50 protein-coding genes and 2 pseudogenes (2 of these 52 running past the window's edge) are annotated in these 56,587 nt (G+C 71.7%); 29 read left to right on the top strand and 23 right to left on the bottom strand.

The window, feature by feature from the left end:
* On the bottom strand, positions 1-373 hold the 5' portion of the coding sequence (locus tag IE168_RS10540; RefSeq protein WP_189498046.1) for a TenA family protein. It extends 302 nt beyond the left edge of the window; the window shows 373 of its 675 coding nt (coding positions 1-373); the start codon lies at positions 371-373; its stop codon lies beyond the left edge, outside the window.
* Positions 374-489: 116 nt separating this feature from the next.
* On the opposite strand from IE168_RS10540, the gene oleC reads away from it, so the two are divergent.
* The 9 genes and pseudogenes from oleC to IE168_RS10585 all read left to right on the top strand — a co-directional run bounded on the left by oleC (position 490) and on the right by IE168_RS10585 (position 9,137).
* Positions 490-2,178 (top strand): olefin beta-lactone synthetase, encoded by a 1,689-nt coding sequence (gene oleC, locus IE168_RS10545; RefSeq protein ID WP_189498048.1) that lies wholly within the window; start codon positions 490-492, stop codon positions 2,176-2,178.
* Between the two features lie 17 nt (positions 2,179-2,195).
* Entirely contained in the window at positions 2,196-3,200 is a 1,005-nt protein-coding gene (gene oleD, locus IE168_RS10550) for a 2-alkyl-3-oxoalkanoate reductase (protein ID WP_189498050.1), read from the top strand.
* 61 nt (positions 3,201-3,261) lie between these two features.
* Positions 3,262-3,420, top strand: a complete 159-nt coding sequence (locus IE168_RS10555) for a DUF1328 domain-containing protein (protein WP_189498052.1) — start codon at positions 3,262-3,264, stop codon at positions 3,418-3,420.
* A gap of 69 nt (positions 3,421-3,489) precedes the next feature.
* Positions 3,490-4,146, top strand: a complete 657-nt coding sequence (locus IE168_RS10560) for a ubiquinone biosynthesis accessory factor UbiJ (RefSeq protein WP_189498054.1) — start codon at positions 3,490-3,492, stop codon at positions 4,144-4,146.
* Entirely contained in the window at positions 4,143-5,813 is a 1,671-nt protein-coding gene (gene ubiB / locus IE168_RS10565; RefSeq protein WP_189498057.1) for a ubiquinone biosynthesis regulatory protein kinase UbiB, read from the top strand. Before IE168_RS10560 ends, ubiB begins: the two co-directional genes overlap by 4 nt.
* Before the next feature lie 278 nt (positions 5,814-6,091).
* Positions 6,092-6,751, top strand: a pseudogene (locus tag IE168_RS10570) (pseudouridine synthase); the annotation flags it as partial.
* Positions 6,752-6,815: 64 nt separating this feature from the next.
* Positions 6,816-7,235, top strand: a complete 420-nt coding sequence (gene arfB, locus IE168_RS10575; protein WP_189498059.1) for an alternative ribosome rescue aminoacyl-tRNA hydrolase ArfB — start codon at positions 6,816-6,818, stop codon at positions 7,233-7,235.
* A gap of 21 nt (positions 7,236-7,256) precedes the next feature.
* The gene (locus IE168_RS10580) at positions 7,257-7,862 is read left to right on the top strand and encodes a lysophospholipid acyltransferase family protein (protein ID WP_189498064.1); all 606 of its coding nucleotides are present in this window, start codon (positions 7,257-7,259) and stop codon (positions 7,860-7,862) included.
* A 267-nt stretch (positions 7,863-8,129) separates the two neighbouring features.
* Positions 8,130-9,137 (top strand): isoaspartyl peptidase/L-asparaginase family protein, encoded by a 1,008-nt coding sequence (locus IE168_RS10585; RefSeq protein WP_229823411.1) that lies wholly within the window; start codon positions 8,130-8,132, stop codon positions 9,135-9,137.
* Between the two features lie 262 nt (positions 9,138-9,399).
* On the opposite strand, the gene IE168_RS10590 is transcribed toward IE168_RS10585, so the two are convergent.
* The gene (locus IE168_RS10590; protein WP_189498069.1) at positions 9,400-10,362 is read right to left on the bottom strand and encodes a LysR family transcriptional regulator; all 963 of its coding nucleotides are present in this window, start codon (positions 10,360-10,362) and stop codon (positions 9,400-9,402) included.
* A 114-nt stretch (positions 10,363-10,476) separates the two neighbouring features.
* On the opposite strand from IE168_RS10590, the gene aceB reads away from it, so the two are divergent.
* Positions 10,477-12,093: a malate synthase A gene (aceB, locus tag IE168_RS10595; protein ID WP_189498070.1), complete on the top strand. Its 1,617-nt coding sequence runs from the start codon at positions 10,477-10,479 to the stop codon at positions 12,091-12,093.
* Positions 12,094-12,282: 189 nt separating this feature from the next.
* Positions 12,283-13,575, top strand: a complete 1,293-nt coding sequence (gene aceA / locus IE168_RS10600; RefSeq protein ID WP_189498072.1) for an isocitrate lyase — start codon at positions 12,283-12,285, stop codon at positions 13,573-13,575.
* A 295-nt stretch (positions 13,576-13,870) separates the two neighbouring features.
* On the opposite strand, the gene IE168_RS10605 is transcribed toward aceA, so the two are convergent.
* The 4 genes from IE168_RS10605 to ubiK form a co-directional block, all read right to left on the bottom strand.
* Complete coding sequence (locus tag IE168_RS10605) at positions 13,871-14,548, bottom strand: RES family NAD+ phosphorylase (protein WP_189498074.1); 678 nt, start codon at positions 14,546-14,548, stop codon at positions 13,871-13,873.
* Positions 14,548-14,946 (bottom strand): MbcA/ParS/Xre antitoxin family protein, encoded by a 399-nt coding sequence (locus IE168_RS10610; RefSeq protein ID WP_189498076.1) that lies wholly within the window; start codon positions 14,944-14,946, stop codon positions 14,548-14,550. The genes IE168_RS10605 and IE168_RS10610 overlap by 1 nt, the downstream gene beginning before the upstream one ends.
* Positions 14,947-15,025: 79 nt before the next feature.
* A complete protein-coding gene (locus tag IE168_RS10615; RefSeq protein WP_189498078.1) occupies positions 15,026-16,552 on the bottom strand; it encodes a YifB family Mg chelatase-like AAA ATPase in 1,527 nt (508 codons plus the stop codon).
* Between the two features lie 10 nt (positions 16,553-16,562).
* Positions 16,563-16,859: a ubiquinone biosynthesis accessory factor UbiK gene (gene ubiK / locus IE168_RS10620; protein WP_189498080.1), complete on the bottom strand. Its 297-nt coding sequence runs from the start codon at positions 16,857-16,859 to the stop codon at positions 16,563-16,565.
* A 142-nt stretch (positions 16,860-17,001) separates the two neighbouring features.
* Here ubiK and IE168_RS10625 point away from each other — a divergent pair, with 142 nt between their 5' ends.
* The 3 genes from IE168_RS10625 to IE168_RS10635 are packed head-to-tail and all read left to right on the top strand — an operon-like array spanning position 17,002 to position 18,420.
* A complete protein-coding gene (locus IE168_RS10625) occupies positions 17,002-17,340 on the top strand; it encodes a P-II family nitrogen regulator (RefSeq protein WP_189498082.1) in 339 nt (112 codons plus the stop codon).
* A gap of 31 nt (positions 17,341-17,371) precedes the next feature.
* The gene (locus IE168_RS10630) at positions 17,372-18,109 is read left to right on the top strand and encodes an AzlC family ABC transporter permease (protein ID WP_189498084.1); all 738 of its coding nucleotides are present in this window, start codon (positions 17,372-17,374) and stop codon (positions 18,107-18,109) included.
* Positions 18,109-18,420, top strand: coding sequence for an AzlD domain-containing protein (locus IE168_RS10635; RefSeq protein WP_189498086.1), 312 nt, complete (start codon positions 18,109-18,111; stop codon positions 18,418-18,420). Before IE168_RS10630 ends, IE168_RS10635 begins: the two co-directional genes overlap by 1 nt.
* A gap of 15 nt (positions 18,421-18,435) precedes the next feature.
* Here the strand turns inward: IE168_RS10635 and speE are convergent, their stop codons facing one another.
* Positions 18,436-19,290 (bottom strand): polyamine aminopropyltransferase, encoded by an 855-nt coding sequence (gene speE, locus IE168_RS10640; RefSeq protein WP_189498088.1) that lies wholly within the window; start codon positions 19,288-19,290, stop codon positions 18,436-18,438.
* Positions 19,291-19,483: 193 nt separating this feature from the next.
* On the opposite strand from speE, the gene speA reads away from it, so the two are divergent.
* Positions 19,484-21,373: an arginine decarboxylase gene (speA, locus tag IE168_RS10645; protein WP_189498089.1), complete on the top strand. Its 1,890-nt coding sequence runs from the start codon at positions 19,484-19,486 to the stop codon at positions 21,371-21,373.
* Positions 21,374-21,626: 253 nt separating this feature from the next.
* Here the strand turns inward: speA and IE168_RS10650 are convergent, their stop codons facing one another.
* The 7 genes from IE168_RS10650 to radC all read right to left on the bottom strand — a co-directional run bounded on the left by IE168_RS10650 (position 21,627) and on the right by radC (position 27,438).
* Positions 21,627-22,259: an ATPase gene (locus IE168_RS10650; protein ID WP_189498091.1), complete on the bottom strand. Its 633-nt coding sequence runs from the start codon at positions 22,257-22,259 to the stop codon at positions 21,627-21,629.
* 2 nt (positions 22,260-22,261) lie between these two features.
* Positions 22,262-22,618, bottom strand: coding sequence for a type II toxin-antitoxin system prevent-host-death family antitoxin (locus IE168_RS10655; RefSeq protein WP_189498093.1), 357 nt, complete (start codon positions 22,616-22,618; stop codon positions 22,262-22,264).
* 118 nt (positions 22,619-22,736) lie between these two features.
* Positions 22,737-23,201: a DMT family transporter gene (locus IE168_RS10660; RefSeq protein ID WP_189498095.1), complete on the bottom strand. Its 465-nt coding sequence runs from the start codon at positions 23,199-23,201 to the stop codon at positions 22,737-22,739.
* A 52-nt stretch (positions 23,202-23,253) separates the two neighbouring features.
* The gene (locus tag IE168_RS10665; RefSeq protein WP_189498097.1) at positions 23,254-24,009 is read right to left on the bottom strand and encodes an SDR family NAD(P)-dependent oxidoreductase; all 756 of its coding nucleotides are present in this window, start codon (positions 24,007-24,009) and stop codon (positions 23,254-23,256) included.
* A 107-nt stretch (positions 24,010-24,116) separates the two neighbouring features.
* Positions 24,117-24,968 carry an SPOR domain-containing protein gene (locus IE168_RS10670; protein ID WP_189498098.1) on the bottom strand — a complete coding sequence of 284 codons (852 nt, stop codon included), beginning with the start codon at positions 24,966-24,968 and terminating at the stop codon, positions 24,117-24,119.
* Positions 24,969-26,657, bottom strand: coding sequence for an arginine--tRNA ligase (gene argS, locus IE168_RS10675; RefSeq protein ID WP_189498100.1), 1,689 nt, complete (start codon positions 26,655-26,657; stop codon positions 24,969-24,971).
* Between the two features lie 106 nt (positions 26,658-26,763).
* Complete coding sequence (gene radC, locus IE168_RS10680; RefSeq protein ID WP_189498102.1) at positions 26,764-27,438, bottom strand: RadC family protein; 675 nt, start codon at positions 27,436-27,438, stop codon at positions 26,764-26,766.
* Between the two features lie 199 nt (positions 27,439-27,637).
* Between radC and coaBC the strand changes: the two are divergent.
* From coaBC to IE168_RS10695, 3 genes and pseudogenes are all read left to right on the top strand, one after another.
* Positions 27,638-28,851 (top strand): annotated as a pseudogene (gene coaBC, locus IE168_RS10685) (bifunctional phosphopantothenoylcysteine decarboxylase/phosphopantothenate--cysteine ligase CoaBC).
* A gap of 26 nt (positions 28,852-28,877) precedes the next feature.
* Positions 28,878-29,336 (top strand): dUTP diphosphatase, encoded by a 459-nt coding sequence (dut, locus tag IE168_RS10690; protein ID WP_189498104.1) that lies wholly within the window; start codon positions 28,878-28,880, stop codon positions 29,334-29,336.
* Between the two features lie 16 nt (positions 29,337-29,352).
* Positions 29,353-31,665, top strand: a complete 2,313-nt coding sequence (locus IE168_RS10695) for a phosphomannomutase/phosphoglucomutase (RefSeq protein WP_229823413.1) — start codon at positions 29,353-29,355, stop codon at positions 31,663-31,665.
* 141 nt (positions 31,666-31,806) lie between these two features.
* Here IE168_RS10695 and IE168_RS10700 read toward each other — a convergent pair whose 3' ends face one another.
* Together IE168_RS10700 and pyrE are read right to left on the bottom strand one after the other, a co-directional pair.
* Positions 31,807-32,436 carry a hypothetical protein gene (locus IE168_RS10700; RefSeq protein WP_189498106.1) on the bottom strand — a complete coding sequence of 210 codons (630 nt, stop codon included), beginning with the start codon at positions 32,434-32,436 and terminating at the stop codon, positions 31,807-31,809.
* Positions 32,437-32,463: 27 nt separating this feature from the next.
* On the bottom strand, positions 32,464-33,126 hold the full coding sequence (gene pyrE / locus IE168_RS10705; RefSeq protein WP_189498108.1) for an orotate phosphoribosyltransferase: 663 nt from the start codon (positions 33,124-33,126) through the stop codon (positions 32,464-32,466).
* A 123-nt stretch (positions 33,127-33,249) separates the two neighbouring features.
* On the opposite strand from pyrE, the gene IE168_RS10710 reads away from it, so the two are divergent.
* The 4 genes from IE168_RS10710 (at position 33,250) to IE168_RS10725 (ending at position 37,039) form a co-directional block, all read left to right on the top strand.
* Complete coding sequence (locus IE168_RS10710; RefSeq protein ID WP_308430351.1) at positions 33,250-34,461, top strand: cytochrome-c peroxidase; 1,212 nt, start codon at positions 33,250-33,252, stop codon at positions 34,459-34,461.
* 111 nt (positions 34,462-34,572) lie between these two features.
* Entirely contained in the window at positions 34,573-35,397 is an 825-nt protein-coding gene (locus IE168_RS10715) for an exodeoxyribonuclease III (RefSeq protein WP_189498110.1), read from the top strand.
* Positions 35,394-36,692 (top strand): AmpG family muropeptide MFS transporter, encoded by a 1,299-nt coding sequence (locus IE168_RS10720; protein ID WP_229823415.1) that lies wholly within the window; start codon positions 35,394-35,396, stop codon positions 36,690-36,692. Before IE168_RS10715 ends, IE168_RS10720 begins: the two co-directional genes overlap by 4 nt.
* 80 nt (positions 36,693-36,772) lie before the next feature.
* Positions 36,773-37,039 carry a hypothetical protein gene (locus IE168_RS10725; RefSeq protein ID WP_189498113.1) on the top strand — a complete coding sequence of 89 codons (267 nt, stop codon included), beginning with the start codon at positions 36,773-36,775 and terminating at the stop codon, positions 37,037-37,039.
* 177 nt (positions 37,040-37,216) lie between these two features.
* Here the strand turns inward: IE168_RS10725 and IE168_RS10730 are convergent, their stop codons facing one another.
* Both IE168_RS10730 and IE168_RS10735 read right to left on the bottom strand, forming a co-directional pair.
* The gene (locus IE168_RS10730; RefSeq protein ID WP_268245216.1) at positions 37,217-38,359 is read right to left on the bottom strand and encodes an anhydro-N-acetylmuramic acid kinase; all 1,143 of its coding nucleotides are present in this window, start codon (positions 38,357-38,359) and stop codon (positions 37,217-37,219) included.
* Between the two features lie 13 nt (positions 38,360-38,372).
* Positions 38,373-39,869: a M23 family metallopeptidase gene (locus tag IE168_RS10735; protein ID WP_189498115.1), complete on the bottom strand. Its 1,497-nt coding sequence runs from the start codon at positions 39,867-39,869 to the stop codon at positions 38,373-38,375.
* 189 nt (positions 39,870-40,058) lie between these two features.
* Between IE168_RS10735 and tyrS the strand changes: the two genes are divergently transcribed.
* Positions 40,059-41,276 (top strand): tyrosine--tRNA ligase, encoded by a 1,218-nt coding sequence (gene tyrS, locus IE168_RS10740; RefSeq protein WP_229823417.1) that lies wholly within the window; start codon positions 40,059-40,061, stop codon positions 41,274-41,276.
* 49 nt (positions 41,277-41,325) lie between these two features.
* Here the strand turns inward: tyrS and IE168_RS10745 are convergent, their stop codons facing one another.
* The 3 genes from IE168_RS10745 to IE168_RS10755 all read right to left on the bottom strand — a co-directional run bounded on the left by IE168_RS10745 (position 41,326) and on the right by IE168_RS10755 (position 44,365).
* Positions 41,326-41,724 (bottom strand): MAPEG family protein, encoded by a 399-nt coding sequence (locus tag IE168_RS10745; RefSeq protein WP_189498119.1) that lies wholly within the window; start codon positions 41,722-41,724, stop codon positions 41,326-41,328.
* 189 nt (positions 41,725-41,913) lie between these two features.
* A complete protein-coding gene (locus tag IE168_RS10750; RefSeq protein WP_189498121.1) occupies positions 41,914-43,614 on the bottom strand; it encodes a M28 family metallopeptidase in 1,701 nt (566 codons plus the stop codon).
* A gap of 64 nt (positions 43,615-43,678) precedes the next feature.
* Complete coding sequence (locus tag IE168_RS10755; RefSeq protein ID WP_189498122.1) at positions 43,679-44,365, bottom strand: DUF4097 family beta strand repeat-containing protein; 687 nt, start codon at positions 44,363-44,365, stop codon at positions 43,679-43,681.
* Between the two features lie 30 nt (positions 44,366-44,395).
* Here IE168_RS10755 and gpmI point away from each other — a divergent pair, with 30 nt between their 5' ends.
* From gpmI to IE168_RS10770, 3 genes are all read left to right on the top strand, one after another.
* Positions 44,396-45,973 carry a 2,3-bisphosphoglycerate-independent phosphoglycerate mutase gene (gpmI, locus tag IE168_RS10760; protein ID WP_189498124.1) on the top strand — a complete coding sequence of 526 codons (1,578 nt, stop codon included), beginning with the start codon at positions 44,396-44,398 and terminating at the stop codon, positions 45,971-45,973.
* Positions 45,970-47,301, top strand: a complete 1,332-nt coding sequence (locus IE168_RS10765; protein ID WP_229823420.1) for a murein hydrolase activator EnvC family protein — start codon at positions 45,970-45,972, stop codon at positions 47,299-47,301. Before gpmI ends, IE168_RS10765 begins: the two co-directional genes overlap by 4 nt.
* Before the next feature lie 94 nt (positions 47,302-47,395).
* The gene (locus tag IE168_RS10770; protein WP_189498126.1) at positions 47,396-48,901 is read left to right on the top strand and encodes a S41 family peptidase; all 1,506 of its coding nucleotides are present in this window, start codon (positions 47,396-47,398) and stop codon (positions 48,899-48,901) included.
* On the opposite strand, the gene IE168_RS10775 is transcribed toward IE168_RS10770, so the two are convergent.
* A complete protein-coding gene (locus IE168_RS10775) occupies positions 48,895-49,587 on the bottom strand; it encodes a rhomboid family intramembrane serine protease (protein WP_189498128.1) in 693 nt (230 codons plus the stop codon). The genes IE168_RS10770 and IE168_RS10775 overlap by 7 nt on opposite strands.
* A gap of 146 nt (positions 49,588-49,733) precedes the next feature.
* Between IE168_RS10775 and IE168_RS10780 the strand changes: the two genes are divergently transcribed.
* Positions 49,734-51,074, top strand: coding sequence for an OmpP1/FadL family transporter (locus tag IE168_RS10780; protein WP_189498130.1), 1,341 nt, complete (start codon positions 49,734-49,736; stop codon positions 51,072-51,074).
* A 165-nt stretch (positions 51,075-51,239) separates the two neighbouring features.
* Here the strand turns inward: IE168_RS10780 and putA are convergent, their stop codons facing one another.
* Positions 51,240-54,392: a bifunctional proline dehydrogenase/L-glutamate gamma-semialdehyde dehydrogenase PutA gene (gene putA, locus IE168_RS10785; RefSeq protein WP_229823422.1), complete on the bottom strand. Its 3,153-nt coding sequence runs from the start codon at positions 54,390-54,392 to the stop codon at positions 51,240-51,242.
* Positions 54,393-54,719: 327 nt separating this feature from the next.
* Between putA and coxB the strand changes: the two genes are divergently transcribed.
* Positions 54,720-55,688 (top strand): cytochrome c oxidase subunit II, encoded by a 969-nt coding sequence (coxB, locus tag IE168_RS10790; protein ID WP_386659574.1) that lies wholly within the window; start codon positions 54,720-54,722, stop codon positions 55,686-55,688.
* 23 nt (positions 55,689-55,711) lie between these two features.
* Positions 55,712-56,587 carry the 5' portion of a cytochrome c oxidase subunit I gene (gene ctaD / locus IE168_RS10795; protein ID WP_189498136.1) on the top strand. It continues 774 nt past the right edge of the window, so 876 of the gene's 1,650 nt are visible here — the first part of the coding sequence; its start codon is at positions 55,712-55,714; its stop codon lies beyond the right edge, outside the window.

The raw sequence follows: 56,587 nt of genomic DNA on the forward strand, positions 1-56,587 counted from the left end.
GCAGGTCGCCGGACATGCCGACGTCCAGCACGTAGCGGGTGTAGGCCACGGTGGCCTGCTGTTCTTCGGTGGCTTCGACGTCGGCGGCCGACAGGCCCCAGCGCTCGCAGACGCGCAGGTGCAGGCCCATTTCGTCCAGGATCGCGGCCAGGCCGCCGCGCGCGGCCTGCATGTCGGCCAGGGTGCGGCTCTTGTATGCGGCCAGCGCATGCGCGCGCGCGAACTGGATCAGGAACAGGTAGTCCTGCACCAGGTAGTTCCGGAACGCGGCCTGCGGCAGGCTGCCATCGCCTAGGCCGCGGACGAAGGCGTGGTCGACGTAGGCGTTCCAGTCCTCGGGGGCGGCGGACTTCAGGCGCTCGAGCAGTGACATGGACGGACTCCGGAGCGCGGCGCCAGCCGCGGGGGCCGGCGATTGTCGGCCATCGCCGCGGACGCGGCCAGGGTCGCGGCATGAACCCGACGCGGCTGACGGGCGATAATCCAGGCATGACCGACGCCTGCAACATCGCCGCGGCCCTGCCGCGCATGGCCGCCGAGGTGCCCGAGCGGATCGCCATGCGCTGCCCCGGCCGCGATGGCCGCTACGACGTGGCGATCAGCTACCGCGAACTCGACCGCCGCAGCGATGCCATCGCCGCCGGCCTTGCGAAGCGCGGCATCGGCCGCGGCAGCCGCTCGGTGGTGATGGTGCGGCCGACGCCGGAGTTCTTCCTGCTGATGTTCGCGCTGTTCAAGGCCGGCGCGGTGCCGGTGCTGGTGGACCCGGGCATCGACAAGCGCGCGCTGAAGCAGTGCCTGGACGAGGCGCGGCCGGACGCCTTCATCGGCGTGCCGCTGGCGATGTTCGCGCGCGTGCTGCTGGGCTGGGCGAAGTCGGCGCGGCTGCGCATCGGCACCCGCCGCGCGCTGTTCGCCGATGCCACCCTGGCCGAAATCGAGCGCGAGGGGCAGGGCGCAGGCCCGCAGCTCACCGCCACCGCGCCCGACGACGTCGCCGGAATCCTGTTCACCAGCGGCTCCACCGGCGTACCCAAGGGCGTGGTCTACCGCCACCGCCACTTCGTCGCCCAGGTCGACATGCTGCGCGAGGCGCTCGGCATCACCGCCGACGGCGGCGTCGACCTGCCGACCTTCCCGCCGTTCGCGCTGTTCGATCCGGCGCTGGGCATGACCTCGATCATCCCCGACATGGATCCCACGCGGCCGGCGAAGGCCGATCCGCGCAAGCTGCACGCCGCCATCGAGCGCTTCGGCGTGACCCAGCTGTTCGGCTCGCCGGCGCTGATGCGGGTCCTGGCCGACCATGGCCAGCCGCTGTCGACCGTCGCCCGCGTGACCTCGGCCGGCGCGCCGGTGCCAGCCGACGTGGTGGCGAAGATGCGCATGCTCCTGCCTGCCGACGCCGGGTTCTGGACGCCCTACGGCGCCACCGAGTGCCTGCCTGTGGCGGTGATCGAGGGCCGCGAGCTGGTGACCCTGCGCGAGCGCACCGCGACCGGCGCCGGTACCTGCGTCGGCCGCCCGGTGCCGCCGAACGAGGTCCGCATCATCCGGATCACCGACGAGGCGATTCCCGAATGGTCCGATGCGCTGCTGGTGAAGCCCGGCCAGGTCGGCGAGATCACCGTGGCCGGGCCCAGCGCCACCGACACCTATTTCAGGCGCGAGGCGCAGACGCGGCTGGCGAAGATCGCGGAAACGCAGCCGGCGGCGGCCGGTGGCGAAGGCGCCCGCCGCATCGTCCACCGCATGGGCGACCTCGGCTATGTCGACGCCGAAGGCCGCCTCTGGTTCTGCGGGCGCAAGTCGCAGCGCGTGGTCACCGCGGCGCGCACGCTGTGCACCGAACAGGTCGAGCCGGTGTTCGATACCCATCCCGAAGTCCGCCGCACGGCGCTGGTCGGCATCGGCGAGCGTGGCGCCCAGCGGCCGCTGCTGTGCGTGGAGTTGAACGCCGGCATCGCGAAGGCCGAGCGCGCGCGCATCGCCGACGAGCTGCGCCACCTCGGCGAAGGCTTCGTGCACACCGCGCACGTCGACACCTTCGCCTTCCACCCCGCGTTCCCGGTCGACATCCGCCACAATGCGAAGATCGGCCGCGAGAAGCTGGCCGTCTGGGCCGCGCGCGAACTCCGCGCCGGCAGGGCTTTCGAACCGGCGACCGCGCCGGACTGACGGCAGCGAGGAACGAGGTGCGGGTACTGGTCACCGGCGGCGGCGGATTCCTGGGGCAGGCGCTGTGCCGCGGCCTGGTCGAGCGCGGCCACGATGTCTCGAGCTTCAACCGCGGCCACTATCCGGAGCTCGACGCCATCGGCGTGCGCCAGCTCCGCGGCGACCTTGCCGATCGCGACGCCGTGATCGCCGCCTGCGCCGGCATGGACGCGGTGCTGCACAACGCCGCCAGGGCCGGCGCCTGGGGCAGCTACGACAGCTACCACCGCGCCAACGTCATGGGCACCGGCCACGTGCTGGCCGGCTGCCGCGAGCACTTCGTGCCGAAGCTGGTCTACACGTCCACGCCCAGCGTGACCCACCGCGCCACCCATCCGGTCGAGGGCGGTACCGCCGACACCGTGCCCTACGGCGAAGACCTGAAGGCTCCGTACGCCGCGACCAAGCTGATCGCCGAGAAGATCGTGCTGGCCGCCAACGACGAGTCGCTCGCCACCGTCGCGCTGCGTCCGCGGCTGATCTGGGGCCCCGGCGACAACCAGCTGGTGCCGCGCCTGGCAGAGCGCGCGCGCGCCGGGCGCCTGCGCTTCGTCGGCGACGGCCTCAACCGCATCGACACCACCTATATCGACAATGCCGCCCAAGCGCATTTCGACGCGCTGGAGCACCTCGGCATCGGGGCCGCCTGCGCCGGACGCGCCTACTTCATCAGCAATGGCGAGCCGATGCCGATGCGCGACATCCTCAACGGCCTGCTGCGCGCGATGGGCGCGCCCGAGGTCACGGCCACGCTGCCGTTCCCGGTGGCCTACGCGATCGGCGCGGCCTGCGAGGCGGCCTGGCCGCTGCTGCGCCTGCGCTCGGAGCCGCCGCTGACCCGCTTCCTGGCCGAACAGCTCAGCACCACGCACTGGTACGACATGGCGCCGGCCACGCGTGACTTCGGCTATGTGCCGCGGGTGTCGATTGCCGAGGGGCTCGAGCAGCTGGCGGCGTCGCAGCGCGGTACCGTCACTTCCTGACGACCGCGGCTTGGCAACCATGGTCCCAGCCGTCCGCGTTCCGACGGACTGGAGAACCGACATGCTCAGCTATGCCGTCATCTTCCTGGTCATCGCCGTCATCGCCGCCGTCCTCGGCTTCAGCGGCATCGCCGGCGCCGCCAGCAACATCGCCTGGATCCTGTTCCTGGTGTTCCTGGTGCTGGCCGCGATCTCGTTCTTCCGCGGCCGGAAGGTCTGAACCACGCCGCCGCGACGGCCATCGTGCCGTCGCGGCGGCGGCGCGGGGCGGGCCGCTACAATGCCGGCCATGGCCCCATCCCCATCTCCCCTGTCCGGCTTGACGCCGCTGGCCGGCCGCGCGCTGGAGTCGGCGCTCAACCGCGCACTGTCCCTCGATGACGACACCCGCCAGGCGCTTTCGCGGCTGGACGGACGCCGCGTCGCCCTGCACCTGGCCTCGCCGCCGCTGGCGATGTCGATCCGCGTGGACGGCGAGGCGCTGCGCGTCGGCCCCGCCGACGGGGCCGGCGAACCGGACCTCGCCGTGCGCACCACGCTGGGCGGCCTGCTGGGCCAGCTCCGCGGCCTGCTGGCGCCCGGCGACGACCACCACGCCACGCCCAGCGGGCGCCTGCGCATCGAGGGCGACGCCGAACTCGCGCGCGCGCTGCAGCGGCTCGCCCAGCGCTTCGATCCCGACTGGCAGCGGCCCTTCGTCGCCGCCTTCGGCGAGGTGGTGGGCGTGCAGGTGGCCAACGCCGCCGCGTCCGCGCTGAAGGGCGCGCGCCGTGCCGGCCAGGGGTTCGCGTCCACCGCCGCCGAATACGTGGTGGAAGAGTCGCGCGACGTGGTCGGCCGCCTCGAGCTGGAAGCCTTCCACGACGACGTCGACGTGCTGCGGGACGACGTCGAACGCCTGGCCGCGCGCGTGGCCCGCCTGGCCGTGGCCGGGGGCGCGCGGTGAGGTCGGCGCTGCACGCGCTGAAGATCGGGCGCGTCCTGCTCCGCTACCGCCTGCACACCCTGGCCGAGGGCACCCCTGCCGGCCGCTGGCTGTGGCTGCTGCGGCCCTTCGTGCCGCGCGCCAGCCGCGAGGTCGCCGACCTGCCGCGCGGCGCGCGCGTGCGCCTGGCGCTGCAGGAGCTGGGGCCGATCTTCGTCAAGTTCGGCCAGGTACTGTCCACGCGCCGCGACCTGGTACCGCCCGATGTCGCCGACGAGCTGGCGCTGCTGCAGGACCAGGTGGCGCCGTTCGACGGCGAGCTGGCGCGCGCGATCGTCGAGCGCGAACTCGGCCGCCCGGTGGCCGAGGCCTTCGCGCGCTTCGACACCGTGCCGCTGGCGTCGGCCTCGGTGGCGCAGGTGCATGCCGCGTTGCTGCCAGTCACCGGCGACGCACCCGCGCGCGAGGTCGTGGTGAAGGTGCTGCGCCCCGGCATCGACGCCCGCATCGACGCCGACATCCGCCTGCTGTCGCACATCGCCGGCTTCGTCGAGCGCACGCATCCGAACGCCGACAGGATCCGCCCGCGCGAAGTGGTGGACGAGGTCGCGACCACGCTGGCCGCGGAGCTCGACCTGCAGCGTGAGGGCGCCAATGCCTCGGTGCTGCGCCGCCACTGGGACGGCTCGCCCGACCTGTACGTGCCGGCGCCGGTGTGGTCGCACAGCACCGAGCGCATCCTCACCCTCGAGCGCGTGAGCGGCATTCCCAGCGACGACCTGGCGGCGATCGAAGCCGCGGGCATCGACCGGAAACTGCTCGCGGCCAAGGCCGTGCGCGTGTTCTACACCCAGGTCTTCCGCGACAACTTCTTCCACGCCGATGCGCACGCCGGCAACATCTGGGTCGACGACAACCCGTCGCGGCGGCTCAACCCGCGCTTCATCGCGCTGGACTTCGGCATCGTCGGCCAGCTCTCCGGCGACGACCAGTACTACCTCGCCGAAAACTTCATGGCGATCTTCAACAAGGACTATCGCCGCATCGCCGAACTGCACGTGCAGGCCGGATGGATGCCGTCGGAGCTGCGCCTGGACGAGCTCGAGGCCGCGGTGCGCGGCGTCTGCGAGCCCTATTTCACGCGGCCGCTGTCGGAGTTCTCGCTGGGCGAGGTGCTGTTGAAGCTGTTCCGCACCGCGCAGCGCTACCAGTTGACCCTGCAGCCGCAGCTGATCCTGATGCAGAAGACGCTGCTCAACGTGGAAGGCGTGAGTCGCCACCTGGATCCGGAGATCGACATCTGGGCGGTGGCGCGGCCGGTGCTGGAGCGGATCCTGGCCGAGCGCTACAGCCCGCAGCGGCTGGCCAGCGAGTTCCGCAAGCGGCTGCCGGAACTGGCCACGCGCACTCCGGAGATGCCCGGCCTGGTGCACGCCTGGCTGACCCAGCAGGTGCAGGGCCGGCACCTGCTGGGCATGCATTCGAAGGAGATGGCCGAGCTGGTGGAAGTGATGCGCGCGATGCAGCGCCGCACCGTGGCCGCGATCCTGGGCGTGGGCCTGCTGGTGGTGGCCGCGGTGCTGTATGGCCTCGAGGCCGGTGGCCCGCGGCTGTGGTCGGTGCCGGTGACGGCGTGGATTGCCGGCATCGGCGGCCTCTGGGCGCTCATCGCCGCCCGCCCGCGCTGACCGCGGCCATGGCCGATCCCGGAAACACCGTGCCGCCGGATTCTCCCTCGGCGCCAACCCGCTTGCCGCAAGTTTCCTCGGCGCCGACTTCCTCGCCGCCAACTCCCTCGCCACAAACTTCCTCCTGTAGGAGCAGCTATAGCTGCGACCCGCAGCAGGTCGCAGCTGTAGCTGCTCCTACAAGGGGGCGCGAGGTCGCAGCTATAGCTGCTCCTACAGGGCACGAGGTACGGACGGTGGAGACGCAGGCACTGGACGTGCTGCATCTGGAAGAAGGATTCGCGGTCGTCGACAAGCCCGCCGGCCTGATGGTCCACGACAGCGAGCTCGCCCGCGGCGAGGACGACTTCGCCGCCGATCGTCTGCGCGAACAGTTCGGCCGCCCGATCTTCCTGGTGCATCGCCTCGATCGCGCCACCAGCGGCTGCCTGCTGCTGGCCTTCGACCGCGACACCGCCTCCGCACTCGGCAAGTCCCTGATGGCGGGCGATGTCGACAAGGCCTACCTCGCCGTCTGCCGCGGCTGGCCGGCCGAAGCGGCCTTCACCGTCGACCATCCGCTCGACGGCGGCCCGGGCAAGCCGCAGAAGAAGCCGGCGGTCACCCGCTTCGAGCGCCTCGCCACCGCCGAGCTGCCGATCCCCTCGGCGGGCTTCGAGACCTCGCGCTACGCCGTGCTGCGCGCCTGGCCGCACACCGGCCGCTTCCGCCAGATCCGCCGCCACCTCAAGCACCTCTCGCACCACCTGATCGGCGACACCAGCCACGGCGACGGCCGCCACAACCGCAGCTTCCGCATGATGGGCATCCACCGGATGCTGCTGCACGCCGAGCAGCTGGCCTTCCCGCATCCGCACGATGCGACCAGGCGCGTGCAGGTGACCGCGCCGCCGGACGACGACTTCGCGCGCGCTCTGGCATTCTTCGCGCAGTCCTGACCGCAGCGTCCTGCCGCCGCTGCCGCGAGCCGGCGATGATCGTCAGGCCACCGGATCCCGACGCATGACCGCCACGCCGAATCCCATCGAAATCCCCGAAAGCGAGCTTGTCGAGCGCTTCGTGCGCGCGTCCGGCCCCGGCGGCCAGAACGTCAACAAGGTCGCGACCGCGGTCGAGCTGCGCTTCGACATCGCGAACTCGCCGTCGCTGCCCGATCCGGTGCGCGAGCGCCTGCTCGCCCGGCGCGACCGCCGTGTCACCGATGACGGCGTACTGGTGATCAGCGCCCAGCGCTTCCGCACCCAGGACCGCAACCGCCAGGACGCACGCGAGCGCCTGGCGGCGTTCATCGAGGCGGGTCTGCGGGTCCCGAAGCCGCGCGTCGCCACGAAGCCCTCGCGCGCATCGAAGGCGCGGCGCCTGGATGCCAAGCGCGAGCGTAGTACGATCAAGCGTGGACGCGCCGGGCGCGACTGGGACTGACAGCGCCACCGGGGGGAGGCCATGACCGCAACCAGCGACGACATCCTGCCGGGGCTCCCGCCCGGGGTGCCGCGGGTGAAGCCGAACCGTTTCACGCGCTGGTTCGGCCGCAGCATCCTCCGCCTCGGCGGCTGGCGCCTGGTCGGCGAGTTCCCCGACGAGCCGCGCGTGGTCCTGATCGGCGCGCCGCACAGCTCGAACTGGGACGGCATCTGGGGCTTCGCCGCCAAGCTGGGGCTCGGCCTGGACATCAAGATCCTCGGCAAGCGCGAGCTGTTCTGGTGGCCGCTGAGCCTGCTGCTGGACGCGCTGGGCGTGATCGCGATCGACCGCGGGCGCTCGTCCGGCGTGGTCGAGCAGGCGGCCGCGATGCTGCGCGGCCACGAGCGGTTCTGGTTCGGCCTCGCGCCCGAAGGCACGCGCAAGCCGGTGGAGCACTGGAAGAGCGGTTTCCTGAAGATCGCGCGCGCGGCCGACGTGCCGGTGCTGCCGGTGTATTTCCACTATCCCCACAGGGTCATCGGCGTTGGCCCGCTGTTCCACGTCGGCGACGACACCGAGGCCGACATGCGCCGCATCCGCGAGTGGTACCGGCCGTGGCAAGGACGCAATCGCGGTACGGTCTGAGGTTTTTGCGGCGGGGTCCCCGCGCTGTCGCCGCATGATGCATTCCAGGAGCAGGGCATGAAGCGATTCGATCGAGTGCGTGCGACCGTTGCGGTGCTGGCCGGGGCAGTGCTGCTGGGATGTGCCGCAGTCGCGGGAGCAAGCACGGGTACCGGTGCCGATGCGCCAGGCAAGGCGAATGTGGATACGGTGCACGCGCAGGGTGCCGATGCATCCACGACCCCCGGTCCTGGCGCGGATTCGCGAACGGGCCCGGCCGCAGCGCCGGTGCTCGCCATCCACGGCGGCGCGGGCGTGGTGCGTGCCGGGCTTTCGGACGAGGACCAGGCTGCCGCGCGCGCGGGCCTCGAACGCGCCCTGCTGGCCGGCCACGCGAAGCTCCGGACCGGCGCGCCGGCGCTGGATGCCGTGGTCGCGGCGATCACCGTGCTCGAGGACGATCCCGCCTTCAACGCCGGCCGCGGGGCGGTGTTCACCCACGAGGGCCGCAACGAACTCGATGCCTCGCTGATGGACGGGCGCGACCGCAATGCCGGCGCCATCGCCGGCGTGCAGCGCGTGCGCAACCCGATCCTGCTGGCGCGCGCGGTGATGGAACGGTCGCCGCACGTGATGCTGGCCGGCCGCGGCGCGGAGGCCTTCGCCGAAGGGCAGGGCATCGAGCTGGTCGATCCCTCGTACTTCCGCACCGAGCGCCGCTGGGAGCAGCTGCAGCGCGCGCTGCGCAAGGAGGCCGCGGACGGTGCGGAAGCTGGTGCCGGCCTGGGCATCGACGCGGATGCCGGCGCCGATGCCGTCACTGCGGGCGTGCCCGCGGCGGATCGCGAAGGCCTCAAGTACGTCGGCACGGTCGGCGCCGTGGCGCTCGACGCGGGCGGTCACCTGGCGGCCGGCACCTCCACCGGCGGTATGACCAACAAGCGCTGGGGCCGCATCGGCGACTCACCGGTCATCGGCGCCGGCACCTGGGCCGACGAAGGCTGCGCGGTGTCCGGCACCGGCTGGGGCGAGTTCTACCTCCGCACCGCCGCCGCGCACGAAGTCTGCGCCCGCGTGCGCCATCGCGGCGAGGACATCGCCACCGCCGCGGAGGCCGTGATCAATGGCGAGGTGGTGCAAGCCGGTGGCGATGGCGGCGCGATCGCCCTCGACGCGAAGGGTCGCGTCGCCTTCCCCTTCAACACCGAAGGCATGTACCGCGGCTGGATCGGCGCAGACGGCGTGCCGCGCGTCGCGGTGTTCGCCGACGAAGCACTGGTGATGCCGGGGGATTAGGCGTTTCGCCACGGATTTGCGCGGATGGGCCGCAGGTCTGCGCCGATAGAGCAGGGGCGGGGAGAGCTTTTGGCCACGGATTTGCGCGGATTACGCGGATCTCGCCGAGGCAAGCCTGTTGCAAAGTCCATTGTGGAAAAGGCACGTGCAGGGCGTTTGGCCCGGGTCCGCCGCGGCCTGATCTGCGTAATCCGCGTAAATCCGTGGCAATAAACGCTTTTTCTCTATCGGCACAAATCCGCGGGAAACGCTTCTCCCGGCCTCAGCGCTCCGAATGCCCGGGATCCTCATGGCTCCTGCGCACGAACAGGTCCGGCCCGATCAGGTCGATGAAGGCGCGCGCCTGCGGGGACAGCACCTTGCCCTTGCGCACCAGCACGCCGTAGCTGCGCGCCGGGAACCAGGCGTCGAGCGGCCTGATCGCGAGCTGCGCCGCGTCGGCCTCGTCCAGGCAGATCGAACTGACGATCGAGATGCCCAGCCCCATCGCCACGTACTGCTTGATCACCTCCCAACCGCCGACTTCCAGCGACACCGTGTAGGGCACGCGCGCCTGCTGGAACACCAGGTCGACCAGGCGCCAGGTCACCTGGCGCTGCGGCGGCAGGATCAGGCCGTGCTTCGAGATGGCTTCGAGGGTCAGCTGCGGCATGGTCGCCAGCGGGTGGTCGCGCGGCGTGATCAGCATCGGGGTGAACGAGTACACCGGCACGTAGCTGAGGTCGGCCGGGACGTCGAGCATCGAGCCGACAACCAGTTCCACCGTGTCCGCGCGCAGCAGGTCGGTGCCGTCGGCGCTGATGGTGTTGTGCAGGCGCAGGCGCACCTCGGGGTGCTGGTCGCGATACGCGCCGACGATCCGCGGCAGCAGGTAGAGGATGGTCGAGCTGTTGGCGGCGATTTCAAGTTCGCCGGCGTCCATGCCCGCCAGCTGGCGGCGGAAGGTGGCGGGCAGGGCGTCGATGCCCTCGACCAGGGGGCGGGCGAGTTCGTACAGGGCTTCACCCTCCGCGGTCGGCAGCAGGCGGCGGCCGCTGCGCTCGAACAGGCGCACGCCCATCTCGCGCTCCAGGGCCTGGAGCTGCTGGCTGACGGCGGGCTGGCTGACGTAGAGCGCCTCCGCCGCGCGCGACACCGAGCCCAGGCGCGCGACCTGGCAGAAGGCCCGCAGCGGCTTCAGGCGGTCGCCCTTGTAGGCGAAACGAGGCGTGGAAGATGGGCTCAAGACCGCGTTCCGCCTTGGATATAAGCCAGCCTTATCAATTCCATTGTTATATCTGTTTTGTCAAATACTCCGGGTGCGGGGATGGTGGCTGCCCGACCCGCCTCCGGAGCCGACATGTCCGCAGCCCCCCATCTCGTCGTCGCCGATGTCCGCCTCGCCGCCGGCGCGGCCGCCGCGCCCGAGCTGCTGGACGAGCGTGCCTTGGCTTTCCTCGCCGGCCTGCACCAGCGCTTCGAGCCGCGCCGCCAGGCGCTGCTCGCCGCCCGCCGCGAGCGCCAGGCCTTCTTCGACGCCGGTGGCCTGCCGGACTTCCGCGCCGAAACCCGCGCCATCCGCGAGGATGACTGGCGCGTGGCGCCGCTGCCGGCCGCGCTGCGCGACCGCCGCGTCGAGATCACCGGCCCGGTGGACCCGAAGATGGTCATCAACGCGCTCAACTCCGGCGCCAGCTGCTACATGGCTGACTTCGAGGATTCGACCGCGCCGACCTGGGATGCCCTGCTCACCGGCCAGCGCGCGCTGCGCGAGGCGATCGCCGGAACCCTGGCCTTCGACGCCGACAACGGCAAGGCCTACCGGATGAAGCCCGAAGGCGAGCGCGCGGTGCTGATCGTGCGCCCGCGCGGCTGGCACCTGGACGAGAAGCACCTGCTGGTCGACGGCGAGCGCATCAGCGCCAGCCTGTTCGACGCCGGCCTGTTCTGCCTGGGCAACGCCGCCGCGCTGGCGGCGAAGGACCGCGGGCCGTACCTGTACCTGCCCAAGCTGCAGTCGATGGAGGAGGCCGCGCTCTGGGACGAGGTGCTGGCGCACATCGAGCAGGTGCTGGACCTGCCCGAGGGTTGCATCAAGGTCACCGTGCTGGTGGAGACGCTGCCGGCGGTGTTCGAGATGGACGAGATCCTTCACGCACTGCGCGGCCGCGTCGCCGGGCTCAACTGCGGGCGCTGGGACTACATCTTTTCCTACATCAAGACCTTCCGCACCCACCGCGACCGGGTGCTGCCCGAGCGCGGACAGGTGACGATGACCCAGCCCTTCCTGAAGGCGTACTCCGAACTGCTGGTGCGCACCTGCCACCGCCGCGGCGCGCACGCGATGGGCGGCATGGCGGCGCAGATCCCGATTTCCGGCGACCCGGAGGCGAACGAGGCCGCGCTGGCGCGCGTTCGCGCCGACAAGGAGCGCGAGGCGGCGGCTGGCCACGACGGCACCTGGGTCGCGCACCCGGCGCTGGTGCCGATCGCGAAGGCGATCTTCGACGCCGCGATGCCCGGGGCGAACCAGCACGGCGTGGCGCGCGAGGACGTCGTCGCCGACCGCGATGCGCTGATCGCGCCGTCGCGCGGAACGATCACCCGCACCGGCTTCGAGGGCAACGTCGAAGTCTGCGTGCGCTACCTCGCCGCCTGGCTCGACGGCAGCGGCTGCGTGCCGATCCACTGGCTGATGGAGGACGCCGCCACCGCCGAGATCGCGCGTTCGCAGCTGTGGCAGTGGCTGCACGTGACCGACCGCGGCGGCGAGCCGCTGTGCCTGGACGACGGCACAGTAATCGACGACTGCCTGTTCCAGCAGACGCTGCTGAACCTGCCATCGCGCCTGGCCGCGCAGGGGCCGATCCCGGGCGCCGGCCGCGTTGCCGAAGCCACCGCGATGCTGGAGGCGCTGACGCGCAGCGACGTGCTCGAAGAGTTCCTGACCATCTCCGCCTACGAACGCCTTTCCTGACGGTTCCACCCGAATCCCCCTGACGGCCTCCCCCGAACTCTTTCCCTGGCGGCGTCATCCGAATCCTCCCCTGACGGCCTCACCCGAAATCTCTCCCTGTAGGAGCGGCTACAGCCGCGACCCGGACCCCCGATCGCCGCCACGGCGGCCCCGCAGGGTGACCCACCCGAACCCCACCGGAGATCCCGCATGAGCACGAAGCTTCCGACCGCCGACCAGCTCCGCCACCAATGGAGCACCGACCCGCGCTGGGCCGGCATCGCCCGCAACTACTTCGCCGATGACGTGGTGCGCCTGCGCGGCACCGTGCACGTCGAGCACTCGCTCGCCCGCCTTGGCGCGGAGAAGCTCTGGGCCTCGCTGCACGAGCGCCCCTACGTCAACGCGCTCGGCGCGCTCACCGGCAACCAGGCCATGCAGCAGGTCAAGGCCGGGCTGAAGGCGATCTATCTGTCCGGCTGGCAGGTGGCGGCGGACGCGAACCTCGCCGGCCAGATGTATCCCGACCAGTCGCTGTATCCCGCCGACTCGGTGCCCGCGGTGGTCAGGCGCATCAACAACGCCCTGCTGCGCGCCGACCAGCTGCAGCATGCCGAGGGCGATGACTCGATCGACTTCCTGCAGCCGATCGTGGCCGACGCCGAAGCCGGCTTCGGCGGCGTCCTCAACGCCTTCGAGCTGATGAAGGCGATGATCGAGGCCGGTGCCGCCGGCGTGCACTTCGAGGATCAGCTGGCATCGGTCAAGAAGTGCGGCCACATGGGCGGCAAGGTGCTGGTGCCCACGCGCGAGGCGGTGGAGAAGCTCAACGCCGCGCGCCTGGCGGCGGACGTCATGGGCGTGCCGACCCTGATCGTCGCCCGCACCGACGCCGAGGCCGCGGATCTCCTGACCAGCGACATCGACGACAACGACCGCCCGTTCACGACCGGCGAGCGCACCGTCGAAGGCTTCTACAAAACCCGTAACGGGCTGGACCAGGCGATCAGCCGCGGCCTGGCATATGCGCCCTACGCGGATCTCGTGTGGTGCGAAACCGGCAAGCCCGACCTCGGCTTCGCGCGCGCCTTCGCCGAAGCCATCCACGAGAAGTACCCGGGCAAGATGCTGGCCTATAACTGCTCGCCGAGCTTCAACTGGAAGAAGAACCTGGACGACAGCACGATCGCGAAGTTCCAGGACGAGATCGCGGGCTATGGCTACAAGTTCCAGTTCATCACCCTGGCCGGCTTCCACGCGCTGAACTACTCGATGTTCAACCTGGCGCACGGCTATGCGCGCAGGCAGATGAGCGCCTTCGTCGAGCTGCAGGAGGCGGAGTTCGCCGCGGCCGACAAGGGCTTCACCGCGGTGAAGCACCAGCGCGAAGTGGGCACGGGCTACTTCGACGCGGTGACCCAGGCGATCCAGCAGGGGCAGTCATCGACGACTGCGCTGACCGGGTCGACGGAAGAAGAGCAGTTCCAGGAGGCCGCCGCCTGAGCAGGGCCCAACGAGGCCGCGTCTTTCCATCGAGCCCCGGCCTTCCTCGAAGCCGACCTCTTGCAAGGCGAGGGAAGTACCCGTGAAGCGGGAGATGGGGGCAATCCGGGGGCATCGCGACAACAATGCCGTGGCATCGCCCAAGCAAAGCGCCGCCGCACGCTTGCAGCGGCGCTTCGTTCCGACACTCCGGCAAGCTGCGCCCCCATCTGCCCTTAGGGCATCTTCCCCGCGTTCCGGGGGAGGAAGTCCAAGTGCTGGCGGGACGGTTCCGGCTATTCGGAGAAGACGGCAGTCAGAACGGGACGATTCTTGCTTCCGTGACGTGCGCGATCCGGCTGCCATCCCAGTGGTACTGCAGATGCGGCCCCTGGTGCACCGGCTTCAGCACGTCGGGGTGGAAGGCCGCGACGCAGGTGCCGCCCGGCGCGCGCACGCTGTCGTAGACGATGCCGTTGCCGCCGTCCGCGCGCAGCTCGACCGCGAAGCGCTGGCTGGCGACATAGCTGTCGGGGTCGTGCAGCGCGGGATATCCGCCGCGGATGTCGTGCAGGCGGCTGTCGATTTCGCCGACGTAGCAGCGCATGTCCAGGACGCAGGCGGGCTCGTCCGTGCTGCGCAGGAAGCGCTCGCGGTGGAACACCGTTTCCGCCACGGCGGTCTGCTGCTCGCGGGCGCAGTAGTAGACGCCGTACCAGCCCGGGGTGAAGCGCGAGCCTTCCGGGTTGAGGTGGGTGAAGGCCGCCATGATCGGTGTGGTGCCCGGGCCGGCGATGCGCCGCTCCGGCGGCACCAGCGCGATCGCGCCCAGGGCATCGCGCATGCGCGGGTTGGTCATCGCCTCCAGTTCGTGCAGGGCCTCGATGTCCGCCGGGTCGGCGATGGTGTCGAAGACGCCCACCGGCGGGAAGCGGCTGGACACGATCCGGTACGTCGACCGGAAGCGCACGCGAGTGGCTTTCGCGGCCTGCATCAGCCCCAGCCCCGCTGGGCGTCGAGGTACTGGCGCACCACGAACAGGTCCGCCACCTGGCCGCCGAGCATCCGGTCCAGGGCCGAGCGGCCGCCGAACAATGGCGCGTCGTTGGCGCGGCTGATCCAGGCATCGGCCTGCTGTTCGTTGCCGAAGATCAGGTGCAGGGCCTTGTAGATGCCGAGGATGTAGCTGATGCGCTCGAGCACGTCATGCGGGAGCTGGCCGGAGAGGTCGCGCTTCCAGCGATAGAACGTGGAGCGGCCAGGACTGCCCAGGAGCACGCGCTCCTGCTCGTTGCCCAGGCCCCACTGGTCGGCAATGTTGAAGAAGGCACGCAGCGCCGGGCCGGCAAGGTCACGGCGGACGGGGGCTTCGGCGATTCGGAGTTGGGTCATGACAACCGTCCTCTTCAGGACTGGTTAAAGACCTTAGTCCCTATCGGGACTTCGTGCAAGCCGATCTTCCAGCGCCGGTTCAGGCCGCGGCCGCCTGCGTCCGCGGATCGAAGCCGCGATAACCGAGCGCCTCGGCCAGATGCGGGCTGCCGATGGCTTCGCTGCCGGCAAGGTCGGCGATCGTCCGCGCCACGCGAAGGATCCGGTGCATCGCGCGCGCCGACAGCTGCAGGCTGTCAATCGCGCGCTCCAGCAATGCCTGGTCGTTGGCGGCCAGGCGGCAGTGGGCGGCGGTGCCGGCCTGGTCGAGGTGGGCGTTGAGCACGCCGGCGCGGTCGAGCTGCAAGCCGCGCGCGGCCTCGACGCGGGCGCGGACGACGGCGCTGGGTTCGCCCGGCGGGGCGTCCGGGCGAAGCTCGGCCGGAGCCATGCGCGGCACCTCGACGTGCAGGTCGATGCGATCGAGCAGCGGGCCGGACACGCGCATGCGATAGCGCTGCACGGCGTCGACGCCGCACTGGCAGCGGCCGGAGGCGTCGCCGGCCCAGCCGCAGGGGCAGGGGTTCATGGCGGCGACCAGCTGGAAGCGCGCCGGGAATTCGCTTTGCCGCGCCGCGCGCGAGACGGTCACGGTGCCGGATTCCAGCGGTTCGCGCAGCACTTCCAGCGCGTGGCGGCTCCACTCGGGCAGTTCGTCCAGGAACAACACGCCGTGGTGCGCGAGCGAGATCTCGCCCGGCCGCGGTTCGCTGCCGCCGCCGGCCAGTGCGATCGCGCTGGCCGTGTGATGGGGCGCGCGAAACGGCCGTTGCCGCCAGCGTGCGGGATCAATGCCGCGTCCGCTGACCGAGGCGATGGCCGCGGTCTCCAGCGCCTCGGCCTCGCTGGCCTCGGGCAGGATGCCGGGCAGGCGCGAGGCGAGCAGGGTCTTGCCGCAGCCCGGGCTTCCGGCCAGCAGCAGGTGGTGGCCTCCCGCGGCCGCGATCTCCAGCGCACGCCGCGCGCGCAGCTGGCCGCGCACGTCGGCCAGGTCGGGGATGCCCGGTGCCGGACCGACGGCTTCGGCATCCGCCACCGCCTTCGGCAGGGAGCGCTGCCCGGCCACGTGCGCGCAGACCTCCGACAGCGTGCGCGCCACCCGCACGTCCACGCCGCGGGCCAGCGCGGCTTCGGCACCGTTCGCGGCCGGCACCACCAGCACGCGCCCGGCTTCGCCGCAGGCCAGTGCCGCGGGCAGCACGCCGTCGACCGCGCGCAGCTCGCCGGTCAGGCCGAGCTCGCCGACGAATTCGTGCCCCGCGAGGGCGTTACGCGGCAGCTGTTCGCTGGCGGCGAGGATGCCCAGTGCGATGGGAAGATCGAAGCGACCGCCGCCCTTGGGCAGGTCTGCCGGCGCCAGGTTCACCGTGGTGACCCGCGGCGGAAACTCGAACTGCGCGCAACGGATCGCGGCGCGCACGCGGTCTTTCGATTCGCGCACCGCCGCCTGCGGCAGCCCGACCATCGACATCCTCGGCAGGCCGCCGCTCATGTAGACCTCGACGGTCACTTCAGGCGCGCGCACGCCGGCGCGTGCACGGCCGTGCACGATCGCGAGTCCCGCCATGGCGGTGGCCTCAGTGCGGCTGTTGAGGCTGCGGCGGTGCCGCGGCCGCGGTGCCGCCGCTGGTGCCGAGCTGGGCCTCAAGCTGCGCGACCTGTGCCTGCAGCGCTTCGAGCTTCTCGCGCGTGCGCAGCAGCACCGCCTGCTGCACGTCGAACTCCTCGCGGGTCACCAGGTCCAGGCGTGCCAGCCCCGCCTGCAGCACGGACTTGAAGTTCTCCTGCAGCTCTTCGCGGCTCTCGCGCAGGCCGGGGGGCACCAGGCCGCTGAGGCGCCGGGCGAGGTCGTCGATGTGTCCGAGGTCGATCATGGGAGGTTCTCCGGTGTGGCCTGCAGCGTGGCCGGGGCGCTGGCCGCGCGCCATCGGGCGCAGGCGCGCGTGGGGGTGGGAAAAGGCCCGTCCGACGCCCGGGCCGCGGTATCCTGCGCGCTCTGCAAGCGGAGGCCGCGTGATGAAGATGATCATGGCGATCATCAAGCCGTTCAAGCTCGACGACGTGCGCGAAGCGCTGTCGGAGGCCGGCGTGGCCGGCATCACCGTGACCGAGGTGAAGGGCTTCGGCCGCCAGAAGGGCCACACCGAGCTCTACCGCGGCGCCGAGTACGTGATCGACTTCCTGCCCAAGATCAAGCTCGAGGTCGCGGTCACCGACGACCAGGCCGAGCTGGTCACCGAGGCCATCCTCAAGGCCGCCTCGACCGGCAAGATCGGTGACGGCAAGGTCTTCGTCTACGAGCTCGAGCGCGCGGTGCGCATCCGCACCGGCGAAATAGACGGCGACGCGCTGTAAGCCGCCGCAGCGGCCGCACGACTCGATCTCCATGCTCCGACGCCCCCTGACGCCGGCCGAGCGCATCGGCCTCTCGATCTCGCTGGCCACCGGCCTGTACGGCATTTCCTTCGGCGCGCTGGCGGTGGCCGCCGGGCTGACGTTCTGGCAGACGATGGCGCTGAGCCTGCTGATGTTCACTGGCGGCTCGCAGTTCGCGTTCATCGGTGTGGTTGGTGCCGGGGGCGCAGGAGCCGCAGCGCTTGGCGCCGCCAGCCTGCTGGGCGTGCGCAATGCGGTCTACGGCATGCAGCTCAACCGCCTGTTCGCGCCGCGCGGCTGGCGCCGGCTGGTGGCGGCGCACCTGACCATCGACGAATCCACCGCCGCCGCCACCGGGCAGCGCGATCCGGCCGAGCAGCGCCGGGGATTCCTGAGCGCGGGCGTCGGCGTGTTCGTGGCCTGGAACCTGTTCACCGCCGTCGGCGCGCTGGCCGGCGACCTGCTGGGTGATCCGAAGCGCTGGGGCCTGGACGGCGCCGCGGTGGCGGCCTTCCTCGCCCTGCTGTGGCCGCGGCTGCGCGGGCGCGAACCGGTGGCGCTGGCGGTGGCCTGCGCGCTGGCCACCATCGTCGCGCTGCCGTGGCTGCCGGCGGGCGTGCCGATCCTGGTCGCCGCCGCGGTCGCCACCGCCTGGGCGCTGCTGCGGCCGGTGCCGTCGCAATCGGAGCCGGACCCGCAGCCGCAGTCGGAGCCGCAGCCGCAGCCGCAGCGCGAGGGTTGCGGCTGATGTCGATGTGGGGCTGGATCCTGCTGGCCAGCGCGGTGGCGTGGCTGACCAAGCTTGCCGGCTACCTGGTGCCCGCGCGCTGGCTGCAGGGCCCGCGCATGGTGCGCGTCGCCGCGCTGCTGACCATCGGCCTGCTGGCGGCGCTGACCGCGAGCAACGCCTTCGCGTCCAGCGGCGGCCTGGCGCTGGATGCGCGCGCCGGCGCGCTGCTTGCCGCGGCGCTGGCGCTGGCCTGCCGGCTGCCGTTCATCGCCGTGGTTGTAGTGGGTGCCGCGGCAGCCGCGGCCCTGCGCGCGCTTGGCCTGCCCTGAGCGCGCCGCGCTGACTCAGGCCTTCGCCAGCGCCTCGGCCACGAACGGCGGCAGCACCTGCGCGGCCTTGTGGATGCCGGCGCTGTAGTACTTCGTCGCGAAGCCCTTGGCCGCAGCGTCCGCCTCGCGGAAATCGAAGCCGCGGCCACCCTTGCGCGCCAGCGTGCAGCTCCACCAGCCCGACGGATAGCAGGGCTGCGGGAACGGCAGGGTCTGGAAGCTGTCGAAGCCGGCCTTGCCCATCTCGGCGCGGATGTCCTGGATGAGATCCAGCAGTACCAGCGGCGACTCCGACTGCTGCACCAGGATGCCGTCGTCCTTGAGCGCGCGGAAGCAGCTTTCGAAGAATGCGCGGTTGAAGAGGCCGGTGGCCGGGCCGACCGGGTCGGTCGCGTCCACGATCACCACGTCCAGGCTGCCCGGCGCGCAGTTGGCCATGTACGCGATGCCGTCGTCGAACAGCACTTCCGCGCGCGGGTCATTGTTGGACTCGCACAGCTCGGGGAAGTACTTCTCCGCCATGCGCGTGACCTGCTCGTCGATGTCGCACTGCACGGCCTTTTCCACACCCGGGTGGCGCAGCACCTCGCGCAGTGTGCCGCAGTCGCCGCCGCCGATGACCACCACGTGCTTCGGGTCCGGATGGGTGAACAGCGCCGGGTGCGACATCATCTCGTGGTAGAGGAAGTTGTCGCGCGTGGTCACCATCATCGCGCCGTCGATCAGCATGACGTTGCCCCAGTCGGTCGACTCGAAGATCTCGATCTTCTGGAACGGCGACTGCACCTCGTCGAGCTTGCGCGTGACCCGGAAGCCGATGGCGGAGCCGGAAGGGTCGAAGTTTTCGTAAAGCCAGGTCGGGGCGGTCATGCGACGGGTGTCCGTGGAGCGTGATGGAAGCGGGGATTGTAGGGCGGGCGCCGCGCCTCCGTCATGACGACGCAGTGACGCCGGCCGGGCCGGGTGGGCACGCTCCGACAGGCTGCGGACAGGCCCGGGCGTGTGGCTGGCCGACAGCGGCCCTACAATTGCGGCCCACCCCACGCCCCACGGATTTCAGCCCATGAGCGCATGGTCCATCGACCAGGCCCGCAAGACCTACTCGATCCCGCACTGGGCATCGGGCTATTTCGACGTCGACGCGGCGGGCCGCATGGTGGTGCGTCCGCAGGGCGCGGGCGGCCCGGCCATCGCGCTGGCCGACGTGGTGGACGACGCGCTCGGGCAGGGCGCGAACATGCCGATGCTGGTGCGCTTCCCGGACATCCTCGGCGACCGCCTCGCCGCGCTGCAGGCGGCGTTCGCCCAGGCGCAGGCGGACTGGGAGTACCAGGGCGGCTACACGGCGGTCTATCCGATCAAGGTCAACCAGCATCGCGGCGTCGCCGGCACCCTGGCCTCGCACGCCGGCGAGGGCTTCGGCCTCGAGGCCGGCAGCAAGCCCGAGCTGATGGCGGTGCTGGCGCTGTCGCGTCCGGGCGGCCTGGTCATCTGCAACGGCTACAAGGACCGCGAGTACATCCGGCTCGCGCTGATCGGCCGCAAGCTCGGCATGAACGTCTTCATCGTGGTCGAGAAGCCCTCCGAGCTGAAGCTGGTGATGGAGGAATCGAAGGCGCTGGGTGTTGCGCCGGTGCTCGGCGTGCGCATGCGCCTGGCCTCGCTGGGCGCGGGCAAGTGGCAGAACTCGGGCGGCGACAAGGCCAAGTTCGGCCTCTCCCCGCGCCAGCTGCTGGACCTGTGGAAGTCGCTGCGCGATGCCGGCATGGGCGACGCGCTGAAGCTGCTGCACTTCCACATGGGCTCGCAGATCTCCAACGTGCGCGACATCGCGCGCGGCATGCGCGAGGCCACGCGCTACTTCATCGAGCTGTCGAAGCTGGGCGCGGACATCGACTACGTCGACGTCGGCGGCGGCCTGGGCATCGATTACGAGGGCACGCGCTCGCGCAGCTACAACTCGGTCAACTACAGCATGGGCCAGTACGCCTCGAGCATCGTGCAGCCGCTGGCCGACGCCTGCGCCGAAGCCGGCCTGCGCCAGCCGCGCATCGTCACCGAATGCGGCCGCGCCATGACCGCGCACCACGCGGTGCTGGTGGCCAACGTCTCCGAGGTCGAGGCCGCGCCGGAAGGCCGCGTGCCGGACGCGCACGACGACGAGCCCGCGGTGGTGCGCCACCTGCGCGAACTCCATGCCGAACTCGACGAGCGCCCGGCCGTGGAGCTGTTCCACGAAGCCGCGCACCACCATGCCGAAGGCCTGAGCCTGTACGCGCTCGGCCAGCTCGACCTGGTGCACCGCGCGCGCATCGACGACCTGTTCTATGCCATCGCGCATGCGGTGAAGGCGCGCCTGACCTACGACGAGAAGAGCCACCGCCCGCTGCTGGACGAGCTCAACGAGCGCCTGGTCGACAAATACTTCGTCAACTTCAGCGTGTTCGAATCGATGCCCGATGTCTGGGCGATCGACCAGGTGTTCCCGATCGTGCCGATCGAGCGCCTGGACGAAGCGCCCGCGCGCCGCGGCACCATCGCCGACCTGACCTGCGACTCCGACGGCAAGATCGACTCCTACGTCGAGAACGAGGACCTGGACAGCTCGCTGCCGCTGCACGAGCTGCGTCCTGGCGAGAGCTACCGCCTGGGCTTCTTCCTGGTCGGCGCCTACCAGGAGATCCTGGGCGACATCCACAACCTGTTCGGCGACACCGACGCGATCGAGGCCAAGGTGGAGGGCGACGGGTATTCGATCGTGCAGCAGAGGCGTGGCGACACCACCGACGTGATGCTGGATTACGTGGGCTATGCGCTCGACGACCTGCGTGCGAGCTATGACGCCAAGGTTGCCGCGGCGAAGCTGCCGGCTGACGAGTCCGCGCGTCTGCGCGAGGCGCTCGAGGCGGGGCTGACGGGCTATACCTACCTGGACGATTCGCCGTTGGAGTGAGGACGGTTGTCCGGGCGGGCGCGCTACGGTCTACGATCGTTTTCGCAGCTTGAACGCGGCTCGTGCCATCACTGCTTCCAGCATCGTGGCATTGCGTGATGCCGCTTCCGCGCCGCATTCCGGGCATTCGGTGAATGCGTCAAAGCCCTTGGTCCGTTCGTGGCTGACTTGAAATGGCAAGGCTGGGTCGCTGGCGACCCGGCTGCGATCGCTGCTGTAGCGGCTCCTACAGGTTGTGGAGGCGTGGCTGGGCTCAAGCCTGCAGCTGCAGCGCCGCTTCCATGACCGGCTTGGCCCAGTCGGAGACGGTCCTGAATCCATCGATATCGGTCGGCCAGGTGATGCTTTGTCCTTCCATCTGCAGCAGCAGCCGCGGGTCGGGCACGGGGGCTCCGGGCTTCGCATCCACGCTGTTGTCATAGACCTGCAGCTGCGACAGGTGCGGCAACAGCGCGATCAGGTTGGAAAGCGAGGAGACATAACGCTCGTGGATCTTCGCCGAGGGAATGTCATGCCCGCCACCGGCCACGCGCAAACGCACGCGTTCGATGTGGCGCTCCGGCGAGTCCAGTCCGCAGAACCACATGGCGACGTCGTGGGTGACCGTGGCGGCACGCAGTCTCGCCGCGATCGAGTTGCCGCCCAGGGTGGTTTCGAAGGCGTGGTCGCGGCCCTGCACGATGGCCTTGTCCAGGCGGCGCACGCCTTCCTGCCAGGCGATCCCGTTGGCTTCGGCCAGCGGGCAGCCGGTCAGTACGCTCCAGTCGCGCGCGTACGCGTCCGGGTTGAACCAGGTGAGCCCTGACTGCGCCAGTGCTCGCCCGCCCAGGGAACTCTTGCCGGCGCCGTTGACGCCGGCAAGGACGTAGACCAGTGGGCGCGACATGCCTAGGTGTTCTCGCCGGCGATCACCTTGCCATCCAGTGCGAGCGGCCGGCGCAGGATGTCGCGCAGCCTGTCCCCGGCGTCGGGTGCCTGCAGGGCCTCCAGCCGCGCGTCGTACCTGGCCCGAAGCTCGGCCACCACGGAGCGATCCCGTTCGCCGGCAGCCTGCACGCGTTCCATCAGGCGCTCGTACTCGGCCACCGGCAGGATCACGGCCTCGGGCTCGTTGTGGTTGGTCACCACGACCTTGCCGTGGCGGTGGACGGTCTTCATCACGCCGCGCCAGCCGAGCTTCTTGACGTCGGAGGCGGGGGTGCGGGGGGCTTCGTCCAGGGTGTCGGTCGGGTAGGGGGCGGGCATGGGTTTGCTCCGGTGTGGGCCGGATCCAATATACCCTTTTTGGCCAGATTGGGCTGAGTGGTCTTTTTAGGCGTGCCTCGTGTGGGCTGCGGTGGGCAGGTCGCGGCTGTAGCCGCTCCTACAGGGGTGGGGGCGGGGATTTCCAGGGGGCGGCGACCAGCACCACGCCCAGCAGCACCAGCACGGCGCCCGCCACCCGCGTCCAGTCGGCGGGGCGCTGCGCCTGCAGCACGCCGAAGTGGTCGAGCAACAGCGAGGCCATCACCTGGCCCAGCACCGCCAGGCAGATCGCCGCCGCGGCGCCCACGCGCGGGATCAGCAGGGTGAACACGGCCACGTAGATCGCGCCCAGCACGCCGCCGATCCAGATCCAGGCCGGAAATCGGGCGTCGGGCGCGGCGCCCCATGGGGTGCGCGCGACAAGCAGCCAGGTGCCCAGCACCGCGCTTCCGACCAGGAAGGACACGAAGGCCGCCATCACCGGCCCGTGCAGGGCACCGGCCAGGCGTGCGTTGACCAGTCCCTGCAGCGGCAGCAGTGTGCCGATGGCCACGATCGCCAGCATGGCCAGCCAGGGGTTCATGGCGCGCACCTGTGCGCGGCCGCCTGCCGGCCACGCAGGTGCGCGCGGCCGGTCACGCCGCCGGCTCCCGGTGGATCTGCAGCCCCGCCAGCGACTGGCTCACCGGCATCACTTCCAGGCGGTTGATGTTGAGGTGCGGCGGCAGGTTGGCGATCCACCAGGTGGACTCGGCCACGTCTGCCGCGGTGATCGGCTGCGCGCCGGCATACAGCGCGTTGGAGGCGGCCTGGTCGCCGCCGTTGCGCACAAGGGTGAACTCGGTTTCCGCCAGCCCTGGCTCGATCACGCTCACGCGCACGCCGGTGCCGTGCAGGTCGGAGCGCAGGTTGAGCGAGAACTGTTCGACGAAGGCCTTGGTGGCGCCGTAGACGTTGCCGCCGGCATAGGGATATACGCCGGCGATCGAGCCGATGTTGACGATCGCGCCGCGGCGTTCGATCAGCACCGGCAGCAGGCGGTGGGTGATCGTGACCAGCGCGGTGACGTTGGTGTCGATCATCTGGCGCCACTGCGCGAGGTCGCAGGCCTGCGCAGGCGCCGTGCCCAGCGCGAGGCCGGCGTTGTTGACCAGCAGGTCGAGGTCGCGGAAGGGCGCGGGCACGGCGTCGAGCGCGGCGGCCATGGCGTCGGCGTCGCGGATGTCGAAGCAGGCGGTGTGCACGCGGTCGCGGCCGAGGCGGTCGGCGAGGGCGTCGAGGCGGTCCTGCCGGCGGCCGGTGGCGATGGCGCGCCAGCCGCCGGTGACGAAGCGCTCGACGATCGCGGCGCCGAAGCCGGCGGTGGCGCCGGTGACGAGCAGGGTTTTCATGCGCCGGATTCTACGCCGCGGCTTCTTCTACTGTGGGAGCGGCTACAGCCGCGATCGACTTCCGGAGGCCCGATCGCGGCTGTAGCCGCTCCCACAAAGAAACGCGGTCAGCGGGCGCGGATCGCCAGCGCCTCAAGCCCGCCGTTGCCGAGCTTCTGCTTGGCCTCGGCCAGCTCGGACGCGGTGCCGTAGGGGCCCATGCGCACCCGGTACATGGCGCGGCCGTCGATCTCGGCCTGCNTGCGCACCCGGTACATGGCGCGGCCGTCGATCTCGGCCTGCTCGACGCGGGCGACCAGGCCGAGCATCGCGATGCGCGCCTTCAGCGCCTCGGCGTCGGTGTTGCTGGCGAAAGAGCCGGCCTGAAGAATGTAGCGGACGCCGTCGGCGGCAGCCGGCGCGGAGGCGGCCGGAGGCGCCGCGCGCGCGACCGGAGCCGCGTCCGGCGCCTGGGCTGCGGGCCGCGGCGGCGCGGTGGCCTGGCCGGACTGCGCCGGCGCGTCGGCCGCGAGGTCGGCCGCGTCGGCATCCAGCTCGCGCTGCTGCGCCGCGCGTTCGCGCGCCAGCAGTTCGTCGCGGCGCGCCTGCTCGGCGCGCGCGCTGGCGGCCAGTTCGGCGTCGGTCATGGCGACTTCCTGGCCCGGCAGCAGCGTGTAGAAGTCGTACTGCGTCTCGGCCGGAGCCGGCTCGGCGTCGCCCGGCCGTTCCGCACGGGCGGGCGCGGGGGCGTCGTCGGCCACGCTCTCGCCGGCATCGGCGCGGGCGGCGGCCGGCGTCGCGTCCGGGTTCGGCGTGGGCCGGAAGAAGCCCTGTTCGCCATCGGTCTTGAGCAGCTTCGGGGCCGCCATCACCACCACGATCGTCAGCAGCACGCCGATGATCAGCCACGCCCAGCCCGGCAGCGGTGCGCTGCCGCCGCCGGTGCGCCGGGCCTGGGACTTGCCACGCTTGACTGCCACTTACATCGCCTCCGGGGCCTGCACGCCCAACACAGCCAGTCCGTTCGCCAGCACCTGGCGGGTGGCCAGCGCCAGCGCCAGGCGGCCGTCGCGGACGTCGGCCTCGTCCACCAGGAACTGGTGGTCGTTGTAATACGACTGGAACGCCTGGGCCAGCTCCAGCAGGTACTGCGCGACCAGGTGCGGCTCCAGCAGCTGCCCGGCCGCGGCCAGGAGCTCGGGCCAGCGGCTGATCGAGGTGACCAGTTCGAGCGTGGCGGCGTTGTCCAGGTCCAGCGCCTGGGCCAGTCCATTCTCCAGGTCGAAGCCCAGGCCGCGCTCCTTCAGCTGCCGCAGCAGGCCGCAGATGCGCGCGTGCGAGAGCTGCACGTAATACACCGGGTTGTCGAGCGACTGGCTGCGCGCCAGGTCGATGTCGAACACCAGCTGCGAGTCGGGCTTGCGCGCCACCAGGAACCAGCGGGTGGCGTCGCGGCCGGCCTCGTCGATCAGGTCGCGCAGCGTCAGGTAGCTGCCGGCGCGCTTCGAGAGCTTCACTTCCTCGCCGCCGCGCATCACCGTGACCATCTGGTGCAGCACGTACTCGGGATAGCCCTGCGGGATCCCGCGGTCGAGCGCCTGCAGGCCGGCCTTCACCCGCGCCAGCGAGCCGTGGTGGTCGGCGCCGAGCTCGGTGATCGCGCGCTCGTAGCCGCGCTCCCACTTCGACAGGTGGTAGGCGACGTCGGGCACGAAGTAGGTGTAGGTGCCGTCGGACTTGCGCATCACGCGGTCCTTGTCGTCGCCGAAGGCGGTGGTGCGCAGCCACAGCGCGCCGCCGTCCTCGTAGGCGTGGCCGCGTTCGACCAGCTGGCGCACGGTCTCCTCGACCTTGCCGTCGGCGTACAGCGAGGACTCCAGGAAATACACGTCGAAGGCCACGCCGAAGGCGGCCAGGTCGCCGTTCTGCTCGTTGCGCAGGTACGCCACGGCGAAGCGGCGGATGGCGTCGATGTCGTCGGCGTCGCCGCTGGCCTTCACGACATGGCCCTCGACCTCGACGCTCTCGTGGTCGAGGAAGGCGCGCGCGACGTCGGCGATGTAGTCGCCGCGGTAGCCGTCCTCCGGCCAGCCGGCGTCGCCGGGGCGGATGCCGCGCGCGCGCGCCTGCACCGACTTCGCCAGGTTCTCGATCTGCACGCCGGCGTCGTTGTAGTAGAACTCGCGCTTCACGTCCCAGCCGTTGGCGTCGAGCACGCGCGCGATGCAGTCGCCGATCACCGCCGCGCGGCCGTGGCCGACGTGCAGCGGGCCGGTCGGGTTGGCCGAGACGTATTCGACGCCGGCCACGCGGCCCGCGCCGCTGGCGTTGCGGCCGAAGGCCTTGCCCTGTGCGTGCACTTCGCGCAGCTGCCGCTGCCAGGCTTCGGGCGCGAGGCGGAAATTGAGGAAGCCGGGGCCGGCGATCTCGACCGATGCGATGTCGCCGCCGGTGGCGATGGCTTCGGCCAGCGCCTGCGCGATCGCGCGCGGATTGCTGCGCGCGGGCTTGGCCAGCAGCATCGCGGCGTTGCTGGAGAAGTCGCCGTGCGCGCGCTCCTTGGGCCGCTCGATCACGAAGTCGGGCGTGGCCAGGTCGGAAGGCAGGATGCCCTGCGTGCGGAGGGCGGCGATGCCCTGTTCGACCAGGGCCTTGAGCGTTGATTTCACGGGGGTCGCAGCGGGAACGTATGGCCGCACATTGTACGCGAGGCGCTGGTCGCGGCCGCTGCCGGGCCTGAACCGCCGGCCCCGCCTCCGGCGTCCGGACGCGTTGCTAGACCCAGCCCCGCGCCGCCAGCGACACCGGCGCGCCGTCGCCGATCACGAAATGATCCAGCAGGCGGACGTCGACCAGATGCAGGGCCTGCTTCAGGCGGGCGGTGACCGCGCGGTCGGCGGCGCTGGGTTCGCTGCTGCCGCTGGGATGGTTGTGGCCGACGATCACCGCCGCCGCGTTGTGCCCCAGCGCCCGGCGCACGACTTCGCGCGGGTGCACCTCGGCGCCGTCGACGGTGCCCCGGAACAGTTCCTCGAAGGCGAGCGCGCGGTGGCGGGTGTCCAGGAACAGCGCGGCGAAGACCTCGCTGGGGTGGCCGCGCAGGCGCTGTGCGAAGTAGCGCCCGGCGGCCTGTGGGTCGGTCAGGGCCTCGCCGCGCTCCAGGCGGGCGGCCAGGTGGCGGCTGGCCAGCTCCAGCGCCGCGCCCATCTGGCAGGCGCTGGCCGGGCCCAGGCCAGGCAGCTTCACCAGCTCGGCGGCCGGGAGCTCGAGCAGCCGCCGCAGCGGCCCGTGGTCGGCGAGCAGCTTGCGCGCGGTGGTCACCGCGTCCAGTCCGCGCACCCCGGAGCCGAGGAACAGCGCCAGCAGCTCGGCGTCCGAGAGCACCGCGGCACCGCGGGCCAGCAGCTTCTCGCGAGGGCGTTCGCCGCTGGGCCAGTCGCGGATGTGCATGGGCGGTCTCCAGGAGGATGGTCGTCGGCCGCCGGTGCATCCACGACAGGGGAGCCGCGTGGCGGTGATCAGGGGGCGCCTGCACCGGCAGCCGACGTGGGTCCATTGCACGCGATCGGCGCCTGCGCCGCCGCCGGCCGGTCGCGGCCGTTCGGGTAAGCTGTCGGACCGTTCCCGGGTCAGGACACTCCGAGCACGCATGGCCAGCGCCGACAGCCACCTCGACGGCGAACGCATCCTGCTCTGCGTGTGCGGCGGCATCGCCGCGTACAAGTCCGCCGACCTCGTGCGCCGCCTGCGCGACGCCGGCGCGCAGGTGCGGGTGGCGATGACCGAGGGCGCGACGCACTTCGTCGGCGCCACCACCTTCCAGGCGCTGTCGGGCGAGACCGTGCGCAGCTCGCTGTGGGATCCCGCGGCCGAGGCCGCGATGGGCCACATCGAACTCGCGCGCTGGGCGACGCGGGTGCTGGTGGCGCCGGCCACCGCCAACACGCTGGCGAAGCTGGCCAACGGCTTCGCAGACAACCTGGTGACCACGCTGTGCCTGGCCACCACCGCGCCGCTGGTGCTGGCGCCGGCGATGAACCACCGCATGTGGCTGCATCCGGCCACGCAGGCCAACATGGCGCGGCTGCGCGAGCGCGGCGCGCGTGTGGTGGGGCCGGTGGACGGGCCGCTGGCCGAGGGCGAGTCGGGCCCGGGGCGCATGGCCGAGCCGCTGGACATCGTCGCCGCGCTCGTGGCCCCCGCGGCATGAGCGGCGACCTCGCCGGCCTGCGCGTGGTGGTCAGCGCCGGACCCACCTACGAGGACATCGATCCGGTCCGCTTCATCGGCAACCGCAGCAGCGGCAGGATGGGCTTCGCGATCGCCGCGTCCGCCGCGCGCCGCGGTGCCACGACCATCCTGGTCGCCGGCCCGGTGGCGCTGGACACACCTGCCGGCGTCGAGCGCCGCGACGTGCGCTCCGCCGCGCAGATGCACGCCGCGGTGATGGCCGCGCTGCCGGCCGATGTCTACATCGGCGCCGCCGCGGTCGCCGACTTCACCCCGGCCGTGGTCGCCGCGGACAAGATCAAGAAGACGCCCGGCGACGCGGGGCTGGTGCTGGAACTGGTGCGCACCGCCGACATCCTCGCCGACGTCGCCTCGCATGCGCTGCGCCCGCGCCTGGTGGTCGGCTTCGCCGCCGAGACCGGCAAGCTCGAGGCCAACGCCGTCGACAAGCTGCGCCGCAAGCGCGTCGACATGATCGCGGCCAACCGGGTCGGCATGCCCGGCAGCGGCTTCGAGGCCGAGGACAACACGCTGCATGTCCTGGACGCCGGTGGCGGGCGCGTGCTCGGGCCGGCGCCGAAGACCACGCTCGCCGACGCGCTGCTCGACCTCGTCGCCGCGCGCCTGCAGTGACCGACCGACAAGGACCGCCCGCAGCCATGCCGCACACGCTTGATGTGAAGATCCTCGACCCGCGCATCGGCCGCGAATGGCCGCTGCCCGCGCACGCCACCGACGGCAGCGCCGGCCTCGACCTGCGCGCGGCCATCGACGCCCCGCTGGAACTCGCGGGCGGCGACACCGCGCTGGTGCCGTCGGGCATCGCCATCCACATCGCCGATCCCGGCCTGTGCGCGATGGTGCTGCCGCGTTCCGGCCTCGGCCACCGCCACGGCCTGGTGCTCGGCAACGGCACCGGCCTGATCGACGCCGACTACCAGGGGCCGCTCATGGTCAGCCTGTGGAACCGCTCGCGCGAGGCGTACACCGTGCAGCCGGGCGACCGCATCGCCCAGCTGGTGCTGGTGCCGGTCGTGCGCGCGGGGCTGCGGGTGGTGGATACTTTCGACGAGAGCGCGCGGGGGGCGGGTGGCTTCGGCCACACCGGCGTGCGCTGACCCGGGGAGCAACGACGTGAAGGCATCGAACAAGACGCGCCAGGCCGTGCAGCAGTCGCGGCGCGCGCTGCAGCTGCTGGCGGTCCTGCTGGTGCTGCTGGCTGGCTGGCTGGCCTGGACCGGCTGGCGGCAGATGGAGGACGGTTCGCGCCGCGACCAGCTCGGCATCACCCGTGATGCGCTGGCGCAGGCCACGACGCGCTCGTTGCAGAGCGAACTGGAGCGCTTCGAGGAGCGCCTGGCGTCGGCACCGGTGCGCGACGCCCTGGCCGCCGGCGACTTCGCGGCCGCGGCCGTGGCGCTCGGCCGCGACTGGCCGAACCTCGAACACGCGGTGATCCTCGACACCGGCCTGGCCGAGGCCTACGCCAATGCGGAGCAGGCCGGCTACGGCCGCATCGCCGTGGCCGAGGCCGCGATGACCGAAGGCAAGCCGGTGCTGTGGGTCGTGCGCGACGGCGATGGCCCCGGGCTGGCGCTGGCCGCGCCGGCGCGCGTGGGCGACGCGATGGCCGGCGTCGCCTACGTCCGCCTGCCGGTGGCGCGCGCCACCGCGGGGCTCGATGCCGTCGACGTGCCGGGCTCGACCTACCTGGCGCTGCGCCAGGGCGGATACACCCTGGCCGAGCGCGGCGACGCCGCGTACAAGGAGTCCGCCGAGCGCATGGCGGTGCCCGTGGCGGGGACCGGCCTGCGCGTGGCGGCCGGCCTGCCGCCGCGGCCTACCGCGCTGTTCGGCCTGGCCGCGGTGCCTTCGTTCGTGGCCGCGGCGATCCTGCTGCTGCTGGCCTACGTGCTGTCGCGCCTGCCGTCCCTGGTCGGCAGCGCCGACGAGGACGAGGCCGGACCCTCCCCCACCCTGGAGCAGACCCTGGAAATGGAACCCGTGAAAGACCCTGAAACCGCCGTCGCGCCGGTGCCCGTGCGCGAGGCGAAGGCGTCGGCGGTCGCGATCGACCCCGGCATCTTCCGTGCCTACGACATCCGCGGCATCGTCGGCCAGTCGCTGGATATCGGCGTGGCCGAGCTGATCGGCCACGCCATCGGCTCGTTGATGCACGAGCAGGGGCTGAAGGACATCGTGGTCGGCCGCGACGGCCGCCTGTCCGGCCCGGACATGGTCGCCGGCCTCACCGCCGGCCTGCGCAAGGCCGGCCGCGAGGTCATCGACATCGGCATGGTGCCGACGCCGGTGGTGTACTTCGGCGCCTACCACCTGCGCACCGGCTGCTGCGTCTCGGTCACCGGCAGCCACAACCCGCCCGACTACAACGGCTTCAAGATCGTGGTCGGCGGCGAGACGCTGTCCGGCGCCGCGATCACCGATCTGTACGCGCGCGTGGCCGAGGACCGCCTGTACACCGCGCCGTCGCCGGGCGGCGTGACCGAGCGCGACATCGGCGGGGACTACGTCGAACGCATCGCCTCCGACGTCCAGCTCGACCGCCCGCTCAAGGTCGTGGTTGACGCCGGCAACGGCGTCGCCGGCGAGATCGGGCCGCGCGTGCTGGAAGCCATCGGCGCCCACGTCGAGCCGCTGTTCTGCGAGATCGACGGCACCTTCCCCAACCACCACCCGGACCCGAGCGAACCGCACAACCTGGCCGACCTGGTGGACATGGTGAAGCGCTTCGACGCCGACCTCGGCATCGCCTTCGACGGCGACGGCGACCGCCTGGGCGTGGTCACGAAGGATGGCGAGAACATCTTCCCCGACCGCCTGCTGATGCTGTTCGCCGCCGACGTGCTGGAGCGCAATCCGGGCGCGGTGATCGTGTACGACGTGAAGTGCACCGGCCGCCTGCAGGGCCACATCCTGCGCCACGGCGGCAGCCCGCTGATGTGGAAGACCGGGCACTCGCTGATCAAGTCGAAGATGCGCGAGACCGAAGCCGAGCTGGCCGGCGAGATGAGCGGCCACTTCTTCTTCGGCGAGCGCTGGTACGGCTTCGATGACGGCATCTACGCCGCCGCGCGCCTGCTCGAGATCCTGGCCGCGCGCCCGGAGGCGCCGGGCGAGGTGCTGGCGGCGCTGCCGACCGGCATCGCCACGCCCGAGATCAAGGTCGACGCGCCCGGCGGCAACCCGCACGCCTTCGTCGAGCGCTTCCTGGCGCAGGCGAAGTTCGAGGCCGGCGCGCGCCCGTCGACCATCGACGGCCTGCGCGTGGACTTCCCCGACGGCTGGGGCCTGGTGCGCGCCTCCAACACCACGCCGGTGCTGGTGCTGCGCTTCGATGCCGACAGCGAGGAGGCGCTCGAGCGCATCCGCGGGATGTTCCGGGAGCAGCTGCTGGCGGTGGATCCCGACCTTCCGCTGCCGTTCTAGCGCTCCGTTCTAGCGCTGCCGTTCCTGCGCTGCCGCTCCAGCGGTCCTGTGGGAGCGGCCATGGCCGCGATCGCCGCCATGGCGGCTCCTGCAAAGGCGGGGGTGCCGGTGGCTCCTGCAACGGCAGGGGCGGCTGCTGCCCTAGCCGCCCTTCATCGCCCGGTAGCGCTCCAGCGCGCCCTCCAGGTCGCTGCCCAGCGAGGCGCGGTCGGCCAGCTGGCGCTGCTGGATCGCCTGCTGGCGCACCAGGTCGCCGTGCTGGGCCCGGATCCCGTCGGCCAGGGCCTTGCCCACGGGTTCCCCCAGCAGCTCGCGCTCGGCGGCCTGGCGCAGCAGCGACAGCAGGCTCTGGCGCAGGTTGGTGATGCTGAGCCCGGAGGTCTTCAGCGCTTCCTCCACCAGGGTGATGCGCTCGCCGTAGGCGCGGCGCAGGTCGTTCTCGGTGGCGTAGGACTCCACCATCGCCAGGTCGCGGCGATGGCGCTCGGCTTCCGCCATCTCGGCCTCGGCCGCGGCGCGGGCGGCCAGCGCCGCGGCGGCGCGCTCGTCGGCGGTCAGCGCGCGCGGTACTTCGCCGGTGCGGTTGCCGCTGGCGGCGTTGATCTCGGTGCGGGCGCGGTCGAGCGCGTCGGCCGGCAGCGTGTCGCCGCAGACCTGGGTGCCGTTCTCGTCCCAGCAGTAGAGTTTCCTGTCCGTGGGCGCCTTCTGCGCCGCGGCCGCCAGGGGCAGCGCGGCGAGCAGGAAGCCGGCGATGCAGCGGGTGGTCTTCATCGTGTCCGTCCCCCCCGGTCGGTCGAATCAGGTGGCCGCGCTGCCGTAGCGCGCGCGATAGGCGAGCAGGCGCTCGCGTTCGGCCGACAGTGTCGCGCTTTCACCGGTGAACGCAAGCAGGTCGGCGAGGCTGGCGATGGCCACCACCGGCACGCCCTCGCCGGCGGCCACTTGTGCCGCGGCCGAGCGCCGGTCGGTCGCGGCCTCGTCGAGCACTTCCTGGCGGTCGAGCGCGATCGCCACGCCTGCCGGAATGCCGCCCGCCGCGCGGATCAGCCCCAGCGCCTCGCGCACGGCGGTGCCGGCGGTGAGCACGTCGTCGACCACCAGCACGCGGCGTCCATCGAGCGCGGCGCCCACCAGCGTGCCGCCCTCGCCGTGGTCCTTGGCTTCCTTGCGGTTGTAGGCCAGCGGCAGGTCACGGCCGCGGCGGGCGTATTCGCAGGCCAGCGCGGTTGCCAGCGGGATGCCCTTGTAGGCGGGGCCGAACAGCAGGTCGAAGTCGAGTCCCGCGGCATCGATGGCGTCGGCGTAGCAGGCGGCCAGGGTGGCCAGCACGGCGCCGGAGTCGAAGCGCCCGGCGTTGAAGAAATAGGGGCTGGTGCGGCCGGACTTGAGCGTGAACTCGCCGAAGCGCAGGGCGTCGGCCTGCAGCGCCAGGCGCAGGAACCGGGTGCGGTGGTCGGGCATGGCGTGTGCAGGGCGGTCGCGGGAGCGCCATGGTAGCAACCCGGTGTGCATTGACCGGGATCAACGCTCCGGGGACACGGCATGGCTATGGTCGGCGTGACGGAATCCTTGTGGAGGAGCGACATGTACGACCGGACCAGGCTCGGGCTTGCGATCACGGCCATCCTGCTGGTGGCGGTGGCCTGCGGGAAGACGGACGGCGACCGCGCTGCCCCGGTGGCCGGGGGCGCCACGGCCGTGGATGCGCCCGCGGCCGCCACGCCGCCCGCCGGCGATCCGGTGGCGGTCGAAGGCGTGCCCGGTACCGCGCCGACCGCCGGCGCCGCGGACCCGGCGGACGCCGCGGCCGCCGGCGGCGGAAACACGCTGCGCACCACCGCCGCGGCGATGTTCGGCACCATCCCCGAGCGCGTGGAGGCGCTGCGCGGCAAGCCGCTGTCGGACGCCCAGGTCGAGCTCGGCCACATGCTGTTCTTCGACCCCCGCCTGTCGAGCAGCCAGCTCATCACCTGCAACACCTGCCACAGCCTCGGCACCGGCGGCGCCGACAACGTGCCGGTCTCGATCGGGCACGGCTGGCAGCGCGGCCCGCGCAACTCGCCGACCGTGCTCAACGCGGTTTTCAACGCCGCGCAGTTCTGGGACGGCCGCGCCGCCGACCTCGCCGAGCAGGCCAAGGGCCCGGTGCAGGCCAGCGTCGAGATGAACAGCACCCCGGAGCTGGTGGTGAAGACCCTCGAAAGCATCCCCGAATACGTCGACCGCTTCGGCAAGGCCTTCCCGGGCGAGGCCCGGCCGGTGAGCTTCGACAACATGGCGTTCGCGCTGGAGGCCTTCGAGGCCACGCTGGTGACGCCGGACTCGCGCTTCGACCGCTGGGTGCTGGGCGACGACGCCGCGCTGGACGCCACCGAGCGCCGCGGCCTGGAGCTGTTCGTGTCCTCGGGCTGCGCCTCCTGCCACAACGGGCGCAACTTCGGCGGCCAGGCCTATTTCCCGTTCGGCGTGATCGAGCGCCCGGGCGCCGAGATCCTGCCGGCGGGCGACAAGGGCCGCTTCGAGGTGACCGCCACGGCCAGCGACGAGTACGTGTTCCGCGCCGCGCCGCTGCGCAACGTCGAGCTGACCGCGCCGTATTTCCACTCCGGCCAGGTCTGGGACCTCGAGCAGGCGGTGGCGATCATGGGCACGGCGCAGCTGGGCCGCGAACTGGACGGGGACGAGGCCAGCGCCATCGCCGCCTTCCTGCGCACCCTGACCGGGCGCCAGCCGACGGTGGAGTATCCGATCCTGCCGCCGAGCACGGCGACGACCCCGCGGCCGGTCGCGCAGTAGGGCGCCGGCGACAGGAGGGAAGACGCCGGCCATCGCCGGCGCCGGTGCGCTAACCTTGGACCGCGGCGGGCCTGTGCCCGCCGCGTCCGTCTTTCCAGCACCGGCAGCAGCATGCGCATCATCAGCTTCAACGCCAACGGCATCCGTTCGGCCGCCAACAAGGGCTTCTTCGACTGGTTCAGGGCCCAGGACGCCGACATCCTCTGCGTCCAGGAAACCAAGGCCCAGGAGCACCAGCTCGCCGCCGCCGATGGCAACGGCGTGCATCCCGACTTCCTGCCCGAGGGCTACCGCGCCTGGTTCAAGGACGCGAGCACGAAGAAGGGCTACAGCGGCGTGGCGATCTACAGCCGCCGCGAGCCCGACGAGGTGCGCACGGCGCTGGGCTGGGCGCCCTTCGACGACGAGGGCCGCTACATCGAGGCGCGCTTCGGCAACCTCAGCGTGGTCTCGTTCTACATCCCGTCCGGTTCTTCCGGCGAGCTGCGCCAGGGCTTCAAGTTCGAGGTCATGGACTGGCTGAAGGCGCACCTGGACGAATGGCTGGCCAGCGGCCGCGACTACGTGCTGTGCGGGGACTGGAACATCGTGCGCTCGCGCAACGACATCAGGAACTGGACCGGCAACCAGAAGAACTCCGGCTGCCTGCCGCCCGAGCGCGCCTGGCTCAACGGCATGATCGCCGACGCCTGCGGCGACGGCCTGTGCGAGCCGCCGGCGCAGGGCTGGCGCGATGCGCTGCGCGTGCTGCGCCCCGAGGCCGCCGAGTACACCTGGTGGAGCAACCGCGGCGCGGCGCGCGCCAACAACGTCGGGTGGCGGATCGACTACCAGTTCGTGACGCCCGGTTTGGCCGAACGAATCGAGGCCTGCGCCGTGCACGGCGAGCCGCGCTTCTCCGACCATGCGCCGCTGGTCGTGGACTACCGCGAATGAGCACGAAGCCTTCGGCCTGGCGCGCCTTCGCGCAGCCGGCGGCGTGGACGATGTTCTTCTTCGGCTTCGCCTCCGGCCTGCCGTTCCTGCTGGTGGCTGGCACGCTCGCCTACTGGCTGCGCGAGGGCGGGATCGAGCTGAAGGAGATCACCATGATCGCCAGCGCCGGCATGGCGTACTCCTTCAAGTTCGTCTGGGCACCGCTGGTCGACCGCTGGCGGCTGCCGCTGCTGGGGCGCTTCGGCCAGCGCCGCGGCTGGCTGCTGCTGGCGATGGGCGCGGTGATGGCGGGCCTGCTGGCGATGGCCGCGCTGACGCCCGAGCGGCTGGCGGTCTTCGTCGCGCTGACGCTGCTGGTGGCCTTCGCCGGCGCCACGCTCGACATCGCGGTCGACGCCTACCGCGTCGAGATCGCGCCGGCCTCGGCGCAGGGCGCGCTGGTGGCGACGTACTCGCTGGGCTACCGCATCGCCCTGATCGCGTCGGGCGCACTCGCCCTGGTGCTGGCCGACCACGCCGCCTGGCCCAACGTGTACCGGGTGATGGCGGCGCTGATGGTGGTGCCGATGCTGGCGTGCCTGGTCGCGCGCGAGCCCGACGTGGTGCGCGTGCGCACCGAGGGCTGGGCGGCGGGCCTGCGCGAGGGCGTGGTCGAACCCTTCGCCGACTTCTTCCGCCGCTTCGGCGGCGGCATCGGCCTGGTGGTGCTGCTGTTCATCCTGTCGATCAAGATCTCCGACCAGGCGATCGTCGGCGGCATCATCGGCCCGTTCTACCTCGACCAGGGCTTCAGCAAGACCGAGATCGCCGCGGTGACCAAGGTCTACGGCATCTGGGTCGGCATCGCCGGCGCCTTCCTCGGTGGCGTGGCGGTGGCGCGCTGGGGCATCCACTGGCCGCTGCTGGCCGCGATCATCCTCGGCGCCGCCAGCAACCTGCTGTACCTGGCGCTGATCGGCGCCGACGGCGACATCCGCCTGCTCACCCTGGTGATCTCGGGCGAGAACCTGGCCCAGGGCTTCCTCGGCACCGCGGCCGTGGCCTACCTGTCGGCGCTGGTCAACCAGCGCTACACCGCCACCCAGTACGCGCTGTTCTCGTCGCTGATCATGCTGCCAGGCAAGGTGCTGGGCTTCTTCTCGGGCGCGATCGTGGAATCGAGCGCCGGCGGCTACGCCACCTACTTCCTGATCACCGCCGTGGTCGCATTGCCGGCGGTGGGGCTGTTCTTCTGGCTCAAGCCGCGCGTGCGCGTGGGCGGCGAGGCCGGGGCGACGCTGGAGGACGCGCGATGAGCGCGCACCCCTTGCCGCCGCGCGCGGGCCGTACTATCAATGGCGCCGCTGACGTGAGCGGGGACCACTGGGCGCCGGCCATGACCGACATCGTGCTCAAGGACATCGACGAACTGCTGCTGGAGCGCATCAAGCGCATGGCGGACCGCCGCGGCTGGACGCTGTCGCATGCCCTGCAGCACCTGCTCGAGCAGGGCCTGTACGCGGTGGAAGGCGACGGCAAGCTCGGCTTCGACACCTCCGAGGCCGACGTGCTGCTGTCCGCGATCGCCGCGCTGGAGAGCGTGCCCGATGGCGTGTTCTCGCTGATCGGACAGGTGCCCGACGCCGCCCCGCGCCAGGATTAGCCGTTGCGTCGGGACGATCCGCTGCGCCGGGACGCGCCGTTGTACCGGGATGCGTCGCTGTACCGGGACGCGCCCTTGTACCGGGATGCGCCACTGTAGGAGCGGCTATAGCCGCGACCAGGGCGTGCCGAAGCGGCAATCGCGGCTATAGCCGCTCCTACAGCGGCGCTTCGGGGCTCAGGCCGGGTGGATGGCACCGAGGATGCGCGCACCCGCCGCGCCCGTGACCGCGGCCAGGTTTCCCGGACGACCCGCCAGCGTCTCGCGCGCCAGCCAGGCGAAGGCCATGGCCTCGATCGCGTCCGGGTCCAGGCCGTGCGCCGACGTCGATTCCACCACCATCCCCGGCAGCTCCGCCGCCAGCGCCGCCATCAGCCCCGGGTTGTGCACGCCGCCGCCGCAGGCGATCACGCGCGCGGTGTCCGGCTGGGTGGCACGCAGGGCGTCGGCCACGGTGCGCGCGGTCAGGGCGAGCAGGGTGGCCTGGACGTCCGCGGGCGCCTCGCCGCCCGACATGTGCGATTCGACCCAGGCGAGGTGGAAGCGGTCGCGGCCGGTGGACTTCGGCGGCGGCTGCGCGAACCAGGGTTCGTCGAGCAGCCGCGCCAGCAGCGTGCCGTCCACGCGCCCCGAGGCGGCGAAAGCGCCACCGCGGTCGAAGGCCTCGCCGCGATGGCGCAGGCACCAGGCATCCATCAGGCCGTTGGCGGGGCCGGTGTCGAAGCCGCGCACCGCACCCGCGGCCGGCAGCAGGGTGAAGTTGGCGATGCCGCCGAGGTTGAGCACCGCGCGCGACTCCGACGGGTCGTGCAGCAGCGCGGCGTGCAGCGCGGGCACCAGCGGTGCGCCCTGGCCGCCGGCGGCGACGTCGCGCGCGCGGAAGCCGGCGACCGTGGTGATGCCGGTGCGTTCGGCGATGGTCGCGGCGCAGCCGAGCTGCAGGGTGTAGGGCAGGGGGCCGTGCGGGTCGTGGCGCAGGGTCTGGCCGTGCGAGCCGATGGCGACGACGCCTGCGGCCGCGGTGCCGCTGTCGGCCAGCGCCTGCAGAGCGGCATCGGCAAAGGCGCGGCCAATGGCGACGTCGAGCCGGCCGACCTCGTCCAGCGACAGCGTCGCATCCTGCTGGCCGAGCGCGACCAGCCGCGCGCGCAGGGCGGAATTCCAGGCGTAGGTGCGGGCGAAGCGCAGCGTGGGCCGCGAGGTGGAGGCGTCGCTGTCGAAGTCCACCAGCGCGGCATCGATGCCGTCGGCGCTGGTGCCCGACATCAGGCCGAGGAAGCAGCGCGGGCGCGGCGCCTGCACGGGATCCTGCGTGGCCACCGGTGGTGCCGGATCAGCCCCGGCCGCGGCCCGCGGTGGCGTCGGCACGGGCAGCGGCGACGCGCGTGTCGTCGGCGTCTTCCGCCGGCACCTGGGCGTAGATGATGTCCTCGACGGTGCGGATGCGCGCCAGCGCCGGCCCGGTCTGGGCGCGGAAGGCGGCCAGCGCGGTGCCCTTCAGCGGCTCGGGCTCGGGCATGGTGTGCTGCAGCGGATTGCGATGCACGCCGTTGATGCGGAACTCGTAGTGCAGGTGCGGGCCGGTGGACAGGCCGGTGCTGCCGACGCGGCCGATCACCGTGCCCTGGCTGATGCGCTGGCCCTGGCGGATGCTGCCGAAGCCGGACATGTGCGCGTACAGCGTGGTGTAGCCGCGGCCGTGGTCGAGGATCACGGTGTTGCCGTAGCCGCCCTTCCAGCCCTTGAAGGCCACGCGGGCATCGCCGGCGGCCATGATCGGGGTGCCGGTGCGCGCGGCATAGTCGACGCCCTTGTGCATGCGCATGGTGCCGCGCACCGGATGCCGGCGCGAGCCGAACGTCGAGCTCAGGCGCGCGTACTGGATCGGCATGCGGATGAAGCTCTTCTTCAGCGGCCGGCCGTCGGCGTTGAAGTATTCGGTCTTGCCGTCGCGCTCGTAGCGGAACGCGGTGAACGGCTTGCCCTTGGCGGTGAACACGGCCGCCAGCACCTCGCCGGTGCGCAGCAGCTCGCCTTCGCGGTAGACCTGCTCGACGACCACGCTGAAACGGTCGTTCTGGGTGACGTCGGTGTTGAAGTCGATGTCGTACTGGAAGATCTCGTCGGTCAGCTTGTTGATGCTGGAGCCCGACAGGCCGAGCTTGCGCGCGCTGTGGAACAGCGAACGCCCGACCTTGCCGCTGACCACGGTGGTGCGGACCTCAAGCGGGCGCTCGACCACGGTCTCGGTGACCTTGTCGCCGTCCAGTACCAGCTCGACGCGCTCGGTCTCGCCGCGGTCGTAGCGCAGGGCCTTCAGCGGCGCCGGGCGACCGTCGGCGGTGGGCGCGCCGAAGGCGAAGCCGAGCTGTGCGCCCGGACGCAGGCGGGTCAGCGCCTGGCGGGCACCGGACTGCTCGAGCAGCGCGTGCATGGTGGTGGCCGGGACGCCCAGCTCGTCGAAGATGGCGCCCAGGGTCTGGCCCTTCTCCACGCTGACCAGCATCCAGTCGTTGCCCGCGGCCTCGGTGCGTGCGGGCTGCGACAGTGCGGGCAGCGCCAGCGACAGCGTGGTCAGGCGGGCGCTCGCCGGCACGTCGACGGCGGTGTTGAAACCGGGCACGATGGCCAGCAGCAGCGCACCGGCGGTGGCCGCGAGGCTGGCATGGCCCCACTGGCGGCGCGCCCAGCGGCGGCCTCCGATGGTCTCGGTCGCGGCGTCCTTCTGGCGGCGGGATGCGGTCTGGCGGGCCAGCTCGCGGAGGTTGCTGAGGCGGACGCGCGCGCTGCGCTGCGCGTCGGACGGTGCGGACGATTCGGGCGTGGTCATGTGCGGATCGGACCCTCGGCCCTTGCGTGACGGGCGCGTCACGGGGCCACCATAATGACGCGAACACCATGCGTCAAACCCCTGATGCCGTTGGGATTTCTCCTCGGGCAAGATTTTAACCAGGTGTTAACAACGCAGGTAAACTCCATCACGCTTTCACGACGTGCCGACGTCAGAACAGGAATTCCCGTGCTCCAGACTTCCCCCGCCCAGGCCCTCCAGCTGATCTCCCGCGGCGTCGACGAACTGCTCAAGGCCGACGAGCTCGAGGCCCGCCTGGCCACCGGCCGCCCGCTGCGGGTCAAGGCCGGCTTCGACCCCACCGCCCCCGACCTGCACCTGGGCCACACGGTGCTGCTGAACAAGCTGCGCCAGTTCCAGGACCTCGGCCACACCGTGATCTTCCTGATCGGCGACTTCACCGGGATGATCGGCGACCCCTCGGGCAAGAGCGCCACCCGTAAGCCGCTCTCACGCGAGGACGTGCTGGCCAACGCCCAGACCTACCGCGACCAGGTGTTCAAGGTGCTCGACGAGGCGAAGACCGAGGTCCGCTTCAACAGCGAGTGGTTCGGGACGATGTCGGCCGCCGACATGATCCGCCTGGCCGGCCAGCTCACCGTTGCGCGCATGCTCGAGCGCGACGACTTCGCCAAGCGCTATGCGGCGCAGCAGTCGATCGCGATCCACGAATTCCTCTACCCGCTGGTGCAGGGCTACGACTCGGTGGCGCTGGAGGCCGATGTCGAGCTTGGCGGCACCGACCAGAAGTTCAACCTGCTGATGGGCCGCGGCCTGCAGGAGACCCACGGCCAGAAGCCGCAGGTGGTGCTGACCATGCCGCTGCTGGTCGGGCTGGACGGCGTCAACAAGATGTCCAAGTCGCTGGGCAACTACATCGGAGTCACCGATCCGGCGATCGACTTCGTCAACAAGACCATGAAGATCGGCGACGAGCTGATGTGGGAGTGGATCGAGCTGCTGAGCTTCGACATCGGCATCGACGAGGCAGCCAGGCTCAAGGCGGAAGTGGCCGCGGGCACGCTCAACCCGCGCGAGGTGAAGCTGCGCCTGGCGCGCGAACTGGCCACGCGCTTCCACGACGCGGCGGCCGCGGAGACCGCGATCGCCGGCTGGCACGCGGCGGTGACCGGGCAGGGCGACACTTCGCTGCTGCCGCTGCAGGAGGTGGCGGTGCCGGCCGACGGCCTGCGCATCGCCGCGCTGCTGACCGCGGCCGGCATCACGCCGTCGAATTCGGAGGCCAACCGCAAGCTCAAGGAGCGCGCGGTGAAGGTCGATGGTGCCGTGGTGGAGGACGCGGGCGCGACCTTCGTGCCCGGCTTCGAGGGCGTGCTGCAGGTGGGCAAGCGCAACTTCGCGCGGGTGCGACTGGTCGCGGGTTGACCGGCACCTGGTGCCTGCCGCGGCCTGGGTGTGCGGCCGCGTCTGGTGTTCAGGCGATTGCGGCCGCGGCCATCACCATCAGCGCCACCACGCAGGCGAAGCCGCCCAGCCAGGCCAGGCTGCGCGCGAGCTGCACGTCGGCGACGTAGAAGATGCCGTGTGCCAGCCGCATCGCCACGAAGACGACGGCGAGCAGCGCGATGCGCCCGTGATCCACGCCGGCAAACTGCGCCATCAGCACGCCCGCGGCGAACGGCGCGAAGGCTTCGAAGGCGTTGAGGTGGGCGGCGTTGGCGTGCTGGACCCTGTAGTTGCCGTCCTGCTTGGCCAGCCAGGCGCGCGGGTTGCGGTTGTTGTAGCCGGGGCCTGAGGTCTTGGCGACCAGCGCGAGGACGTAGGGCAGCAACGCGGTGATCAGGATGCACCAGTAGGCGGTGGCGAGGGTCATGGCGGCGATTTCGTGCGTGGGAACCGCGGAAGTAAAGCAGGTTTTCCCGTGGGAGCGGCTGCAGCCGCGATCGCGCTGCCGATGCGGGTCGCCATCGCGGCTGTAGCCGCCCCCACAGGAAAACGGAAACGGCGCCCTGCGGCGCCGTTCCGTGCCACGCGTGCGGCCGTTGCCGGCCGCGGCGGTGGCCTACTTTCCGGAGCGCATCTCGTCGCGCGCGGCCTTGAAGGCATTGCCCTCGTACCAGTTCGGCCAGCCGCCCTCGTCGGCCAGGGTGCGGCCGACGCCGTACAGCGCCTCCAGGTCCTGGATCACGCCGTCGAGGTTCCAGGCCGGATCGAACTCGTCGGCGGGCTTGTGGTACGCGACTTCGGTGTAGCGCTTGCCGTAGGCCGCGCCGGCCTCCTTGCCACCTTCGACCAGGTCGTCGCCGCCCTTGGCGTACAGCGCCGGCACGCCCGCCTTGGCGTAGTTGAAGTGGTCGGAACGGAAGTAGAAGCCGCCGGCCGGGTTGCCTTCCATCACCAGGGTGCGGCCCTGGGCGTCGGCGTAGCGCTTGAGGATGTCCTCGAGCTCGGAGTTGCCCAGCCCGGTCACGACCATGTCGCGCGCGGGGCCGGCCACGCTCATGGCGTCGAGGTTGACCACGCCCACGGTCTTCTCCAGCGGGAAGGCCGGGTGCGCGACCTGGTACTTCGAGCCCAGCAGGCCGGATTCCTCCAGGGTCACGGCGATGAAGGCCACCGAGCGCTTCGGCTGGCCGTCGGCCTTGAACTTCTCCGCGATCTCGATGATGCCGGCGATGCCGGTGGCGTTGTCGACGGCGCCGTTGTAGATCGTGTCGCCCTCGCCCTCGTGCTTGCCGAGGTGGTCCCAGTGGCCCATGTAGACCACGGCCTCGTCCGGCGCCTCGCTGCCGCGCAGGATGCCGACGACGTTGCGCGAGGAGCTTTCGCGGGTGGTGCTGTCGAGTTCGAACGACACGCGCGCGTCCAGCGGCACGGCCTTGAAGCCGCGCTTGTTGGCCGCGACGTAGAGCGCGTCGAGGTCCTGGCCGGCATCGGCGAACAGCTGCTTGGCGGCCTCGGCGCTCAGCCAGCCCTGCGCGGGCAGGCGCGGTTCCGGGTCGTCGGATGCGCGCAGGTCGAACTGCGGTCCCGACCAGGAGTTCTTGACCACGTCCCAGCCGTAGGACGCCCCGGCGGTGTCGTGGATGATCAGCGCGGCGGCGGCGCCCTTGCGCGCGGCCTCTTCGAACTTGTAGGTCCAGCGGCCGTAGTAGGTCATGCGCTCGCCTTCGAACAGCGAGTCGTCCTTGGCGTGGAAGCCGGGGTCGTTGACCAGGATGACCACGGTCTTGCCCTTGACGTCGAGGCCGTCGTAGTCGTTCCAGCCCAGTTCCGGCGCGTCGACGCCGTAGCCGACGAACACCAGGTCGCTGTCGGCGACCTTGACCTCGGCCTCGCCGGTGCGGGTGCCGATCACCATGTCGGTGCCGAACGCCAGGTCGCGCTGCTGGCCGGCCACGTCCAGGCGCAGGACGGTGGATTCGTCCGCGGTGGTTTCGACCATGGGCACGGTCTGGAAGAAGGTGCCGTTGTCGCCGCCGGGCTCGAGGCCGATGCGCTCGTACTGGGCCTTGATGTACTCGACGGTCTTCTCGCCGCCGGGGGCGCCGGGGGCGCGGCCCTCGAATTCGTCGGAGGCCAGCGTCTTCACCATCTCGGCGAAGTCGTCCTTGCTCAGCTCCGGGCTGAACATGTGTCCGGAGGCGCCGCTGGCGGCCGTGGCCGGGGTGTCGCCGGTGGCGGGGGCGCTGGCGGGCTCGCCGCTGCATGCGGCCAGCGCCGTCGCGACGGCGAGGCTGAGCACGAGGTGGGTCGGTCGCATTCTCTGGGGTCCTGCGTGGATGGAACCCCCGATTCTATGCGCTCGGCACCACGAAGGGGCCGGGTCAGTCGTCCGTGCGCGCGGGTGCGGTCGGCGTGGAGTAGCGCACCGGCTGCGCACCGGTCACCGGGCCGATGCGCGCGCTGTCGTGTACGAAGAGGGCCACGTCGCGCTCGAACACCAGCGGGCCGTCGACCACCGCGCCCGGGCCGATGACCACGCGCGGCAGCCGCGTGCCCACGCGCACCGGCATCCAGTTGGCGCCGGGCTTGCGCACCTCGACGCCGCCGCGCACGTGCGAGCCGATGCCGATGGTCAGGTCGCCGTTGGCGAGGCGGACGTCGCCGGCGACTTCGGTCGCCACCAGGCCGATGTCGCCGTTGGTGGTCTCGACCGCGCCGGCGCGGCCGTGGCGGTCGATGAAGATGCTGCCGTTGACGGTGCGGACCTCACCGGCCACGCGCACGCGCTCGCCCAGGCGGATGCTGCCGTTGACCGTGGACAGCTGCCCGACGGTGACGTCGTTGCCGGCGCTGATGCTGCCGTTGGTGGTCGAGCCGGTGTCCGCCGTCACCCGGTCCGCCAGCCGGACGCTGCCGTTGGTGGTGCCCAGGCGCCCGTACTCGCTGCCGGCGGTGGTGGTCACCGCGCCGTTGGTGCGGACGATGTCCTCGCTGGCGCGGACGGTGCCCGGGAACAGCGCGGCCAGGACGAGGAGGGCGAGAACGAGGGTGGCGTGGATGGCGGCCATGCAGGGAGTCTGCGCCTGCCGGGCGCTACAATGCCCCTGTCCAACGTCACAGGGTCGAACGTCGTGCCAGAAGCCGCTTCCGTCCGCCGCCCGAAGCCGGTGGTGCTGCTGATCCTCGACGGCTGGGGCCACCGCGACGACCCCCGCGACAACGCGCTCGCGCTCGCCGACATCCCGAACTGGCGCCGCCTCTTCGCCGCGCATCCGACCACCCTGGTCCACACCGAGGGCACCCACGTCGGCCTGCCCGACGGGCAGATGGGCAATTCCGAGGTCGGCCACATGAACATCGGCGCCGGGCGCGTGGTCTACCAGGACCTCACCCGCATCGACGCCGCGATCGCCGACGCCAGCTTCTTTGCCAACGACGAGCTGGTCGCGGCCTGCCGCGCGGTGAACGCCACGGGCGGCACCCTGCACCTGCTGGGCCTGCTCTCGCCGGGCGGTGTGCACAGCCATGAGGCGCACCTGTTCGCCATGCTGGCGCTGGCGAAGCGCGAGGGCGTGGCGCGCGTGGCCGTGCACGCCTTCACCGACGGCCGCGACATGCCGCCGCGCTCGGCCGCGCCGAGCCTGCGCGCGCTGCAGGACGCCTGCGCCGCCGCCGGCAACGCGCACGTCGCCAGCGTCAGCGGCCGCTACTTCGCCATGGACCGCGACAAGCGTTGGGAGCGCGTGCGCCGGGCCTGGGACGCGATCGTGGACGCGCAGTCGCCGCACCATGCCCCGGACGCGCTCGCCGCGCTCGAGGCCGCCTACGCGCGCGACGAGAACGACGAGTTCGTCGCGCCCACGGTGATCGACGGTGCCGCGCCGGTGGCCGACGGCGACGCCGTGGTGTTCATGAACTTCCGCGCCGACCGCGCGCGCCAGCTCGCCGCCGCCTTCGTCGCGCCGGGCTTCGACGGCTTCGACGCGCGCCGCCCGGCGCTGGCGCGCTTCACCTGCCTCACCGAGTACGACGCCACGCTGCCGGCGCCGCTGGCCTTCCCGCCCGACGACCTGCGCAACACCCTGGGCGAGGTGCTGGGTGCCAGCGGCCTCACCCAGCTGCGCATCGCCGAGACCGAGAAGTACGCCCACGTCACCTTCTTCTTCAACGGCGGCAGCGAGGCGCCGTTCCCGGGCGAGGAGCGCATCCTCGTGCCCAGCCCGCAGGTCGCCACCTACGACCTGCAGCCGGAGATGAGCTGCCCGGAAGTGACGGAGAAGCTGGTGGCCGCGATCGCCTCGGGGCGCTTCGACGCCGTGGTCTGCAACTTCGCCAACCCCGACATGGTCGGCCACACCGGCGACCTGCAGGCGGCGATCCAGGCCGTCGAGGCGGTCGACAAGGCCCTCGGCGAGGTTGCCGCGGCGGTGGCCGCGCAGGGCGGCGAGCTGCTGGTCACCGCCGACCACGGCAACGTGGAGATGATGCGCGACCCGGAGACCGGCGAGCCGCACACCTCGCACACCGTCGGGCCGGTGGACCTGATCTACGTCGGCAACCGCGCCGGCGCGACGCTGCGCACCGGCGGCGCGCTGCGCGACCTGGCGCCGACGATGCTCGACCTGCTGGACGTCCCGAAGCCGGCGGAGATGACCGGCCGCAGCCTGCTGGCGTGAGCGACGCGGCGGCCAGGGCGGGCCGCGGTACCCGTGCGCAGCGCCGGCCGCGGGCCACCGCGTCGCGGCCCTGGCCCGTGCTGGCCTGGTGGCTGCTTCCGCTGCTCCTGGCGATGGCGCTGGGACCGGCCGCGGCGCAGGACAGCCGCGAGGCCCAGCGCCGCCTGGACAGGGTCAAGCGCGAACTCAACGAGGTCGGGCGCGAGCGTCGCCGCATCGAAGGCGAGCGCGGCACCGCCAGCCGCGGCCTGCGCGAGGCCGACGAGCGCGTGGCCCGCAACGCGCGCGAACTGGCAGGCACCGAAGCCGCACTGGCGCGCCAGCAGCAGGCGCTGGCGGAGCTGGAGGCGCGCCGCGACGCCGCCGCCGAAGGCCTGTCCGCGCAGCGCGCCGAACTTGCCACCCTGCTGCGCGCCGCCTACACCGTCGGCGGCCAGGCGCCGCTGAAGCTGATGCTGTCGCAGGACGATGCCGCCGGCGCCAACCGCAGCCTGGCCTACCACGGCTACCTGCAGCGCAGCCGCAGCGCGCGCATCGCCGAACTGTCGGCCGAGCTTGCCGGGCTGGAGGACATGGAGCGGCGGATCGCGTCCGAGCGCGAGGCCTTGGCCGCGACCCGCGAGCGGCAGCGCGAGCAGGCCTCGGCGCTGGAGCGCGAACAGGCCGAACGGGCGAAGGCGGTTGCCGAGCTCGACGCCCGCTACAAGGACCGCAGCGCCCGCGAGAAGGCGCTGGGTGCCGACGCGAAATCGCTGGAGAGCCTGCTCGCGCGCCTGCGCGAAGCAGCGCGCAAAGCCGAGGCGGAACGCAAGGCCGAAGCCGCGCGCCGCGCCGCCGCCGCCCGTCGCGAGGCCGGCACGGCAGGCCCCGGAAGCGGCAGTGGCGGCGGCCGCAGTCCCGTCCCGGACGCGCCGCGGGTGGCCGTCGCGCCCAGCGCGCCGGTGCAGGTCGGCGGCCTGTCCTGGCCACTCACCGGCAGCCTGCTCGCCGGCTACGGCGGGCGCATGCCCGACGGCCGCCGCAGCTCGGGCGTGCTGGTGTCCGCCGCCGCCGGCACGCCGGTCACGGCGGTGGCCGAGGGAACGGTGGTGTTCGCCGAGTGGATGACCGGCTACGGCCTGATCCTGATCATCGACCACGGCAACGGCTACATGAGCCTGTACGCCCACAACGACAGCCTGCTCAAGGGCCCGGGCGACCGCGTGCGCGGCGGCGACGCGGTGTCCACCGTCGGCACCTCGGGCGGGCAGGGCACGGCGGCGCTGTACTTCGAGCTGCGGCGCGACGGCAAGCCGGTCGATCCGAACACCTGGCTGCAGAAGCGCTGAACGACGACCGGGCGGGCAGGCGCGGGAGCGGCATAATCGGGTGGATCCCGCGCCACGGCGCAGGGCCGTCCATCCCGCGAACCCGGAGTCACGAATGCGTGCCAGCCTGTTGACGCTCGCCCTCGCCAGCCTGCTGGCCTTGCCCGCTGCCGCGCAGACGCCGCCGCCCGCGGAGCCGGAGACGCCGCCGCAGGTTGATGGTGCCGACCAGGCCGCGCCTGCACAGGAGGCGCCGGCGCAGGACGAACCGGCGCAGGAACCAGCCCAGGACGAGCTTGCGAAAAGCACGGATGCCGACGCGCCCGCCGACGCGCCCGCCGGGATGGACGGAGCCGAGGCCGTTGGCGCCACGGCCGGCGACGACGACGGGGAGGCCGCCAACAGCGCGGTTCCGCTGGACGAGATCACCCGCTTCGTCCTGGTCTTCAACGCCGTGCGCGCCGGCCACGTCGACGAGGTCAGCGACCGCGACCTGATGCAGGCCGCGATCCGCGGGCTGCTGCTCGATCTTGATCCGCACAGCGCCTACCTGCAGCGCAGCGACGCCGAGGCCTTCGAAGAGGGCACCACCGGCGCCTACGAGGGCATCGGCGTCGAGGTCATGCAGCTGCCCGACGGCAGCATGCGCGTGATCTCGCCGATGGACGGCAGCCCGGCGCAGCGCGCGGGCATCCGCTCGGGCGACGTCATCACCGCCGTCGACGGCCAGGCGCTGACGCCGGCCAGCCACGAGGGCCGTGGTCCGCTGCGTGGCCCGCCCGGCACCGAGGTCGGCGTGACGATCCTGCGCGAAGGCGAGGCCGAGCCGCTCGAGCTGCGCGTGGCGCGCGAGATCATCCGCACCGCCAGCGTGCGCGGCAGCATCCGCGAGCCGGGCTTCGGCCTCGTGCGCATCGCCTCCTTCCAGGCCGACACCGCCACCGACTTCGCCGCCACCCTGGACCGCCTCAACGGCGAGGCCGGCGGCACCGGGCTGCGCGGCCTGCTGCTGGACCTGCGCAGCAACCCCGGCGGCCTGCTGACCTCGGCGGTGCAGATCGCCGACGACCTGCTGGAGAGCGGCGGCATCGTCAGCACGCGCGGCCGCATCCAGGTCGGCGACACCGCGTTCAACGCGACGCCCGGCGACCGCATGCAGGGCCGTCCGGTGGTGGTGCTGGTCGACGCCGGTTCCGCCAGCGCCTCCGAGGTCCTGGCCGGCGCGCTGCGCGACAACGAGCGCGCCTGCATCGTAGGCAGCCGCACCTTCGGCAAGGGCTCGGTGCAGACGCTGCTGCCGCTGGACAACGGTGATGCGGTCAAGCTCACCACCGCGCGCTACTACACGCCGGGCGGCACCTCGATCCAGGCCCGGGGCATCGAGCCCGACCTGGTGATCGACGGCAAGGGCGCACCGGCCAGCGGCTACGCCGAATCGGCGCTGCCGGGCCACCTCGCCGCCGACGGCGAGGAGGGCGGGCGGCCGGGCCAGGTGCTCGACGGCGACGAGCCGGTCAAGGCGGCGATGGACGCGCTGCGCCGACTCGCCTCCGGTGGAACCTGTGCGCTGCCGGCGACGCCGGCGGCCGGGGAAACTCCGCCGGCCGACGCCGCTCAGTAGCCCTTCTGGCGCCGCAGCCGCCGCGCGATCGCGCCGCGCGAAAGCAGCGCGAACGCCACGCCGAAGGCGAAGCCGGCGATGTGGGCCGGCCAGGCCACGGCACCGAACGCGGGCCCGATGTAGGCGAACACCACCTGCAGCAGGGCCCAGGTGCCGATCAGCAGCGAGGCCGGCGCGCGCACGAACTCGAGGAACAGGCCCAGCGGCAGCACCACGCCGAGGTGCGCGCGCGGGAACAGCGCCAGGTAGGTGCCGATCAGCGCCGAGACCGCGCCGCTGGCCCCGATCACGAAGCGGTCCGGCGCGTCGATCACCAGCACGCTGACGAGGTTGGCGAACGCGCCGCCGGCCAGGAACAGCACCAGCAGCCGCCACGAGCCGAGCACGCGTTCGGCCGGCAGCCCGAAGATCAGCAGGAACACCAGGTTGCCGAGCAGGTGCGCCCAGTCGGCGTGCACGAACAGCGCGGTGAGCAGGCGCAGCCCGCGCTCGCCCTCGCCCCACCAGTCCGCCAGCGCGCCCCGGGCCAGACCGCCGGTCAGCGCGCCCCAGCGCGCCATCAGCGCCTGCTCGACGGCCTCGGGCCGGGTGCTGGCCCACAGGTAGACGCACCACAGGGCCGCGCAGAGCAGCGGCGTGGCCCAGCGGAAGGCGGGGCGTGCGTGCGTGGGGATCGAGACGAACATGACTGCGGACGGGGCCGGAAGGCGGGCGTGGCCGGCCAAGATACCCGCCCGGAGGCGTGACGCGGGACACCTGTGCAACACCATCCGCCACGGTATAGTGCGCGGCACTCCAACAACTACAAGCCACTGTCAGGAGCTTCCCAGCAATGCGTATCTCCCCCGTCTACCAGGCTTCGGCCCTCGCGCTCGGCATCGCCGGTGCCCTGGCCTTCGCCCCGGCCCACGCGTCCGGTTTCCAGCTCAAGGAAAACAGCGTCAAGGGCCTCGGCGCCGCGTTCGCCGGTTCCGGCGTCAACGAAGGCGACGCCTCGGTCGTGATCAACAACCCGGCTGCGATGACCCGCTTCGAGGGCACCACGGTCCAGGCCGACCTCTCGGTGATCGACCTGACCTACGAGTTCAAGGGCAGCGGCACCGACGCGCTCGGTCGCCCGCTCACCGGCGGCGACGGCGGAAACGCCGGCGACGTCATTCCGATCCCGGCGTTCTCGGTGATCCACAAGCTCGACAACGGCCTGGCGCTGGGCGCCATGGTCAGCGCGCCGTTCGGCCTGAAGACCGAGTACGAGCCCGACTGGCAGGGCCGCTACTTCGCCGACACCTCCGACGTCCAGATCATCAACCTGACCTTCTCGGCCGCGCTGGACATCACCGACCGCTTCTCGGTGGGCCTGGGTGCGATCTACTCCAAGGCCGACGTGACCCTGTCGAAGTCCGTCGACTTCGGCACCCTGCTGTTCTCCAACCCGGCCACGCGCCCGCTGCCGTTCGCGGTGCCGCAGGCGCGGGATGGCCACGCCGAGATCCAGGGCGACGACACCGGCTTCGGCTGGGTCGCGGGCTTCACCGCGCGTCCCACCGACCGCTTCTCGTTCGGCGTGAACTACCAGTCCGAAATCGACTACGAGCTGCGCGGCACCGCCGAGTGGCAGGTCCCGGGCGACGTGCGCGCGGTGTTCAACAGCAACCCGATGACCGCCCAGCTGTTCCAGAACGGCGGCGCCGGCGCCAAGCTGACCACGCCCTCGACCTTCTCGGTCGCGGCCCGCTACGACTTCACCGACCGCTTCGCGATGATGGCGACGTGGGCCGAGACCGGCTGGTCCTCGCTGCAGGAAGTGCGCATCGACTTCGACAACCCGGATCCGGACTCGGTCGAGCCCTTCGGCTGGGAGGACACGCAGTTCGCCTCGATCGGCGCCGAGTACAAGCTCAACGACGCGTGGACCCTGCGCGGCGGCGTCGCGTTCGACGAGACGCCGACCAGCATCGAGCACCGCACCCCGCGCCTGCCCGATGCCGACCGCAACTGGTACTCGGTCGGTGCCACCTGGGACGTGAGCGATGCGCTGTCGGTGGACTTCGCCTTCACCCACCTGAAGCCGAAGGATCCCGAAGTCGACGTCACCAGCGGCGGCAGCACCATCGCCGGTCCGTTCGACGGCGACGCCAACCTGTTCGGCGTGTCGGCGCAGTACCGCTTCTGACCCATTCGGCGGCCCCTCGCGGGCCGCCGGTGGCGGAACAGCAAAAGCCCCGCATCCGCGGGGCTTTTTCTTTGTAGGAGCAGCTACAGCTGCGACCCGTGCTGGCAGCGATCGCGGTCGCAGCTGTAGCTGCTCCTGCGGGCCGCGGGTGGCGGACGGGGAGGCTCAGTCGCCCAGCGTCAGCAGCGAGGCGTTGCCGCCGGCGGCGGTGGTGTTGATGGTCACCGTCTTCTCGGTGGCGAAGCGCGGCAGGTAGTGCGGGCCGCCGGCCTTGGGGCCGGTGCCGGACAGGCCCTGGCCGCCGAAGGGCTGCACGCCCACCACCGCGCCGATCTGGTTGCGGTTGACGTAGATGTTGCCCACCTTCGCGCGCGAGACGATGCGCTCGACCGTCTCGTCGATGCGCGAATGGATGCCGAGCGTCAGCCCGAAGCCGGTGGCGTTGATGGCGTCGACGACCTGGTCGAGCTCGCTCGCCTTCCAGCGCACCACGTGCAGCGCCGGGCCGAAGTTCTCGCGCTCCAGGCGGCCGATCGAATCGATCTCCCAGGCACGCGGCGCGAAGAAGGTGCCGTGGGCGGCTTCGTCGGGCAGCGCGGCCTGCGCGACGAGGCGGCAGCCGGCCATCTCGCCGGCGTGGTCCTCGAGCAGGCCCAGCGCGTCGGCATCGATCACCGGGCCGACGTCGGTCGACAGCTGGCCCGGGTCGCCCACCACCAGCTCGGCCATGGCGCCGGCCAGCATGTCGACCACCTTGTCGGCGATGTCGTCCTGCACGAACAGCACGCGTGCGGCCGAGCAGCGCTGGCCGGCCGAGGTGAAGGCCGAACCGATCGCGTCCTTGACCACCTGCTCGGGCAGCGAGGACGAGTCGGCGATCAGCGCGTTCTGGCCGCCGGTCTCGGCGATCAGCACGCCGATGGACGCGTCGCGGGCGGCGAGCGCGCGGTTGATCGCGCGCGCGGTGGCGGTGGAGCCGGTGAAGGCCACGCCGGCCACGCGCGGGTCGGAGGTGAGCGCGGCGCCGACGCTGGCACCGTCGCCGGGCAGCAGCTGGAGCACGGTCTCCGGGATCCCGGCCTCGTGCAGCAGCTTCACCGCCGCGTGCGCGACCAGGTTGGTCTGCTCGGCCGGCTTGGCGATGACGCTGTTGCCGGCCGCGAGCGCCGCCGCCACCTGGCCGCAGAAGATCGCCAGCGGGAAGTTCCAGGGACTGATGCAGACGAACACGCCGCGGCCTTCAAGCTGCAGCACGTTGGACTCGCCGGTGGGGCCGGGCAGGGCCTGCGCACCGAACTGGCGACGGGCCTCGCCGGCGTAGTAGCGCAGGAAGTCGACCGCCTCGCGCACCTCGGCGACGCCGTCGACGACGGTTTTGCCGGCCTCGCGCGTGCACATGGCGATGAACTTCGGCATCTGCTGCTCCATCACGTCGGCGGCGTGCTCGAGGATCGCGGCGCGCGACGCGGCCGGTGTCGCGTTCCAGGCCGGCTGGGCGGCGACGGCGTTGGCCAGCGCGCGCTCGACCGTGGCGGCGTCCGCGGCCTGCCAGCGGCCGACCACGCGGCGGCGGTCGGCGGGATCGGTGACGTCGGCCCAGGCGGCGGCGGTGGTCGCGCCGGGCACAAGCGGCGCGGCCTGCCACTGCGCCGTTTCGGCGGCGATGGCGGCGGCCAGGGTGCGCAGATCGTCGTCGTTGGCGAGGTTGATGCCCATGGAATTGGTCCTGTCGATGCCGACGCTGCGGAACAGGTCGGCCGGTAGCGGGATGCGCGGATGCGGGATGGAGTCGAACGCGGACACGACCTCGACCGGGTCGCGGACCAGGTCCTCGATCGCCACGTCCTCGTCGGTGATGCGGTTGACGAAGCTGGAGTTGGCGCCGTTCTCGAGCAGGCGGCGCACGAGGTAGGGCAGCAGGTCCTCGTGGCTGCCGACCGGCGCGTAGACGCGGCAGGGCACGTCCAGGCGGTCGGCCGGGATCACCTCGTCGTAGAGGTCGTCGCCCATGCCGTGCAGCTTCTGGAACTCGAACGGCCGGCCGGCGCCCATGCGGTGCACGGCGGCGATGGTCTGCGCGTTGTGGGTGGCGAACATCGGATAGACCGCGTCGCCGGCGTCGAGCAGGCGGCGCGCGTTGGCCAGGTAGCTGACGTCGGTGTTGGGCTTGCGCGTGAACACGGGATAGCCCGCGTGGCCCTCGACCTGGGCGCGCTTGACCTCGGCGTCCCAGTACGCGCCCTTGACCAGGCGCACCGGGATCCGGCGGCCGCCGCGGCGCGCGAGCCCGGCGATCCAGTCGATCACGAACGGCGCGCGCTTCTGGTAGGCCTGCACCACGATGCCGAAGCCGCTCCAACCGGCCAGCGACGGGTCCGACCAGGCGGCTTCGATCACGTCCAGCGACAGCTCCAGGCGGTCGGCCTCCTCGGCGTCGACGGTCAGGCCGATGCGATGGCCCTTCGCGCGCTGCGCGAGGTCCAGCAGGCGCGGGGCGAGCTCGGCCAGCACCCGTTCGCGCTTGGCGTGCTCGTAGCGCGGATGCAGCGCCGAGAGCTTGACCGAGATCGAGGGCGCGACGATCTCGTCGGCCGCGCCGCCGGCGCTGCGGCCGATGGCGTCGATTGCGCTGCGGTAGGCCTCGAGGTAACGGTCGGCGTCGCGCTGGGTGAGCGCGGCCTCGCCGAGCATGTCGTAGGAGTAGCGGTAGTTCGCGTTGCGGCCCTTGCGGGCGCGCCCCAGCGCCTCGCCGATGGTGCGGCCCATCACGAACTGGTGGCCCATGATCTTCATCGCCTGGCGCACGGCCAGGCGGATCACCGGCTCGCCCACGCGGCCGACCAGGCGCTTGAAGGCGCCGTGCACGTCGCGCCTGGTGTCGTCGGCCAGGTCGACCAGGTGGCCGGTCAGCATCAGGCCCCAGGTGGAGGCGTTGACCAGCACCGATTCCGACTGGCCGACGTGGCGCTTCCAGTCGGCCTCGCCCAGCTTGTCGCGGATCAGCGCGTCGGCGGTGTCCTGGTCGGGAATGCGCAGCAGCGCCTCGGCCACGCACATCAGCAGCACGCCCTCCTCGCTGCCGAGGTCGTACTGGCGCATGAAGGACTCGACCACGCCCTGATCGCGCGCGCGCAGGCGCACGCGGCGCACCAGGTCGGCGGCGGTGGCGGCGATCGCGGCGGTGTCGGCGGGCGGCTGGCGCGCCTCGGCGAGCAGCGCGCGCACGCGGGTGGCTTCGTCCGCCAGCCAGTGCTGCGTGATCGCCGCGCGCAGCGGGTCGGACGGCGGCGGAAGGTCGCCGGGAAGGGGCTTGGTCACGGTGGTCCGGACATCGAGGGTGAGAGAGGAGGATTCTAGTCCTCCGGGTGCGCTTTGCGCCCTGTTCGCGAAGTGTCCGCGGGCGCGCCGGGGCGCCCCTTGCGCATTTTTTCGCACGCCGTATTGACCGGGCGCGTTGCAGGCCCGCGATGGATGTGCTTGCCGGTCCGCGTACGCGACGGCTACCATCGCTACGATCAGGCGCCCCCGGCGGGGCGTGGCCGGTTCGACCGCGCGGGGCAGAGGCCGGTGCGGATGGGCCATCCGACCAACGTAGATGGCAGGCGGCCGCCGGGCCGCGATCGAACATTTGGGGTTGCGCGCATGATGCAGGGGCGATTCTCGCGGTGGATTCTGGCGCTCGTCGCCGCGGCGCCGATGGCGGCCATGGCCCAGGCGGCCGATCCGTCGCGATGGCAGCTGAACATGGGGCGGGGCGTGACCGCGACGTCCCAGAACGCCTACGAGGCCCACATGCTGGCGCTGTGGATCTGCCTGGCCATCGGCCTGGTGGTCTTCATCGCCATGGGCTACGCGATCTTCGCGTTCCGCAAGTCCAAGGGCGCGGTGGCGGCCAAGTGGAGCCACCACACCGGCCTTGAAGTGCTGTGGACGGTGATCCCGGTGATCCTGCTGGTGATCATGGCCTGGCCGGCCACCAGCAAGCTGATCGCCATGTACGACACCCGCGAATCCGCGATGACGGTCAAGGTGACCGGCTACCAGTGGATGTGGAAGTACGACTACCTGGGCGAGGACGTCTCCATCACCAGCCGCCTCGACCGCGAACACGACCGCATCCGGCAGGCCGGCGAGCGCCCCGACCCGGCGGCGCACCCCTACTACCTGCTCGAGGTCGACAACGAGCTGGTGGTGCCCGTCGACACCAAGATCCGCTTCGTGATCACCGCCGACGACGTCATCCACTCCTGGTGGGTGCCGGCGCTGGGCTGGAAGCAGGACGCGGTGCCGGGCATCGTCAACGAGGCCTGGGCCGAGATCCGCGAGCCGGGCGTGTACCGCGGCCAGTGCGCCGAGCTCTGCGGCAAGGACCACGGCTTCATGCCGATCGTGGTGCGCGCGGTGCCGAAGGACGAATACGCGACCTGGCTGGCGTCGATGAAGACGGTGGACACCGGGGTGCCGACCGATCCCTCGCTGGTGCCCGAGGGCGGCGACGGCAACGCGCCGCGGTCCATCGACCCGGACATGATCGAAGACATCCAGCAGGGCGAGGAGCCCACCGCCCCGCAGGCGCCCGCCGCCGCATCCGCCGACGCCTCCAGCGCCGCCTGACCGAACACGAAAGGCCGATCGCCATGTCCACCCATACCGCAACCGCCGACCACCACGACCACAAGCAGGGCTTCGTCGAACGCTGGTTCTTCTCCACGAACCACAAGGACATCGGCACGCTGTACCTGCTCTTCAGCTTCCTGATGTTCATCGTCGGCGCGGCGATGAGCGTGGTCATCCGCTTCGAGCTGGCTGTGCCGGGCCTGCAGCACGTCAGCCCGCACTTCTTCAACCAGATGACGTCGATGCACGCGCTGGTGATGATCTTCGGCGGCGTGATGCCGGCCTTCGTCGGCCTGGCCAACTGGATGATCCCGCTGCAGATCGGCGCGCCGGACATGGCGCTGCCGCGCATGAACAACTGGTCGTTCTGGATCCTGCCGTTCGCCTTCGCGATGCTGCTGCTGACCCTGTTCCTCCCGGGCGGCGCGCCGGCCGGCGGCTGGACCATGTACCCGCCGCTGTCGCTGCAGGGCGGCTCGAGCATGGCGTTCGCGATCTTCGCCATCCACATGATGGGCATCAGCTCGATCATGGGCGCGATCAACGTCATCGCCACCGTGCTCAACATGCGCGCACCGGGCGTCGACCTGCTGAAGATGCCGATCTTCCCGTGGACCTGGCTCATCACCGCGTTCCTGCTGATCGCGGTGATGCCGGTGCTGGCGGGCGCGGTGACGATGCTGCTGACCGACAAGTTCTTCGGCACCAGCTTCTTCAACGCCGCCGGCGGCGGCGACCCGGTGATGTACCAGCACATCTTCTGGTTCTTCGGGCATCCCGAGGTCTACATCATGATCCTGCCGGCCTTCGGCGTGGTCTCGGAGATCATCCCGACTTACAGCCGCAAGCCGCTGTTCGGCTACCAGGCCATGGTGTACGCCACCGCCGCGATCGCG

This window comes from Luteimonas padinae (assembly GCF_014652935.1).
Classification (GTDB): Bacteria; Pseudomonadota; Gammaproteobacteria; order Xanthomonadales; family Xanthomonadaceae; genus Luteimonas; species Luteimonas padinae.

Bases quoted from the DNA above. Each gene is read 5' to 3' on its own strand.
- oleC (WP_189498048.1), top strand. From the start codon at position 490: ATGACCGACGCCTGCAACATCGCCGCGGCCCTGCCGCGCATGGCCGCC.
- IE168_RS10555 (WP_189498052.1), top strand. From the start codon at position 3,262: ATGCTCAGCTATGCCGTCATCTTCCTGGTCATCGCCGTCATCGCCGCC.
- IE168_RS10560 (WP_189498054.1), top strand. From the start codon at position 3,490: ATGGCCCCATCCCCATCTCCCCTGTCCGGCTTGACGCCGCTGGCCGGC.
- arfB (WP_189498059.1), top strand. From the start codon at position 6,816: ATGACCGCCACGCCGAATCCCATCGAAATCCCCGAAAGCGAGCTTGTC.
- IE168_RS10580 (WP_189498064.1), top strand. From the start codon at position 7,257: ATGACCGCAACCAGCGACGACATCCTGCCGGGGCTCCCGCCCGGGGTG.
- aceB (WP_189498070.1), top strand. From the start codon at position 10,477: ATGTCCGCAGCCCCCCATCTCGTCGTCGCCGATGTCCGCCTCGCCGCC.
- aceA (WP_189498072.1), top strand. From the start codon at position 12,283: ATGAGCACGAAGCTTCCGACCGCCGACCAGCTCCGCCACCAATGGAGC.
- IE168_RS10605 (WP_189498074.1), bottom strand. From the start codon at position 14,548: ATGCAGGCCGCGAAAGCCACTCGCGTGCGCTTCCGGTCGACGTACCGG.
- IE168_RS10610 (WP_189498076.1), bottom strand. From the start codon at position 14,946: ATGACCCAACTCCGAATCGCCGAAGCCCCCGTCCGCCGTGACCTTGCC.
- IE168_RS10615 (WP_189498078.1), bottom strand. From the start codon at position 16,552: ATGGCGGGACTCGCGATCGTGCACGGCCGTGCACGCGCCGGCGTGCGC.
- ubiK (WP_189498080.1), bottom strand. From the start codon at position 16,859: ATGATCGACCTCGGACACATCGACGACCTCGCCCGGCGCCTCAGCGGC.
- IE168_RS10625 (WP_189498082.1), top strand. From the start codon at position 17,002: ATGAAGATGATCATGGCGATCATCAAGCCGTTCAAGCTCGACGACGTG.
- IE168_RS10630 (WP_189498084.1), top strand. From the start codon at position 17,372: ATGCTCCGACGCCCCCTGACGCCGGCCGAGCGCATCGGCCTCTCGATC.
- IE168_RS10635 (WP_189498086.1), top strand. From the start codon at position 18,109: ATGTCGATGTGGGGCTGGATCCTGCTGGCCAGCGCGGTGGCGTGGCTG.
- speE (WP_189498088.1), bottom strand. From the start codon at position 19,290: ATGACCGCCCCGACCTGGCTTTACGAAAACTTCGACCCTTCCGGCTCC.
- speA (WP_189498089.1), top strand. From the start codon at position 19,484: ATGAGCGCATGGTCCATCGACCAGGCCCGCAAGACCTACTCGATCCCG.
- IE168_RS10650 (WP_189498091.1), bottom strand. From the start codon at position 22,259: ATGTCGCGCCCACTGGTCTACGTCCTTGCCGGCGTCAACGGCGCCGGC.
- IE168_RS10655 (WP_189498093.1), bottom strand. From the start codon at position 22,618: ATGCCCGCCCCCTACCCGACCGACACCCTGGACGAAGCCCCCCGCACC.
- IE168_RS10660 (WP_189498095.1), bottom strand. From the start codon at position 23,201: ATGAACCCCTGGCTGGCCATGCTGGCGATCGTGGCCATCGGCACACTG.
- IE168_RS10665 (WP_189498097.1), bottom strand. From the start codon at position 24,009: ATGAAAACCCTGCTCGTCACCGGCGCCACCGCCGGCTTCGGCGCCGCG.
- radC (WP_189498102.1), bottom strand. From the start codon at position 27,438: ATGCACATCCGCGACTGGCCCAGCGGCGAACGCCCTCGCGAGAAGCTG.
- dut (WP_189498104.1), top strand. From the start codon at position 28,878: ATGCCGCACACGCTTGATGTGAAGATCCTCGACCCGCGCATCGGCCGC.
- IE168_RS10700 (WP_189498106.1), bottom strand. From the start codon at position 32,436: ATGAAGACCACCCGCTGCATCGCCGGCTTCCTGCTCGCCGCGCTGCCC.
- pyrE (WP_189498108.1), bottom strand. From the start codon at position 33,126: ATGCCCGACCACCGCACCCGGTTCCTGCGCCTGGCGCTGCAGGCCGAC.
- IE168_RS10710 (WP_308430351.1), top strand. From the start codon at position 33,250: ATGTACGACCGGACCAGGCTCGGGCTTGCGATCACGGCCATCCTGCTG.
- IE168_RS10715 (WP_189498110.1), top strand. From the start codon at position 34,573: ATGCGCATCATCAGCTTCAACGCCAACGGCATCCGTTCGGCCGCCAAC.
- IE168_RS10720 (WP_229823415.1), top strand. From the start codon at position 35,394: ATGAGCACGAAGCCTTCGGCCTGGCGCGCCTTCGCGCAGCCGGCGGCG.
- IE168_RS10725 (WP_189498113.1), top strand. From the start codon at position 36,773: ATGACCGACATCGTGCTCAAGGACATCGACGAACTGCTGCTGGAGCGC.
- IE168_RS10735 (WP_189498115.1), bottom strand. From the start codon at position 39,869: ATGACCACGCCCGAATCGTCCGCACCGTCCGACGCGCAGCGCAGCGCG.
- IE168_RS10745 (WP_189498119.1), bottom strand. From the start codon at position 41,724: ATGACCCTCGCCACCGCCTACTGGTGCATCCTGATCACCGCGTTGCTG.
- IE168_RS10750 (WP_189498121.1), bottom strand. From the start codon at position 43,614: ATGCGACCGACCCACCTCGTGCTCAGCCTCGCCGTCGCGACGGCGCTG.
- IE168_RS10755 (WP_189498122.1), bottom strand. From the start codon at position 44,365: ATGGCCGCCATCCACGCCACCCTCGTTCTCGCCCTCCTCGTCCTGGCC.
- gpmI (WP_189498124.1), top strand. From the start codon at position 44,396: ATGCCCCTGTCCAACGTCACAGGGTCGAACGTCGTGCCAGAAGCCGCT.
- IE168_RS10770 (WP_189498126.1), top strand. From the start codon at position 47,396: ATGCGTGCCAGCCTGTTGACGCTCGCCCTCGCCAGCCTGCTGGCCTTG.
- IE168_RS10775 (WP_189498128.1), bottom strand. From the start codon at position 49,587: ATGTTCGTCTCGATCCCCACGCACGCACGCCCCGCCTTCCGCTGGGCC.
- IE168_RS10780 (WP_189498130.1), top strand. From the start codon at position 49,734: ATGCGTATCTCCCCCGTCTACCAGGCTTCGGCCCTCGCGCTCGGCATC.
- coxB (WP_386659574.1), top strand. From the start codon at position 54,720: ATGCAGGGGCGATTCTCGCGGTGGATTCTGGCGCTCGTCGCCGCGGCG.